We start from the raw sequence: 57671 nt of genomic DNA, 5'->3' as shown, positions 1-57671 counted from the left end.
GGCGCGGATCTCAGCGACCATCTTGCTGCGGGTCACGAAGACCTCGCGGCTGCGGTCATTGGAGATGAGGTCCAGGTAGCGCTGGCGATACTTGATCTCCTTGTCTGCGATGCCGTGCCACTTGTCTGGCAGCGGGCGCAGGGCCTTGGAGAGCGGGGTGAGCTCCTTCACATGGATGGAGTGCTCGCCCTTCTTCGTGATGAAGGTCAGGCCCACCACACCAGCGAAGTCACCGATGTCGAGGAGGTCATTGAAAAGCGCGTAGGCTTCATCGCCGACATCGCTTTTGCTGAGGTAGCACTGGATGCGACCCGTGATGTCTCCGAGGTCGAAGAAGGTGGCCTTGCCCATCACACGACGGGAAAGGATGCGGCCCGCGACGCGGACTTCCGCGCCTTCGGCGACGAGGCCTTCCTTGAACGTGCGCTTCAGCGTGCCGGGATCCTGGGTCACCTCAAACTTGCCGCCAAAGGCTGCGACGCCACGTTTCTGCAGCTCTTCCAGCTTGTGACGGCGGACTTGCAGAAGTTCGGACTCGGTAGGTTCTGGGGCGGCGGGCGTAGGTTGCATGGCGATGTGATCCCTCGGATCGAGGGGCCGAGTCCATAGCCGGATGCGACTAGTTTGCCACTGCAAAGGTTAGGGCTGAGCCGAAACACGCATCCAGGTGCGGAGGGAAGCAGTCTTTTTAACCGCTAATGAGACGCTGATAGGACGCTAATATCCAAGGCACTCATTAGCGTTAGATGAGCGTCTGATCAGCGGTTAATCCTTGGCTCAGGCTCCTTCGGTGCCCGCTTCTGGTGGGGGCGGTTCGGGAGGTGAATCACACGGTGAATGGGCAGGGCCGCACATGGTTTGCAGCTTGGAACGGGTGATCTCGGCGCGGCGGACATCACGCTCCACGGGGGTCAGTTCGGTGCCGGCACGGAGCTGGAGATGGGCCGGCTGGATTTCCAGCAGAAGGATGTCCAGCAGGCTGCGGTCGCAGTTTTGGATGATGTCCATGTCTGCGCCGAGGCGGAGCATGGAGAGGAGGTTCAGCGCTTCCTTGGAAGTCAGAATATGCGCATGAGCCAGGATGGCGTAGGCACGCCCCACCTAGTCCTTCAGCATGATGGAGTTTTCCTCGATCAGCTTCTGGCGGGCATTGATCTCGGAGGTCACCACACGCTCGATGACACGCTCAATGGAGGTGATGATCTCGCCTTCCTTCTCGCCCAGCGTGTGCTGGTTGGAGATCTGGAAGAGGTTTCCGAGCGCTTCCGTGCCTTCACCATAGAGACCGCGCACGGCGAGGCCGATCTTGCCCACTGCCTTGATCACGGGATTGATCTGCTCCGTCAGCGCCAGGGCAGGGAGGTGCAGCATCACGCTGGCACGCATGCCGGTGCCCACATTCGTGGGGCAGGCGGTGAGATAGCCGAGCTCCTTGTCATAGGCATACGGCAGGCTTGCCTCCATCTCGGTATCGATGTGATCCACGAGATCCCAGGCACTGCGCAGGTTCAGCCCGGGGCGGATGCCCTGGATGCGGAAGTGGTCCTCCTCATTGATCATGATGGAGATGTTCTGGCTCTTATCCACCACCACGGCACACCCGGCCGAGCGCGCGGCGTGCTCACGGCTGATGAGGTGGCGCTCCACCAGCACCTGCTTCTTGATCTTGCTGATCGTCGCGTAGTCCTCGCTGTAGCGCTCCTTCATCTCCGGCAGGTCTTCCACCACGGGGCGGGCCAGGTTCAGCAGCTCCAGACGCTGATACTCCTGGCTGTAACCGGGAAAGGGGAAGCCGCGCAGGTTGCGGGCGAGCCGCACGCGGGAGGTCATGACGACATCTGAGTGTGGACCGCTGCCCTGCATCCAGTCCGCAGGGTGGTTGATCAAAGTCTTGAATTGCATGTAGCAGGGAGGAACGAGGTCCGGGAAACGATACGAGTGCGGCAGGGCAGGGGATCAGATCAACTGGTCGCCGAAAGGCGGTCGATCTCTTTTTTGATGGCGGCGGCATCCTCATAGCGCTCATCGCGCACCGCAGCGTCCAGCTGCTCCCGCAGCTTGGCCACGCTGGGAGTCGAAGGGGCCTTTTTCGGCGCTTTTGGTTTGGCCGGCGCGGGCGCTTCTTCGGTCTCGGAGACGGAAACGGCGGAGGCCGCCGGAGCGCGCCCAGGGATCTTGCCCTCATGGCGGGTGCCCTTGTGCATGGCGCGCAGCAGGTTGTCCAGGCCATCACGGAAGGCGGTGTAGCACTCCGGGCAGCCCATGCGGCCGATCTTCTTGAGCTGGGAGGCCGTGAAGCCGCAGGCGCCACAGACCACCTCGGCAGCATGGCTTTCCGGGGCATTCGTGCTGAGGAAGGCCTCGGCCAGGCCAAAACCGGCCTCATCGGTCACGCCCTTGGCCTTGGAGCACGCATCGCACAGGTTCACTGTGGTCATCTGCCCGTTGATGATTTGGGTCAGGAACACCGTAGCCTCACTTTCGCAGACGTCGCACTTCATGATTGGAGAGAGAAAATTTCAGGCGGTGTGCGCCTGATGTGATGAACTACATACGCCTGACATGCCGCCGAGGGTAACGCTTACGACAGCGTGTCTGGGGCGTCAATGACTGCGGAGACATGCTTGATCGAAGCTCACGCTCTTTCGGAGGGGGACGTCTATGGGGGACCATGTGCCTCATGGCCCCGATGTTTAGCAAAGGAGGGTGGTCAGAAGCCCGACACGCCGAGAAATGAAAAAAGAGTCACCGTTAGGTTGACATTGCTGCTTATGAGACCTAATCGCAGGAAGGTTATTTGCTACTGATTCTCAATTTAGTGAACGACTCATCACTCTCCCTTTCCTACCCGACGAAATGAAAAAAGCGCAGCCTGCTTCCTCTCTCCGCCTCCCCAGTTCCTCTTCTGAAGGTCTCCTTTTCACCTCCCTGCTCGTGGCCGCAGGCAGCGTGTCCGCCCAGACAGCCGCTCCAGTGAAGCCAGCGGACCAGAAGGCGGAAGATGCCACGGAGATCGCCGAGATCGTGGTCGAGGGAACTCAGGACAAAGTTTACAAGCCTGACCGCGTTCAGACGCCGAAGTACACCCAGCCGCTGCGTGACATCCCGCAGACCATCACCGTGGTGCCAAAATCCGTGATGCAGGAGCGCGGTGCCACCAGCCTGCGTGACGTGCTGCGCAACGTGCCCGGCGTGACCATGCAGGCCGGTGAAGGCGGCGTCCCCGCCGGTGATAACATGAGCATCCGCGGCTTCAATGCCCGCACAGACATGTTTGTGGACGGCGTGCGCGACTTCGGCGGTTTCACGCGCGATCCCTTCAACATGGAGCAGGTGGAAGTCTCCAAAGGCCCGTCCTCCTCAAATGCAGGCCGTGGTTCCACCGGCGGTTCGGTGAACATGGTCTCCAAGACCCCCACCCTGGAAGAAAGCTACGCAGGTGATGTCGGCGTCGGCACCAACGACTACTTCCGCAGCACCGTGGACATCAACCAGCCGATCGGTGATCACATGGCACTGCGGGTGAACGGTCTTTATCACACTTCATCCACATCCGGTCGTGACGAAGTGGAGGAAGAGCGCAAAGGCATTGCCGCCTCCCTGGCCTTCGGTCTTGGCACGGACACCCGGCTGACGATCAGCTACTTTCACCTCGAGTCAGACTCACTGCCAGACTATGGCATTCCATGGGTTCCGCCGAACGCTGCTACCACCACTTTCCTGAACGGTGTGGGCGAGCATGCGAATGATGACCCCCATGTGCCGTACAGTAACTTCTATGGTCTGAAGGACCGTGATTATGAGATCACTCGCACAGACATCGCCACCATCCAGTTTGAGCATGAGTTTAATGACAAGTGGAAGCTGACGAACACGGTGCGGGCAGGCCAGAGCGTGCGTGACTCGGTGATCACGGCACCACGCTTTTTCGACTCCATTGCTGGCAACGCCGCTGCCAGTTATGACGGCAGGATCACCCGTCAGATCCAGTCCCGTGACCAGAAGGACAGCATCCTGGCGGAACAGATCAACGTTATCGGAAAGTTTAACACCGGCCTTTTGAAGCATGATCTGGTGCTGGGCGGTGAGGTGATCTACGAGACTTCGAAAAACTTCGGCCGTGCCCGTAACCCTGATCCTGGCACGGGGCCTGTGGACGGCACCACGATCAACAATCCCAATCCCAATGCTCCCTTCAACGGTAGCATCATCCGAAACAAGGCCTACACCGACACCGACGCGCTTTCTCTGGCAGCTTATCTGTTTGACACCATCAGCTTGGGCGATCACTGGCAGGTCACGGGCGGTCTGCGCTACGACCGTTTCGACGTGAATTACAAATCTGTGGCTACCGTGGGCAAGGCTCCAAACTTCACGGAAGGGGCGCACACCCATCTTGGCCGTGTCGATGAGATGGTCAGCTGGCGTGCAGGCTTGGTTTACAAGCCTGTGGAGAATGGCAGCATTTACTTTGGCTACGGCACTTCCTTCAATCCCTCGGCAGAAGGTCTGGCCCTGTCCACTGCGATCCAGTCTGCCAACAATCTCAGTCTTGACCCTGAGAAAAGCCGCACCCTCGAACTTGGCACCAAGTGGGATCTGCTGGCTGACAAACTGCAGCTCACGGCTGCCGTCTTCCGCACAGACAAGACCAATGCCCGCACCTTTGACGCTGCGGACAGCACCGACACCATTGTGCTTGCTGGTGAGCAGCGTGTGCAGGGTGTGGAGTTCGGCTTCGCCGGCAGCATCACCGACGAATGGCGTGTCTTCGGTGGTTACACCTACTTGGACAGCGAGGTTCGGAAGTCTAACAACCCGCTCGAAGTCGGTCATGAAGTCCTGAACACGCCCAAGCAGAGCGCCAGCATCTGGACGGTCTATGACCTTCCGCACGGATTCCAGGTGGGTCTCGGAGCCCAGTTCACCGACACCCGCTTCAGTTCGAACGCCAGCACTGCACGTGAAGCTCCCGGCTTCTGCCTCTTTGATGCGATGATCGGCTATGAGGTGAACAAGAACTTCTCCCTCCGTGTGAACATCTACAACCTCGCTGACGAGGAGTACATCGACCGCGTGGGTGGTGGTCACTTCATTCCGGGCGCAGGCCGCTCTGCCATGCTGACGGCCAGCTATAAGTTCTGATATCTCCTGATTGAGCTACTGCCGGGCAGGTGTGAAGCGTGTGCCACGCTTCCTCTGCCCGGCCTTCCCATTTGATACCCCCATGTTGATCACCATTCCTGATGTCCTCACGCCTGAGCAAGTCGCCAAGGCACGCCAGATCCTCGATGCCGCCGAGTGGGTGGATGGCAAGGTGACCGCTGGTCACCAGTCTGCCCGCGCCAAGGACAACATGCAGATCCCGGAAGGCAGTCCTGCGGCCAAGGAACTGGGTGACATGGTGCTGAGCGGCCTCTCGAAGAACCTGCTCTTCCTGTCCGCTGCGCTGCCGCTGAAAATTTTTCCGCCGCTGTTCAATCGCTACTCCGGAGGCCAGTCCTTTGGCACGCATGTGGACAATGCCATCCGCCAGATTCCAGGCACGCCGGTGCGCATCCGCACCGATCTCTCCGCCACGCTCTTCTTCGCCGGACCGGAGGAGTATGATGGTGGTGAGCTTTGCATCGAGGACACCTATGGCGTGCACAGCGTGAAGCTGCCGCCGGGGCACATGGTGCTCTATCCTTCCACCAGTCTGCATCACGTGACACCCGTCACACGCGGCGCGCGCATTTGCTCCTTCTTCTGGCTGCAAAGCATGCTGCGTGACGATGGCCAGCGCTCGCTCATGTTTGATCTCGATCTCGCCATCCAGCGCCTGAGCTCCGAGCTCAAAGGCAACCCCGTGGCGGAAAAGACCTCCGTGCAGCTCACCGGTGTTTATCACAACCTGCTCCGTCAATGGGCGGAGATGTGACCGCCACCAGCGGAATGACGAAGGTCGAAGTCCGAATGACGAGAGAGAAACTCCGCCGCTGAGGCACGGTTACTCATCATTCAGGTATTCAAGTTTCGTCATTCCTTCGTCATTAGTCCTTCGGATTTCGTCATTCCTTCTTCATGCGTCTCACGTTTCATCGCCTCATCTTCTGGTCTCATCTCATCGCTGGTTTGCTGGTGGGAGTCATCGTGCTCTCCATGGCCGTCAGCGGCCTGCTCATCGCGTATGAAACACAGCTCATGGACTGGGCGAACCGTGACCTGCGTGTGGCCGTGCCTGCGGACAGCAGCACACGTCTCGGAGTCGAGGCCATCGTGGCGAAATCGCGCGCGGAAAATCTCTCACCGAGCGGTGTGACGGTGAAGGCAGATCCTGCCTTGCCAGTCACGGTCAGCATCGGTCGTGAAGGCACTTTTTACTTCAATCCCTACACAGGTCAGAATTTGGGTTCAGGCGCGGAGAGCTGGCATCACTTCTTCCACGCGGCCACAGACTGGCATCGCTTCCTCACCCAGACGGGGCTGGAGCGTCCTGTGGGCAAAGCCATCACGGGAGCAGGCACGCTGCTCTTTGGTTTTCTGCTGGTGTCAGGCATCTACCTCTGGTGGCCGCGCCACTGGCGTGCGGCGAATCTGAAGGCAGCACTGCTTTTCAATCGCAAGCTCAAGGGCCGCGCCCGTGACTGGAACTGGCATAACGTCATTGGCTTCTGGAGTTCCTTCCCCATGCTGCTGATCATCCTCACCGGACTGATCATGAGTTACACCTGGGCCAACAACCTGCTCTTTAAAATGACCGGGAATGAGCCGCCTCCGCCGCGCCAAGGTCCCCCGGGAGCCATGGCAGCAGGCCCTGGCGGCCCCGGTGCTGGTGGCGAAGGTCGCCGCGGTCCTGGTGGTCCCGGAGGTGCGGAAGGCGAGCGCCGCCGCGAAGGTGGCGGCTCTCCTGCGGAGGGTGAACGTCGCCGTGAAGGGGGTGGCCCTCCTGGTGAAGGCCGTGGTGGCGAACGTCCCGCAGGTCCGCCTGTGGCTGTGGAAGGGCTGGACGCCCTGCTGGCTCAAGTGCAGACCCAGCATGCTGGCTGGGGCAGCATCAGCCTGCGCATGCCCCAGGCTCCGGGCGGGCCCTTCCCGATCATGCTGGATAAGGGCGGCCGAGGCCAGCCGCATCTGCGCACAATGCTGAACCTCGATCTCGCGAAGAAAGAGATCCAGACCAGCCCGGACAACTTCGAGCAGCTCAATCTGGGCCGTCGCCTCCGCATGTATGCCCGCTTCCTGCATACCGGTGAGTTGTTTGGCTTCTTCGGCCAGACCATCGCCGTGCTTTGCACGCTCTCGGCCATGCTTCTGGTGTGGACTGGCTTTGCCCTGGCCTGGCGTCGCTTCTTCAAGAAGGCCTCGGCGCAGTGATCTGAATGATGTAGCGGGCAGGCGTCAGCATGTCGTCTTGGGAGGCTGTGAAGGCTCCCCCAACCAGGAAAGACTCACTTCTTCCTCTATATTTGCACATGCCCCGGCTTGAAGCTAAGACGTTCCGATGAAGCTCTCCCTCCTCGTTTTCCTCGGTGGCGGTCTCGGCTCAGTGCTGCGCTACTGGACCATCCTGGCGGCTCAGCGGGTCTGGCCGGACGGCACCTTTCCGCGCGGAGTGCTGATCGCGAACCTGCTCGGCAGCTTCATCATCGGCTTCCTCGTGGCCGTGCCTGTCATGAAGGCCAGGGACGCCGCCCCCTGGCTCTTTGCCGCCACCGGCGTGCTCGGCGGCTATACCACCTTTTCGAGCCTGGCGAACGACACCCTCCAGCTCTGGATCAACAACCATCCCATGCTCGCTCTATTAAATATGCTAGGCAGCATGGTCGCTGGCATCCTGGCCGCCGCACTGGGCCTCAAGCTAGGCCAGATACTCTTCTCATAATCCCTGATCTTTTATCCCTCATCGCTGCGCCCATCTCGCTCATGACCACCTTCCGCCTCCTCTTCGTCTGCATGGGAAACATCTGCCGCTCACCGGCAGCGGAGGGGGTGATGCTGCGCATGGTCCGGGAAGCCGGGCTGCATGAGCGCATCCACATCGACTCCGCAGGCACAGGTGGCTGGCATGCGGGGAACCAGTCGGATGCTCGCATGCGCAAGGCGGCAGCCACACGCGGGCTCGAGCTCGTCCATCTGGCCCGGCAGGTGACTCCGCAGGATTTGGCGGACTTTGACCTCGTCTTGATCATGGATGACCAAAACCATCAGGACATCCAGCCCTTCGATCCCGCCAGACGCCATTCAGCCAAGATCCGCTACTTCTGCGAGTTCTGCACCGTGCATGACGCCAGGGAGGTCCCTGACCCTTATTATGGCGGTCCGCAGGGGTTCGAGCATGTGCTGGACCTGCTGGAGGATGGCTGTGCGGGAGTCTTGAAGCATATCCACACGCGCCTTGCCTGATCTTTTTGAAAAGTTGAGGAAACGGATGTTTTGGAACCTCTGAAGAACTTTTGAAGCTATGGCCTGGAGTTAATGTCTGATCTTTTGATCGGCGTTCTCCAAAAATGCTTTTTGAGAAATCATCTGGAAGGGGACGTTGGTCGTAAACCTTTTTGAAACCGATGATTGCAGCCATTTCAGTGAAGCTTGAAGGGGGAAAAGCCGTTCCTGGCATGGTTGCTGCCATTGATGAATTTCAAAGGCATTTGCTTGCTCTGCCTTGCGCGCGATTTAGCTTTCACGCGGAAGGACATTCTCCAAGTCAGCCGCTGACCCTCTCCTCTAATGAATAATTTCACCCCACGCGCCCAACAGGTCCTGGCTCTTGCACGCAAAGAGGCAGATCGCTTCAACCACAACTATGTCGGGACGGAGCACATTCTTCTCGGGCTGATCAAGCTCGGCCAGGGTGTGGCTGTGAACGTCCTCGGCAAACTCGGCCTCGATCTCGAAACCGTCCGCCTGCAGGTCGAGCAGCAGGTCGGCTCCGGCCCGGAGACGAAAATGGTCGGCAATATTCCTTACACCCCGCGTGTGAAGAAGGTGCTCGCGCTCGCCAGCAAGGAAGCGAAGGCCCTCAATCATAGTTATGTCGGCACGGAGCACATCCTGCTCGGCCTGCTGCGTGAAGGTGAAGGCGTCGCCGCCCAGGTCCTGCGTAACCTTGACGTGAATCTCGACAAGGCCCGCAATGAGATCCTGCGCGAGCTCGATCCGAACTTCAGCTCCGGCGAGGAGGAAGAAGAGGAAGAACCATCCGAACCCATGACACCTGAAGGCAAAGGCGAGGAAGAACCGAAGAAGAAAAAGAAGAGCGAGAAAACTCCCGCCCTTCGCGCCTTCGGTCGCGACCTCACCGAGCTCGCCCAGAAGGGTGAGATGGATCCTGTCATTGGCCGGGTGGAAGAGATTGCACGTGTCATCCAGATCCTCTGCCGCCGAACCAAAAATAATCCTGTGCTCATCGGTGAAGCCGGTGTGGGCAAGACCGCCATCGTCGAAGGTCTCGCTCAAGAGATCGTCAACGGTAACGTCCCCGAGATCCTGCGTGACAAGCGCGTGATCACGCTGGACCTCGCCCTCATGGTCGCTGGCACGAAGTATCGCGGCCAGTTTGAGGAGCGCATCAAGGCCGTGATGGATGAGATCCGTCGTGCCAAGAACGTCATCCTCTTCATTGATGAAATGCACACCATGGTGGGTGCCGGCTCTGCCGAAGGCACCATGGATGCCAGCAACATCATCAAGCCAGCTCTCAGCCGTGGCGAGATGCAGGTCATCGGCGCCACCACGCTGAACGAGTATCGCAAATACATCGAGAAGGACAGCGCTCTCGAGCGCCGCTTCCAGCAGGTGAAGGTGGAAGAGCCTTCCGTGGATGATGCCATCAAGATCCTCATCGGCCTCAAAGGCAAATACGAGATGCACCACAAGGCGCACTACTCGGACGAAGCCATTCGCCAGGCCGTGAACCTCAGCGCCCGCTATCTCACCGCACGCTTCCTTCCAGACAAGGCCATCGACATCATGGACGAGGCCGGCTCACGCTGCCGCATCGCCGCCATGACGCGTCCGCCTGAGCTCAAGGAGATCGATGCCGAGATCGAAGCCATCCGCGTGGAGAAAGAAGGCTCCATCAAGGACCAGGACTTCGAGAAGGCCGCACGTCTCCGTGACCGCGAGAAGAATGCGAAGAAGCGCTATGACGATGTCCTCACCACCTGGCGTAACAACAACCAGGAGCGTGTGGTCGAAGTCACTGAAGATGACATCATGACCGTCGTGGCCAAGTGGACCGGCGTGCCGCTGCAGCGCATGGAGCAGGCGGAAGCCGCGAAACTCCTGAAGATGGAAACCGAGCTCAAGGGCAAGGTCATCGGCCAGGACGAAGCCGTCATCGCCATCAGCAAGGCGCTGCGTCGCAGCCGTGCGGACCTCAAGGATCCGCGTCGCCCGATCGGCAGCTTCCTCTTCCTCGGCCCAACCGGCGTCGGCAAGACCTTCCTGGCCAAGAACCTGGCCGAGTTCATGTTCGGCAGCGCGGATGCCCTCATCCAGCTGGACATGAGCGAGTACATGGAGAAGCACACCGCTTCCCGTCTGATCGGCGCACCTCCAGGGTACGTTGGTTATGAAGAGGGCGGCCAGCTTTCCGAAGCCGTTCGTCGTCGTCCTTACAGCGTCGTGCTGTTTGACGAGATCGAGAAAGCGCATCCAGATGTCATGCACCTCCTCCTCCAGATTCTGGAAGAAGGCCAGGTCACGGACAACTTCGGCCGCAAGATCGACTTCCGGAACACCATCGTCATCCTCACCTCGAACGTCGGTGCTGAGCAGATCAAGCGCCAGACCACGCTGGGCTTCGCGGCCATGACGCAGGACCATGCGGACAACGACGCCATCAAGGGCAAGATCAACGAGACCGCGAAGAAGTTCTTCAAGCCGGAGTTCCTCAACCGTCTCGACGACCTCATCGTCTTCAAGATGCTCGACAAGGAGCAGCTCAGCGTCATCGTCAATCTCGAGGTCGAGAAGGTCGTTGCCCGCCTGAAGAAGCGGAACATCAACATCTCGCTGGATACCAGCGCGACCGAGTTCCTCATGAAGGAAGGCTACGATCCGCAGTATGGCGCCCGTCCGATGCGCCGTGCCGTGGAGAAGAACATCGAAGACCCGCTCTCCGAGCACCTCCTGCGCGGCGACGTCCGCGAAGGCGATGTGGTGAAGGTGACCTTCGATCCTGAGACCAAGCGCCTGAAGTTCGCTGCCGAGGCCGCTCCGAAGCCCGAGTCCGAAGTGCCTGCGGAAGCCACCACGAGCACCACGGCTTAAGATTGAGCTGAATCAAATCACAAGAAACCCGCGTCATGAAAGTGGCGCGGGTTTTTTTGTGCGCGTGTTGAAGTCGCGAAGCGTCCCGGAGTGCGGTGGCAGAGATGCACGGGTCACCGTGCATCGTCGACACCGCTCTCGTGCGCACACAGCGCCGCCTAACAACGAAGACGCTTTCTGCGCACCAGCGGTGTCGCGCTTGAGCGCTTGCCACCGCACTCCTGGACGCTCCGCGACTCCTCAGCCTCTCCCGCAGACAAAAAATAAACTCTTGCGTGAACTGAGTGTATTAGTTAACATAATACACGTAATACACAAAAACATGCTACCGTTCCCCATCGAGCTCACCGCAGGCGCCCCGATCTATGAGCAGATCGTGGAGGCGGTGCGCCGGGCCGTGGCCAGCGGCAGGCTGAAGGAAGGAGACCGCTTTCCTTCCGTCCGGGCCATCAGCGCGGAACTGCGGGTGAACCCAAACACGGTGCAGAAGGCCGTGACGGAGCTGACCTCGCTGGGGCTGCTGGAAGTGCATCCAGGGCAGGGGTGTTACATCGCCACGCGGTCGGTCAGCACAGTCCGCCAGCAGCGCGAGGCACTGGCACCGCTTCTGGAGCGCCTGGTCATCGAGGCGGCTCATCAGGCCGTGGATGAAGCCACGCTCCTCGAACTCCTCCGGGCCAAGTGCCGTGAACTGAAGATCAACCTCGACTCCAACTCATGAACACCATCATCGAGACTGAAAACCTCTCCCGCCGCTATGGCAGGCAGGAGGCCGTGCATGATCTGAACCTCAGCGTGCCGCGCGGAACCCTGTGCGCCTTCCTGGGCCGCAATGGCGCGGGCAAGACCACCACCATCAAGATGCTGGCCGGACTGGTGAAACCCACCTCCGGGCAGGCGAGGCTGCGTGGCAAGGATGCGCAGAAACTGCGTCCGGAGGACTGGCAGCGCATCGGCTACGTGTCCGAGAATCAAAAGCTCTACGACTGGATGAAAATGGGCGAGCTGATCGCCTTCACGCGCGAGCTGTATCCGCAGTGGGACCGGCAGTTTGAAGCGGACCTCACCCGCAAGTTCACCCTGCCGCTGGATCGCAAGATCAAGCATTGTTCGTTAGGGGAACAGCGGAAGCTGGCGCTGCTGTTGTCACTGGCCTACCGCCCGGAGTTGCTGATCCTCGATGAACCTTTCAGCGGCTTGGACGTGCTGGTGAAGGATGAGTTTCTCAGCGGCCTGCTGGAACTCACGCAGCAGAATGAATGGTCCGTGTTCTTCTCCACGCATGACATCGCGGAAGTGGAGAAGCTGGCGGACCAGGTGATCATTCTGGAGAAAGGGCGGCTGGAACTGAGTGAATCTCTGAATGACCTGCAGCAGCGCTTCCGCCGTGTGCAGCTCTTTGACCGGTGGCCGGAAGACTGGCCGCTGGAGGGTGTGCTGGATCCGCAGCAGAGTGACAGCAATACCAGCTTCACCCTGACCCGCTGGACACCGGAGGCGGAGGGACGTCTGCGCGAGCGCTTCAGCAGCGCCGTGGAGATCCGTTCCATGTCTTTGCAGGAGATCTTCCTGGTGCTGGCACGCAGCTATCAATCCCGCGCTGTATGAAAATGCTGCTCCATCTCATGGGCAAGGACCTGCGGCATGTCCGCAGCCAGCTCATCTTTTTTGCCATCTGTGTGCTGGCCGCGCTCTGCGTGCCGCTGGCGCAGCGATGGGTGGATGAGCCTCATTGGTCAGTGCCACTCGTGCACTTCGCCAGCCTGCTCTTGGTTGTCAGCATGATGATGGCGCTGCTGGTGGCCTGGATTCATCTGGATCACCCGTGGGACACCAAGGGCTTCATGCAAACCCGGCCGCTGAGTCCAATGATGCGCTGGCTGCCGAAGTTTCTCTGCTGGGCGCTGTTTCTTATGCTCCCGGTGCTGGCTGCGATGTTGCTGCAGCTCATGTGCTACCGGCTGGACCTCGACTCGTCGGACTATGTGAAGTTCATCAGCCGGGCCTTTCTGCGCATCAGCGGTGCCTATGGTGTCATGGCCTTGATCGCCGTGCTCATCCGCAATCATCGCATCGCCGCCCTGGTCTGCCTGGTCCCGCTGATCTTCACACTCCTCGTGCTGAGTCCTCCCAGTTCATCGAGCTTTGGCTTTGAAGACGGAGATCATGTGAGCGGCTTTGATTTGATGATCAGCCGCAGTTTAGTGGCGCAGAGTCTCACGCTTGCAGGAGGCTTTGTGATCGCCGGCATGCTGCTGGCCCGGCGCCGATGGCACGTCTGGGTGCTGGCGATCCTTGGCATCGCCAGCGCAAGATTACTGGCCGAGCAATACTGGCCTTGGGACCTGACGGGGGGCAGGCAGCCTGTGGTTGCCACCGACCAGTCTCGTGTTGCCGAGCTGGAGAAGCAGGTTCGGGTCAGTTGTGAAGGTGAGCTGAGCCTCGCCTACCACGTCAGGGGAGAGGCTTACACCTACCACACAGATCCCTTGAAGTTCGAAATGCCCGCTGGGGCCATCGAATGGCCGCATGTGATCGATCAAACCTATGAGCCACTCTGGTTGGGAGATGGAAAGTCCGTGGACTCCACCCAAAAACTTTTGACCGGGGAGGCGAAAGGCTGGCAGAGCTTCTACCCATCGACACCTCTGCAGATTTTGCGGAATCTCGTGAATCATCATGGAGCTGAGCAGGCCGAACCTTTTTTCCTGAATGACAACCGGCCCCAGCTCCGCGTGGCCACCCAGACACCGCTTCTGAATGATGCCAAGGTGAGGATGGCGGGACGTCTCGATGTCTCGTGGTTTCGTCCCGTGATTCTCGCAGAGCTGCCTCTGGAGGCTGGCACGTTCTTCGCTCATGAGGGGCGCTCGGTGAAGGTGCAGGAGGTGTCATCCAGCGGCGGCACACTCTATCTGAAGCTCCTGCTCACCAGCTTCTTCCCCAAGGCCGCTCATGTCTCGCTGGCCGATCAGAATCCCGCGTTCCAGATCTTTGCCGCACATCCTGAGCGGCAGGAGATCACCGCCCGTAGCAGCGACACCAGCAGCAGGGGCATGACCTCCAGCCTGACCGTGGAAGAGCTCTCCCTGACCGCCTTCTACGCCATCATGAATGCGGAAGGCCGGAGGGTGCGGGTGGATCCCTTCTGGGCGCAAAAAGCACGGCTCTACGTGGTGAAGCGCGAGAGCATCGGTCGATGCCGCCATCGCTATGAAGGCGAGGTCACAGTGGATCATCGGAGATAAAAATCATGAAAATGACCCTGCATTTCCTTCTCAAAGACCTGCGCGCCACCTGCCCGTGGTGGGTGGTCACACTGGTGCTGGCTGCGGGCCTGGTGGTCATTCCTGTGCGCGGGAATGTCACGGCGGACTGGAGCTGGAACAATCTCTCTTTTTGGTTAGGCTGGCTGCTGTGTCTCGCGGTGCTGCTGCTGCAAGGCCGTCTGCTCAGTCTGGACCCGCCGGTGGGGGCGGAGCGCTTCATCGGCACGCGGCCCGTCAGTGGCTGGTGTGTCGTGGCAGGGAAGGCGGGCGTGCTGGTCCTTCTTGGCTTGCTGCCGCTGATTCTAGCCTTCGGTATTCGGATTTTCCGTCTGGGCATGGATGCAGGCGCCCTGCAGACGTCTGGCATTCTAGCGCAGGACATCTGTCTGCTGACCCTGGTGGTGGGCATGCTCTGTCTGCCTCATACGGCCCTGAGCAGAAATACCTGGACCGGGCTGGCCGCCCTCCTTCTGGCGCTGGTGACTTTCATGTTTGGCAACGGGCTTATGTTCATGTCCTTCGCCCGGGATGCGCTGCCTGCCATCGTGGCCTTTGGGGCATTCGCCATGGGGGCTATGGGAGGCATGCTGGGCCGTTACGGCCGCCTTTCGGCCTGGCCGCGCGTGGGCTGCATCCTGCTCGGGGCGATGCTCGGAGGCGGAATGAGCTACGGCAGCTTCGGACCCCTGATCTGTCCGGCGGATCCCGTTGTGACCCCGGGTGGTGACTTGACCCTCACCGTGGACCGGCCACGGCAGTTCCTGGAAAAGGCTTCCGAGGCGGTTTCCGAACTGGCCCTGAGCCTGAACGCAGACCAGCGGATCGTATCCACCCTGGGCCGCTCAGGCGGTGAGATGGAATTTCGCCAGCATCTTCAACTCCAAGGACTGCCGGCGGGCGTGTATGCGGATTTTGAAAGCGCTGGAGGCTCCTTCCATGTGGCCGGACAGGGGGAGTGGCATGAGCTCCGCCGCAGCGCCGCGGCTCCGGACTGGGGTGTGCACCCTGACGCGGCTTTTCACGCCATTCCGGGAAACCCGCCACCTTCGAAAGATGCACTGCTGAAAGGCATGACCTTTTATCTGCCGCTGGGGCAGGGGACTCTGCCAGAACGGCGTCGTGGAGAGGTGATGCAGGTCAGCTTCAAAGGCGACGCTGTCTTCAGCCTCTACCGCGCTCGCCTGGAGAAGGTACTGCCGGTTGAGAATGGCATGACCTGGTCTGCAGACGGCGTTCGCATTGAGCTCAGCAAGGTGGATCGACCCGCAGGTCAGGTTCAGTTCATGGCTGAGGTGGACGTCTTCGACGCGAACTTGCACGACTTCCGTGACTCACTCCATATGGGGATCTCGGGGCACGGTTTCTTTGGCCTTCAGCGCGGGGCGGGAAAGCCCGCCCGCCTGAATGCCATCCGGGGCTGGACAGAAAACCATCCGCTCCTGCGGCACCGGCGCTTCACGGAGCAGATCAGCATCTCGACTCATGATCGCTGGTGGGGATTTCCAGAGCTGGGGCCTGCCCCAAGCGCCTCCTCCCAAGAGACCGAACTGGCCATTTTCGGGCGCGAAGTCATCGGTACCGTGCGTGTGCCGTTCGAGTTCCTGGATGCCCAGATCACGGTGAAGTGATGCCTTGAAACAAGGTCACCTCCACAGCCATTTCATGGCCTCAGGGAAGATGCTGGCGCCATGCTTGGAGTTATGCGCGCCATCACCTAACGTGAAAGTGTGATCATACTTCATGAAGGTCAGCGCGGCGTCCATCTGGCGGTTTGCCACGGGCCAGTTGCCGAACTGGTTGTCGATGTCTCCCGTGCCGTCCTGGAGGTAAACACGGATGGGTTTGCGCTCCGTGATGCGGATCAGGGCAGGGTAGACGTGACCTCCGGCGAGGTCGACATAACTGCCGATGGTGGAGAAGACTTTGCGAAATTGGTTGGGCCGTTCCCAGGCCACGGTGAAGGCGCAGATGGCCCCGCTGCTGGCTCCTCCGATGCCCCAGCCTTCCGGATCATCGGTTAGGTGGTAGTCCTTCGTCACCCGGGGTAAAATCTCCTCCAAAAGGAAGCGGGCATAGGCATCACCTAACGAGTTATACTCCTTGCCACGGTTGTTGTTCTTCCAGGCGCTGGCAGGCTTGGTGTCGCCGATGTGCCCCGGATTCAGAAACACGGCGATGGTGGGCTTCATGTCCCCGCTGGCGATGAGGTTGTCAAAAACCACCGGCACACGCCAGGCCCCCTTGGTGCCGACATAGTCGTGACCGTCCTGGAAGACCATGAGGTTGGCAGGCTTCTCCGGGGTGTATTGGGCCGGGACGTAGATCCACCAGTCGCGCTTGGTGCCGGGGAAGATTTTGGACTCATGCACCGGCATCTGGGTCACCTTGCCCTTCGGCACGGCCGGGTTCTCCTGGGAGAGGGGGCCGAGCTTGTAGTCATCCGCCGCGGTGACGGAAAGTGCCAGACTGGCAAGAAAAGGGAGAAAAAGCAGGCGGGACATGGTTAAAATAGAGATGCCAGAAGACTGTTTGGGGGTAAGGTGGCGGCCTGAGGGTTCGCTAAGATCACTCAGAATCTTTCAATCGGAACAAATTGTCTTTGACAGACCTGCCAAACACCCTAGTTTCGCTCTCACTTTTTCGGGAACTAGACCGGGGTGTCTACCGACCTTTGATGAGAGTCAAAGCGACGTTGTGCCTCGGTTTTATTGTCGAAAGAGGAGGAGATTCCAATCTTGTGAATCGCCGCCGGTTAGATGCTGTTGTAGCTCAGTGGTAGAGCACGTCCTTGGTAAGGACGAGGTCGAGGGTTCAAATCCCTCCAACAGCTCCATTCCTGCGTCGAATCGCGCCCCGGAGTTTCCGTTTCACGACAAACGAACCAGACCCAAGCGCACAACCCCTCACCTAACATGGCTAAAGAAGCATTCCAACGCAACAAGCCGCACGTCAACATCGGCACTATTGGCCACGTTGACCACGGTAAAACCACTCTGACTGCCGCCATCACGTCGACCCTCGCTACGAAGGGTTTCGCCGAGGCGAAGAAGTATGATGAGATCGACGCCGCTCCTGAAGAAAAGGCACGCGGTATCACCATCAATACCGCTCACGTCGAGTACCAGACCGACAACCGTCACTATGCCCACGTGGACTGCCCTGGACACGCTGACTATGTGAAGAACATGATCACTGGTGCTGCCCAGATGGACGGCGCCATCCTCGTCTGTTCCGCTGCTGACGGCCCGATGCCACAGACTCGTGAGCACATCCTGCTTGCCCGTCAGGTGGGCGTGCCTGCCATCGTGGTCTTCCTGAACAAGGTGGACATGGTGGACGACGCTGAACTCCTCGACCTCGTCGAAATGGAAGTTCGCGACCTCCTTTCCAAGTATGACTTCCCGGGTGATGACATCCCGATCGTCAAGGGTTCCGCTCTCAAGGCCCTTGAAGGTGACGCCGACCATCGTGCGAACATCTTCAAGCTCATGGAAGCCGTGGACAGCTACATCCCCCTCCCAGAGCGTCCGATCGACCAGGACTTCCTCATGCCAGTCGAAGACGTGTTCGCGATCGAAGGTCGTGGTACCGTCTGCACCGGCCGTGTGGAGCGTGGTATCGTCAAGAAGATGCAGGAAGTGGAAGTCGTCGGCATCCGCCCCACGATCAAGACCACCGTCACCGACATCGAAATGTTCCGCAAGCTGCTCGACGAAGGTCGTGCTGGCGACAACGTGGGTCTCCTCCTTCGTGGCGTGAAGAAGACTGACATTGAGCGTGGCCAGGTCATCGCCAAGGTCGGTTCCGTCACTCCTCATAAGAAGTTCACCGCCGAGGTGTACGTTCTTTCCAAGGACGAAGGCGGCCGTCACACGCCGTTCTTCAACAACTACCGCCCACAGTTCTACTTCCGCACCACGGACGTGACTGGCAGCGTGACCCTTCCAGAAGGTGTCGAAATGGTGATGCCTGGTGACAACGTCTCGATCACCGTCGAGCTGATCACCCCGATCGCCATGGAAAAGACGATCCGTTTCGCCATCCGTGAGGGTGGTAAGACGGTGGGTGCTGGCCGTGTTGCCACCATCCTCGACTGATTGCGCTAGTTAAGGTTCGCTTGTCTTGAGCCGCCGCAGGGGATTTGAATCCCAAACCCCTGCGGCGGTCTCTTCATCGACAGAGACAAAGCGGACTTTACAAATGCATCAGCGTCATTCATTCTGCTTTTCGAAGGTATAAAGGTTTTCACAGGTCAGTAGCTCAATTGGTAGAGTAGCGGTCTCCAAAACCGTCGGTTGGGGGTTCGAGTCCCTCCTGGCCTGCCACCTTTCTTCGACATAGCGGACAGAACACACCTGATCCACGTCACCCCTTCATGAGCCGCATCATTGCCTACTGGAACGAAGTCGTCATCGAACTGAGAAAGGCCACCTGGCCTTGGGACCCTAAAGAAAAGGGCTTCGCCAAGTACAAGGAACTGAATGACTCCACCATCGTGGTGTTCATCGCCATGATTCTGCTTGGTGGATTCGTCGCCTTCTTCGACTTTTCCTTCCGCAAGGCTTTTGATGCCCTGACCATCTGGCTCTCCGGGGTCTGATCTGGTTCTAGTTTCCCCCAACCCCTTTTCCTGTCCCCTTCTCCTATGGGAGCCATTCCTGCCCCCCGCGACCAGTGGTATGTTATTCATGTCAGAGCCGGCCTTGAGAACAAGGTGCGTGACTCCATGATTCGTCGCATCCAAACGGAGGAGATGGCGGACTACATTTTCGCCGTCCTTGTCCCCACGGAGCGTGTCTCCGAGGTGAAAAAAGGCAAAAAGACGGAGAGCAACCGGAAGTTCTTCCCCGGTTACGTCATCATGAACTGCCACCTCCTGGATGAGCACAACCGCCTCATCGACAAGACGTGGTATTTCGTCCGTGAGACGGACGGCGTGCTCAACTTCGCCGGTGCCAAAGACCACCCCATCCCCCTGCGTCCACGTGACGTCGAAGGCCTGCTGGCGCAGCTTCGTGACAAGGAGGAAGGCGCGGTGCCGAAGATCGCCTTCAACGTGGGCGACAACGTGCGCGTCACCGATGGTCCGTTCGAAAGCCAGAGCGGCATCATCGAGGAGATCGACCCAGAGCGCGGCGTGCTGCGCGTGTCTGTGAACATCTTCGGCCGCTCCACCCCCGTGGACCTCGAGTACTGGCAGGTCGAAAAGGCTGAAGAAGCCACCTGAGCCGCCTCTCGCAGCGCTGCTACCCTTTCTTAACTCAACCAAAAGTAAGAACCCCCGCCCATGGCCAAAGAAATCGTCAAACAAATCAAGCTCCAGATCAAAGCTGGTGCTGCCAACCCCGCGCCGCCCATCGGTCCTGCCCTCGGTCAGGCTGGTGTGAACATCATGGCGTTCTGCAAGGAGTTCAACGCTGCCACCCAGAAGCTGGGCGGTGACGTGCTCCCGACCATCATCACCGTCTATAAAGACAAAAGCTTCACCTTCATCACCAAGCAGCCCCCGGCTTCCAACCTTCTCAAGAAGGTGGCGAACATCGCCTCCGGTTCCGGCGAAGCTAACAAGAAGAAGGTGGCCAAGATCACGAAGGCCCAGCTCCTTGAAGCTACCAAGCTCAAGCTGGCCGACCTGAACACCACCGATCTCGAGCGCGCCTCCCGCATCATGGCTGGCACCGCCCGTCAGATGGGCATCGACATCATCGACTAATCTCAACGCAGGAGAACGGTCTCCGTTCGCCACCACTGCAAAACACCATGCAAACACGAAGCAAACGCTACAAGAAAGCCGCCGAGATGATTCCGGCTGGCAAGTCCTTCACACTTGATGAAGCTGCAGAGCTGATCCGCAAGCTGCCAGGCACCAAGTTCAACCAGACCGTCACACTTTCCTTCCACATGGGCGTGGATCCGAAGAAGGGTGACCAGATGATCCGTGGTACTTGCCCGCTGCCAAATGGTTCCGGTAAGACTGTCCGTGTGGCCGTCTTCGCCGTTGGCGCTGCCGCTGAGGCCGCCAAGGCCGCCGGCGCCGACCTCGTCGGTTATGAAGACCTCATCGCCAAGGTGAAAGAGGGTAGCATGGACTTCGACGTCGCCATCGCCACTCCGGCTGCGATGAATGAAGTGCGTAAGCTCGGTAAGCAGCTCGGTCCTCGCGGCCTGATGCCGAACCCAAGAACGGGCACTGTGACGGATGACACCGCTGGTGCCATCAAGGCCGTGAAGGCTGGTCGTGTCGACTTCAAGCTCGACAAGAACGGCAACATCGCCACCACGATCGGCAAAGTGCAGTTCGAGAGCAAGGCTCTCGTTGAGAACGGCACCGCCCTGATCGACGCCATCGTCCGTGCGAAACCTGCTTCCGCACGTGGTAAGTACGTCCACAGCATCACGCTGGCCGCCACCATGTCCCCGGCGCTGCGCATTGATGTCGCCAAATACATCAAACTTTAATCCGAGAGGTTACCCAGACTCATGAAAGCTGAAAAAACACTGCTGATCGAAGACCTGCTTCGCCGCGTGAACGCCTCGCCGTTCCTTCTGATCGTCGATTATACCGGCCTGAAGGTCGACAAGTTCGCCGAGCTTCGCAAGCGCCTCAGCGCCGTTGGTGCTGAGATCCACGTCTTCAAGAACAACCTCGTTCGCAAGGCCGCTGAGCAAGCCGGTTATCCTGGTGACCTGAGCGCCCACCTGACTGGCCAGAGCGCCTTCGTCACCGGCGTCAAAGAAATCTTTGGTGCTGCGAAGATCGTCAAAAACTTCGCTGCTGAGTTCGAGAAACCAGCCCTCAAGGGCGGCATCCTCGAAGGCAAGCTGCTCGACGTGGCCACCATCAAGGCCCTCGCCGACCTGCCTTCCCGCGAAGTTCTCTACTCCCAGCTCCTTGGCGTTCTTCTGGCTCCTGGTTCTGCTCTTGCCCGCGCCCTCAAGGCCAAGGCAGAGAAGGACGGCGCCCCCGCCGAAGCTGCTCCTGCTGAAAGCGCTCCCGCCGAAGCTGCCGCCGCTGCTTAACCCCCAGCACACCCCCACCCCTTTGAATAGATGGCTGCGCTGTGCGTGGCCTGATCAGATAAACACCCAATGGTTCCTCGCCGGAGCAAAAGCTTTTGCTCTTAAACCCATCGAAGCTTCGAAATACGGCGATACCGCACACTAACATGGCTGACCTTACTAAAATCGTTGAAGAACTGAGCGGCTTGACCGTTCTCGAAGTTTCCGAACTCGTCAAAACCCTCGAAGAGAAGTGGGGCGTGAGCGCTGCCGCTCCTGTCGCTGCCGCTGGTGCTGGCCCTGTTGCCGCCGCCGTCGAAGAGAAGACTGAGTTCGACGTCATCCTCATTGATGGTGGTGCGAACAAGATTTCCGTCATTAAGGAAGTTCGCAACGTCGTCGCCGGTCTCGGCCTCGCCGAAGCCAAAGCACTCGTCGAAAAGGGCGGTGCCAAGCTCAAGGAAGGCGTCAAGAAGGAAGAAGCCGAAGAGGTCAAGAAGAAGCTCGAGGCCGCTGGCGCCAAAGTGGAGATCAAGTAACTCCCCTTTTTTCAACCATGCGCCGCTCCTTCCGGAGCGGCCATGGACGAAAAAAGCTTTGCAATCCCGACATATCCCTCAAAGAACCGAGATGCCCGTCACCTCCCCCGCTAGCCGCCTGCCCCTCGAAGAACGTTCTTCGAAGACCAGGAAGCCTGCTGGAGGCCGGTCATCGTATCATTTTCCCCCGTCCCCGCGTATCAGCTACGGCTGCCTCGTGGGTGACCCCATTTTCCCATTCAAGACTTCGATGCTCGGGCTGGCGGCCTGATCTTCGAATTTTGAATGTACCCGTGGAGGTTCTCTCCACACCCCACCCCGCCACCTCGCAGCCTCCCCACCTCGCTTATGTCCCAGCGCACTAACTTTGGCAAGATTCACGAAGTTTCCGAGCCGCCGAATCTGATCGAGATTCAGCTTCGCTCCTATGAGGAGTTCCTGCAAAAGAACATCTTGCCATCTAAGCGCAAGGACGTTGGCCTTCAGGCTGTCTTCAAGGAAGTTTTCCCGATCGAGAGCTATGATCAGAAGATGACGCTCGATTTCGTGCTGTATGAGATCGGCGATCCCAAGCTCACCTCCCTGGAGGCCATCCGCGAGGCGGAGACCTACAGCGCACCTCTCTACGTGACGTTTGAGCTTCGCGAGGAAGCCGGCGCCAAGCAGGAGCGTGTGTACATGGGCGAAGTGCCCCTCATGACTGATCGCGGCACCTTCGTGATCAACGGTGCTGAGCGCGTGGTGGTCTCCCAGCTGCATCGTTCCCCTGGTATCTGCTTTGAAAGCAGCCAGCACCTGAACGGCCGCTGGCTCTATGGCTTCCGCATCATCCCTGACCGCGGCACCTGGCTGGAAGTGCAGTTCGACACGAACGATCTCCTCTACGTCTACCTCGACCGCCGCCGCCGTCGCCGTAAGTTCCTGGCCACCACGCTCCTGCGCGTGATCGGCTTCTCCACGGACGAAGAGATCCTCAAACTGTTCTACAGCATCGAGGACCTGAAGCTGAAGGAAGGTCTCAACGAAGAAGAGATCGCCTCCAAGCTGCTGTTCCGTGACATTCTCGATGGCGAGCTCATCGTCGCCCGTGCCTATGAGCCGCTGACCGCCGGTGTCGTGCGCCAGCTCATCCAGCTCGGCCACAAGAGCATCAAGGTCATCACCGCCTCCCAGGACGACCTCATCGTCACTTCCCTGCGCAAAGACCCTGCCAAGGATGAAGATGAAGCGCTGAAGGAAATCTACCGCCGTCTGCGCCCGGGTGATCCTCCGACCGTGCCGAACGCCAAGGCCCTGGTGAAGCGCCTGTTCTTTGATCCCAAGCGTTATGACCTGACCCGCGTCGGTCGTTACAAGCTGAACCAGAAGCTCACGCTGAAGACTGACACCAACGTTCGCGTCCTGGACCCGAACGACGTGGTCTCCGCCATGCGCTACCTCTTCAACCTGCGCGCAGGTGAAGGTCTCCTGGACGATATCGATCACCTTGGCAGCCGCCGTGTGCGTGCCGTGGGTGAGCTCCTGGCCAATCAGTGCCGCGTGGGCCTCGCCCGCACCGAGCGTCTGGTGAAGGAGCGCATGACCCTGTTTGATGTCAGCATGGACGTCATGACTCCTGGCAAGCTGGTCAATCCGAAGGCGCTCGCCGCCGTCGTGCGTGACTTCTTCGCCCGCAGCCAGCTGAGCCAGTTCATGGACCAGATCAACCCTCTGGCTGAGCTGACCCACAAGCGCCGTCTGTCCGCCCTTGGACCTGGTGGTCTGAATCGTGACCGCGCTGGTTTCGAAGTGCGTGACGTTCATCCGTCCCACTACGGCCGTATCTGCCCGATTGAGACCCCGGAAGGTCCGAACATCGGTCTGATCAACTCCCTCGGTTCCTATGCCCGCATCAACGAGTTCGGCTTCATCGAGACGCCGTATCGTCCGGTGAAAGACGGCATCGTCTCGGACAAGATCGAGTATCTCACCGCTGACCAGGAAGAGAACCACCACATCGCCCAGGCGAACAACGTCATCGGTGAAGACAGCCGCTTCGCCGGCGCCAAAGTGACCGTCCGTTATCGCGGTGACTTCCTCGAAGTCGAGCCTGATAAGCCGACGCTCATGGACGTCTCTCCGAAGCAGATCGTTTCCATTGCGGCGAACTTGATTCCTTTCCTTGAGCACGATGACGCCAACCGCGCTCTGATGGGCTCGAACATGCAGCGCCAGGGCGTGCCTCTGCTTGAAGCAGAAGCTCCGCTCGTCGGCACGGGCATGGAAGGCAAAGCCGCCCGTGACTCCCGCGCCGTGATCGTCGCGGATGCGAACGGCACCGTCGCCTCTGCCACTGCGGACGTCATCATCGTCACCAAGGACGGCCATCTGCCTTGCAGCGAGAAGGACTTCCTGGCGAATCCGACCAAGTCCTGCAAGACCGATCCAGACGCCGGCACCTATGTGTACCTGCTCCGCAAGTTCGGCCGCTCCAACGCCGGCACCTGCATCAACCAGCGCCCGCTGGTGAAGCGCGGCATGAAGATCAAGAAGGGTGACGTCATCGCCGACGGTCCTTGTACGGACCAGGGGGAGCTCGCCATCGGCAAGAACATGCTCGTCGCGTTCATGCCTTGGAACGGTTACAACTTCGAAGATGCCATCGTCATCAGCCGTCGTGTTTCCCGTGAGGACATCTACACCTCCATCCACATCGAAGACTTCGAAGTGCAGGCTCGTGACACGAAGCTTGGACCTGAAGAAATCACGCGTGACATCCCGAACGTCGGTGACGAGGCTCTGAAGAACCTCGACCAGGACGGCGTGGTCCGCATCGGTGCTGAAGTGAAGCCTGGCGACATTCTTGTCGGCAAGATCACTCCGAAGTCCGAGACGGAACTGGCTCCTGAAGAGCGCCTCCTGCGCGCCATCTTCGGTGAGAAGGCCGCTGACGTGAAAGACACCTCCCTGCGCGTGCCTTCCGGTTGCGCTGGTATCGTGATGGACGTCCGCATCGCTTCCCGCGGCAATCAGAACAAGGGTGAGGAGAAGGAAAAACTCTCCCCGGCTGAAGCCAAGAAGCAGATCAAGCAGATCGAAGAAGATTACCGCACGAAGAAGGAAGACCTCACCGAGCAGCTCACCGAGAAGCTCAGTGACATCCTCCTCAACGAGAAGATCCCTCTGGACGTGGTGAACGGCCAGACCGGTGAAATCATCCTCGGCGCTAACAAAAAGATCACCAAGACCCTCCTTCGCAAACTCGCTGAGTCCTATGACTCCGTGGAGATCGATCCGAGCCCGATCCGCAACAAGATCTTCGACATCATCCAGAGCTTCGAACAGAAGTTCGCTGATGCGGACATGGAGCGTGAGCGCAACCTCGACCGCATCGAAACCAGCGAAGACGGTGCTGCTGACGGTGTCGTGAAGATGGTCCGCGTGTTCGTCGCCTCGAAGCGTAAGCTGAGCGTCGGTGACAAGATGGCCGGTCGTCACGGTAACAAGGGCGTTGTGGCCACCATCGTGCCGGAAGAAGACATGCCGTTCCTTGAGAACGGAACTCCGGTGGACATCGTGCTGAATCCTCTGGGCGTGCCTTCCCGAATGAACGTCGGTCAGGTGCTTGAAACCCACCTTGGTCTCGCCGCCAAGGCCCTGGGCCTGAAGATCGCCACCCCGGTGTTCGATGGTATCCCTGAGTCCAAGATCATGGAATACATCAAGGACGCCAAGAAGGTCGAAGGTTATGAGTGGATGGGCCTCAACGGCAAATCCAAGCTCATCGACGGCCGCACGGGTGATGCCTTCAACCTCGACGTCGTCGTGGGTTACATTTACATGCTGAAGCTGGGTCACCTTGTCGCTGACAAGATCCACGCCCGTGCTGTCGGTCCTTACTCGCTCGTCACGCAGCAGCCTCTGGGTGGTAAAGCCCAGTATGGTGGCCAGCGCTTCGGAGAAATGGAGGTGTGGGCGCTTGAGGCCTACGGTGCGGCTTACACGCTGCAGGAACTCCTGACCGTGAAGTCTGACGACGTGCAGGGCCGCACGCGCATCTATGAGCAGATCGTCAAAGGCGATCACGCTCTGGAAGCCGGCACACCGGAGTCCTTCAACGTGCTCATCAAGGAAATGCAGTCGCTTGGCCTGGACGTGAAGGTCCACAAGCGTTCCACGCAGGATGCTGAGATCGATGTCATCGAGCGTTTCACCGCCTGATCCCACCCTGAGTACAAGCCACTAACACACAAAGCACCACCTTACTTATGAGCGCTGATTTGAGCTTGAAAGAAATCTTCGGGGAAAAGCCCGCCGGTGAAGAATTCGACTTCGTGTCGATCTGCATCGCCTCCGCCGACCGCATCCGCGGCTGGTCCTCCGGCGAAGTCAAGAATCCAGAAACCATCAACTACCGCACGTTCAAGCCTGAAAAAGGCGGCTTGTTCTGCGAACGTATCTTCGGACCTACCCGCGACTGGGAGTGTGCCTGCGGCAAGTACAAGCGCATCAAGCACAAGGGCGTGATCTGCGACCGCTGCGGCGTCGAAGTCACCCTGTCCCGCGTGCGTCGTGAGCGCATGGGCCACATTGAGCTCGCCGTTCCGGTGACGCACATCTGGTTCTACAAGTGCATGCCTTCCCGCATCGGCCTCATGCTGGACATGACGGCCCGCAGCCTGGAGCGCGTGATCTATTATGAAGACTTCATGGTCGTAGACCCAGGTTCCACCCCGCTGAACCGCGGCCAGCTTCTGACTGAAGTTGAGCTTCGTGAAGCTGAGGAGCAGTACGGTGCAGACGCTTTCCGCGTCGGCATGGGTGCTGAAGCCATCCGTGACATCTTCAGCCAGATCAATCTGGCGGACGCCATCAAGGACCTTGAGGAAGCGATGACGAAGACACGCTCCAAGCAGATCCGCAAGAAGCTGGCGAAGCGCTTGAAGCTCTGCCAGGGCTTCGCCGAGAGCCACAGCCGCCCTGAGGCGATGATCATGGAAGTGCTTCCAGTCATCCCGCCGGACCTTCGTCCTCTCGTTCCTCTGGAAGGCGGCCGCTTCGCGACCTCCGACTTGAACGACCTCTACCGTCGTGTCATCAACCGTAACAACCGTCTGAAGAACCTCCTTCAGCTCCGCACTCCGGATGTCATCATCCGTAACGAGAAGCGCATGCTGCAGGAAGCTGTGGACGCCCTGTTTGACAACGGCCGCCATGGCCGCCCTGTCACTGGCGCTGGCAACCGCCCGCTGAAGTCCCTCTCCGACATGCTCAAGGGCAAGTCCGGGCGCTTCCGTCAGAACCTTCTCGGCAAGCGCGTGGACTACTCCGGTCGTTCCGTCATCGTGATCGGTCCTGACCTCAATCTCAACCAGTGCGGTCTGCCGAAGAAGATGGCGCTCGTCTTGTTCGAGCCCTTCATCATCCGCCGTCTGAAAGAGATGGGTCTTGTCCACACTGTTCGTTCGGCCAAAAAGATGATCGAACGCCGCACTCCTGAAGTGTGGGACATCCTGGATGAAGTCACCAAAGGTCACCCGGTTCTCCTGAACCGTGCTCCGACCCTTCACCGTCTGTCCATCCAGGCATTCGAGCCAAAGCTCATCGAAGGTGAGGCCATTCGTGTGCACCCCCTCGTTTGTACAGCTTACAACGCTGACTTCGACGGTGACCAGATGGCCGTGCACGTGCCGCTTTCCATCGAAGCCCAGATGGAGGCCCGCCTCCTCATGCTGGCGCCGAACAACCTGTTCAGCCCTGCCAGCGGCAAGCCGATCACCACGCCTTCCCAGGACATTCCTCTGGGCTGTTACTTCCTCACCTACCTCCGCGAGCTTCCAGGCCCGGATGGCAAGAAGAAGGAAGGCAACGAGCGTCTGCCGATCTTCAACGACCCTGCTGAAGTCGAGTTTGCGCTTTCTGAAGGTGCCATGGGCGTGAATGACAAGATCCGTTATCGCAACCCTGACTACCAGAAGGAGAAGCGCATCTACGGTGACAACACCAAGCCTTACATTGAAACCACGGCTGGCCGTGTCCGCTTCAGTGAAATCTGGCCTGAGCGCGTCGGGTTCTACAACAACACCGTCGGCAAGAAGCAGATCTCGGACATCATCTGGCGCTGCTTCCAGACCGTGGGTCAGAAGGAAACCGTGGCCAGCCTGGACCGTCTGAAGCTGCTCGGCTTCCGCGAAGCCACGCGCTCCGGTTGCTCCATCGGTATCACGGACATGGTCATCCCGCAGTCGAAGAAGGCTTCTCTCGAGAAAGCCTACAAGGACATCGATGACGTCGAGAAGCTCTACAAGCGCGGTCTCATCACCCAGGGTGAGCGCTACCAGAAGATCGTGGACGTGTGGACCCAGGTGGGTGACCAGACGGCTGACGAAGTGTTCCGCACGCTGGAGCACAACGAAGGCAAGAAGATCCACAACCCGCTCTACGTGATGGTGACGTCCGGTGCCCGAGGCAACCGCACGCAGATCAAGCAGCTCGGCGGCATGCGCGGCCTGATGGCCAAACCTTCCGGTGAGATCATTGAGCGTCCGATCACCTCGAACTTCCGCGAAGGTCTGAGCGTGCTCGAGTACTTCATCTCCACTCACGGCGCCCGTAAGGGTCTGGCTGACACGGCTCTGAAGACCGCTGACTCGGGTTACATGACCCGTAAGCTCGTCGACGTGTCCCAGGACGTGATCGTGACTGAAGAAGACTGCGGAACGGTCAACGGCATCACGCTGAACTCCATCTATCAAGGTGACGAGGAAGTGGTGGATCTGAAGACCCGCGTCTATGGCCGCACCAGCTGCGAGACCGTGCATGACCCTATCCTCAAGGAAACCCTTGTGGCCGCCAACCAGCTCATCCTGGAGCCTGAGGCTCTTCGCCTGACCAAGATCGGTGTGGAAAAGCTGAAGATCCGCTCCGTGCTCACTTGCGAAAGCAAGCGCGGCTGCTGCGCCATGTGCTATGGCCTCAGCCTGGCCACCGGCCGCATGGTGAAGATCGGCGAGGCGGTCGGCATCATCGCCGCCCAGTCCATCGGCGAGCCTGGAACGCAGCTGACCATGCGTACGTTCCACGTGGGTGGTGCTGCCATGAGCTCCTTCAAGCAGCCCTTCATCAACATCAAGAACACCGGAACGATCCGTTATGCTGACATGCGTGCGGTGCAGACCGCCGAAGGCCAGTGGGTGGCTCTGACCAAGAACGGTGTCATCTCCATCGTTAGTGATGACGGTCGTGAGCTGGAAAGCCACAAGCTGGTGCTCGGTGCCATCATCACCAAGCCCGATGGTTCCGCCGTGAAGAAGGGTGAGCAGGTCGCGACCTGGGATCCTTATAACATCCCGATCATCACCGAGAAGGCTGGTAAGATCGAGTTCCGTGACATGATCGCGGGCATCACCTTCACCAAGGAGAAGAACGAGCAGACCGGCAACGAAGAAGTCGTCGTCATCGAGCACAAGGAAGACTTGCACCCGCAGATCGTCGTCACGAACGCCAAGACTCATGAGATCCTGGCTTCCTACACCGTCCCTGCCGGCGCTCACTTGAACGTGAAGAACGGCGAGAAGGTCGAGGCTGGCACCACGCTCGCCAAGACTCCTCGTAAGGCTTCCAAGACGAAGGACATCACCGGTGGTCTTCCGCGCGTTGCCGAGCTCTTCGAAGCTCGTAAGCCGAAGGACGCTTGTGAAATCGCCCGTATCGACGGCACTGTCGAGATCGGTGGCCTTGTCCGCGGCAAGCGCCGCGTGATGGTCACGGATCCGAAGACCGGCCAGCAGGAAGAGCATCTCATCCCCCGCTCGAAGCACATCCTCGTCTTCAATGGTGACCATGTCACCAAGGGAGACCAGCTCACCGACGGTCCAGTCGTGCCGCATGAAATCCTTGAGATTCTTGGGCCTCAGGCGCTGCGTGAGCACCTCGTCAACGAAGTGCAGGAAGTGTATCGTGCCCAGGGTGTGGAGATCAACGACAAGCACGTCGAGATCATCATCCGCCAGATGCTCCGCAAGGTGAAGATCACCGACACCGGTGACACTGACTTCCTGTGGGGTGACCAGGTGGACCGCACGGAGTTCGAGAAGGAAAACGCCCGCGTCAGCGAGGAAGGTGGCAAGCCTGCCGAAGCCGAGCCTGTGCTTCTGGGCATCACCAAAGCCTCCCTCGAGACCGAGTCCTTCATCTCCGCCGCTTCCTTCCAGGACACCACGCGCGTTCTCACGGAAGCTGCCACGCTGGCCAAGTCTGACCTGCTCCGCGGCTTCAAGGAAAACGTCATCATGGGTCACCTCATCCCTGCCGGCACCGGCTTCATCAAGAACCGCGACTTCGAGCTCGTGGAGACTGAGAAAGCCGCTGTGGCCGAGCTGCCTGCTGAGGAAGAAGAGGAAGTGCTCCAGGCATAACCCGAAGCTCCAGACCATACTTAACCAAGACCCCGGCCAGCGATGGCCGGGGTTTTGTTTTTTAAGCGGGGTTCGCTGTTTTCGGTTCAGGGTGGATGGGTTGTGAATGGAAGGCGTGAAAGTCGCGAAGCGGTGGGAAGCGCCTGAGCTTTACCCACAAGTTGAATGATGACGCGAGTAGGTCGTTGGCCTCAGCCTTGGGGAGGTGTGGAGTTCATTCTGGACTGTTTCCCAAGGCCAACGGCATTGCGGCATGCAGCCCAGGGTTGCGCGCAGCGCTACCCTGGGAGCTTCCTCCAAGGGAGTTCCAGCGGGCCGAGGAAACCGGCCATCTCCAGAGATGACGGAACCGCGTTGCGGTTCGAGTTCCTTTCCTGGCCTGCGGCGGCTGATTCCCAAGGGAGCTTTCGCCTAGGCTCAGCACCCTTGGGCTGCATGACGGAACCCGTTTCGGGTTCTAGACCCTCTTTGCCTTTTATGGGTAAAGCTCAGAGCCCTGCAGCCGCTTTCTCCACGCCAGCCCTGCTGGCCTTCGTCACCATAGAAGTGTCTGGAGTTGAATGGAGGTTCTTCGCCCGGCAGCTGGGCTGCCCAATACTAAAGCGACAGCAGGCTGCCGCAGTCCACGGCGCTTTGCGCCTGCGTGGACGTGCTTTTGGTTAGGAATGCAAAGACCTCTGCTTACTTACTGGGCGACCTTGATCCAGATGTTCTCGAAGGTGTCGTTGTCGACTCCGGCGTCCTTGAACATGACCTGGTAGCGGGCTTTCAGGGCAGAGGCAGGCTCGCCGAGCTGGGTTTTCCAGACGGCATGCGCGCGGAGCATGGAGATGAGGGCGCGGTTGGGGTCCTCAAGATGCATCTTGGTGCGCAAAAGCACGGGCAGGGCGCGTTCGGTGACGAGGCGCGCATCACCCAGTCTCTGATCCAGCATGTGAGTGTTGAAAAGGTTGATGCTGATGCCGGACCGCAGGGGCAGATCGTTTTCCGGGGCATTCGCCAGCGCTTTTTCGAGCAGGCGTGCTGCCTCGGAGTACTTTTTCAAGCCGCTGAGGATGCTGGCGGTCTGGAGGTAGACGCCGCACAGCTCCTGCTTGGAGGCGATGCCAAAGGTCTCCAGTTCCTCGAGGGACTCGCGCATCAGCTTCTCCGTTTCAGCGATGTTGCCGGTTTTCTGAAGGCAGCCAGCGAGACCTGTCTTGAAGTAGGCGAGCTTGGGGTGCCGGGAGCCGAGATGCTCCACGGCGATGGTGAGCGCGCGGCGATGCAAGGGTTCTGCCTCGGCGAAGCGGCCCTGCTTGCTGAAGAGCTGCCCCATCGCTGACAAGGCGTAGGCGGTGCTCAGATGCTTGGAACCATATCCGGCCTCATGAAGGGTCAGCGCACGCTGGAGATAAGTCTCGGCTTCCGTGAGCTGGGTTTTCATCACAGCATCGGACATGCTTTTGGCCAGGGAGTCTCCGCCCTCGGCCTGGGCGCTGGCGGGCAAGGCCCGGGAGGCGAAGGTGCTGCCCAGACGATACAGGTGATAGCCCGTGAGAGGGTGGGTGGGGCCGAGCTTCTTCTCGGACTCGTTGACGGCATTCCTCAGAAGGACCACCGCCTCGCTCGTGTAGCCCGGGGAGCCGGCCGTTTCATTCAGATGCACGGTGGCCATCATGGACCAGGCCATGAGCTTCAGCGGCGCTTCCTTGTAGGGCTCCTGCTCAAAGATTGCGATGGCCTTCTTGCCGAGTTCGACAGCCTTTTCACCCCGGAGATTCTGGGCCGTGAGCAGGCGTGCATAGGCCAGCTCCAGCGGTGCTTGATCCGGCACCTTTTCCAACGCGGCCACGGCGGCCGCTGAAAGCGTGAGCGCCTCAGATTTCAGGCCCTGAACGTCCAGCAGGGTGGCCAGTGCACTCTGGCGGCGGGCCCAGCTGGCAGGCTCCTTCTGCGGATCGGTTTTCTCGACGGCGCTGCGGTAAAAACGGATGGCACGCTCCTCGTGACTGGTGCTGACCGTCTGGTCAAAGCGCGAGGCTGCGGCGAGGGCGGCGATCTCACAGCCCTCGGCCGAAAGCGCGGCCTGATGCACCAGCGCAAAGTCCATGGCGGTCTGATACTTGCCGGCTGCCAGCAGAGCGGCCAGCCTGTCCTCGACCGTGAAGGCGGGACCGATGTCCTGGGTGATGGACTGCTCCAGCAGGGACTTCACCTGGGATTCTGGCAGCTTGGCGCGCTCCGGCAGTGTGAGGCGGGTCCAGTGATCCAGATACATGACCGGCATGTCCACCGTATCGCGCATCCAGTCGCAGTAGATGGAGACGTAGGTCTGCAGCACCTGATGGGCGATGGCGGCATCAAAGGGGGCAGCCACCTCGGTGGCTGCAGCGGTCCCCGCAGTCTTTTTGCTCTTCAGCATGTCCAGCAGGCCCAGGCCCACCACAAGGACGCCAACGACGATCACACCGATGGCGATCGGGGACATGCCGCTGGCAGGTTTTGCTTCCTGTCTGGCAGGGCGGATGGTGATGCTGGGCGGGGGGAGCTGTGCCATCGCGGCTCCTGCGGTGGATGGATCGACCAAACCTAGCAGCCTGCATAGCAGCTGCTTCCAGGCGGTGCCGTCCTGAGGCATGTCATGGGTGGTGCCAGCAGCCAGCAGGCTCTCACGGTGCTGGGTTTGCATCTGCACCTGAGCCTCGTCCTCAGGCCTCAGCCCACTAGGAGCGGTATGCCCGTCTCCACTGACGATCACATGCACGCCAAGCGGAAGTTTTACTGTGGAGGCTGCCAGCTCTGCGGAGATCTCATGCTCCATTTGGGCGACGCTGCTCCGTGTCTTGTCCTTGGGAACGGTGGGGATATCCGGGCAGCGACCACAGCGCTGTCCCACCAGATGGAGTACCGCCTCACAGGTGGGCACGCGGTCACGGATTCGCTTGTCCAGCGTGCGCCAGTACGGGGGGCTGGCCTCGAGAATGACCATCAGGCAACCCAGCTCCTCCAGAGAGAGCCTGAGCACTTCCAGCACCTCCGGAAACTCTTCGTGGACAGCGGAAACGTAGATGCGGCGGGCAGAACTCATGCGGGAGACAGTAAGTATCCATCATTAAGAGAACCGTTCAACCTTGGACTGTTCCTTAAAGCCTCTGTTAGCGGCCTGGCTGACGGTCCATGAACATTCCCATCAAAGCTCGTCGGCAGGGACGACGAGCACGATAAGCTTCTTGTGGGTCACGTCTGAAGCTAGTGCGAGGATGTCTGGTCCTGTGCGCTCATCGAGGGGACGGCCCAAGAGAGCGGCCAGCTGGGTGGTGAAGCCAGCCTGCTGGTTCTTGCCCTCGGCATTGCCAAAGCTCTCGCTCGCCGCCTCGAACACGCGCAGAGAATCGTGACCGATCACAAGGATGGGGGACTTGGGATCATTTTCCAGCCCACGAATGGACACCAGCTGCGCGTGCTCCGCGCCGAAGAGGCCTTCAGAATTCAAGGTCAGCAGAGCCTTGGCGAGGTCGCCAGGTTCCTGGCGCTCGAGGATGCTGGCATTGATGAGCGGTGTTTCGCTGACGTAGAGCGCGGCATGCTTTTCGCGGATGTGCTTGGCCACGGCGCCGGCCACGGTCTTCATGGTCTCAAAGGTCCAGTGACTGTCGGCGGTATAGTGGGACTCGGCCCTGAGCAGGCGCTGCCACAGTGCCTGCGCTGGATCCACGACGTCCACGCCTGCGGCAGTGAGCTTCTCCACGATGGCCTTGTAGTCGGCGGGCTGGGCGGGGGCGGCGTATTCGGCACGCAGCACATTCTCCGGATACATGGCCATCTTGGCGGGCACGGAGACGAGCATCACCGGCACGTTTTGAGCTTTCAGATCCGTGGCGAGCTTGATCAAAGAATCGGTTAGGCCAGGATGGCGCCTCGCCAGGGTTCGGCGGTCGAGCTCATGCCGGGGATAGAGCCAGCCGTCATAACCGACATGGATGCGTGAGTTGCCTTCACCAAAGAACCAGGTCACGGGCCACTGAGCGGCCTGGCGGATGAAGTCTGGAGTGCGGGCATTTTCACGCACCAGCATGAGCAGGGAAGGGATGATGAGCAGCAGACCGATGAGGCGCCAGATCACGGTGCGCTGCCTGAGCAGCCAGTCGAGCCTCGGCAGTGCCACGCAGGTGAGGATGGCGAAGAGCATCACCGTCTGGAGCAGGTTTGAAGTGAGGCGCTTGTCCAGCAGCAGGGAGTAGAGCGTGGGCTTGATGTCGCTAAACATCGTGACCCAGCTTGTGAGGGCGGCCTCCAGATTCGGCACCAGCAGCAGTGAATTTGAAAGCACGAGCAGCAACAGAGTCAGGATGACCTGGATCGGATGCGGCAGAGGTGCGAAGAGAGGTTTCTGGCGTTTCGTCTCGGCCATCAAAAACAGGAACTGCAGCACGAACCACACGGAGGACGAAGGGAAGTTTCCATGCCAGAGCACGCCAAGACCTGCGATGAGCATGAGCACAGGAAGAGCCTGGGACGCCTTCGTCACGGGGCCATTGATCAGACCGGGAACGAGCTGCGACCAGTAACCGCCGAAGCTGCCAGCCCGGGCTGGAGTGAGGTAGAGACCTTCCACCGCATGACCGCGCAGTTCCATGAAACTCGCAACGACATCCACCACACCGGTGATCAGCAGTTGAAGCTGGCAGGTCTGCGCCAGAGCCGCGAGCCAGAAGGCTTTGGCACTGAGAGCCTGCGGCTCACCCAGCTGAAAAAGATGCACCAGCCATTCCAGCGGCAGCACCAGCAGGCAGATCTTGGCCAGTCCGAATCCGAGTCTGGCCAGCGCGGTGCTGCGCTGTGGCTTTGGAAGGGTTTGGCTGCGTTTCAGAGTCGCCACCGCGACGAGAAAGAGGACGACGAGCGGCGGGATCAGGGGCTTGGCGTAAATCATGCGTCAGAGTCAGACGGGCTCAGTTCGGAAAGCTTGGGATCATTGGCCATCGGCCTTGCCGGGCACACGTGGGTCATGAGCAGGCACCAGCAGTTTTCTCTCAGCATCCCAGGTGATGGCCTGGCAGGCGCCGAAGGTGGTGACTTTATCGAGCTTGTGCCCGAGCTTCTCCAGGTCTTCGAGTGTTTGCTCACCGAAGGCCTTTTCAATCTTCAGTTCATCGGGCGCCCACTGCTGATGAAAGCGTGGTTGTTTCAAGGCAGCATTCGGCTCCAGGCCGCGATCCAGCACATTGGAGATGAGCAGGAGCGCTTGAGTAATGATGGTTGGGCCACCGGCGGCACCCGTGCAGAGAACGGGCTGGCCATCTTTCAAGATGATGGTGGGGCTCATGCTGGAGAGCGGGCGCTTGCCAGCGGCCACGGCGTTCGCTTCAGCGCCGATGAGCTTGAAGGCATTGGGCACGCCAGGCTGCACAGAGAAGTCATCCATCTCATCATTCAGCAGCACGCCGGTGCCGGGCACGATGACTTTGCAGCCGAAGGCGGTGTTGATGGTCTGGTTCAGCGTGACCCAGTTGCCCTCAGCATCGGCTGAGCAGGTGAAGGTGGTGTGCTTGCCAAAGATGTCACCTTCCCAATGCGGCGGCATGTTGTGCGAGGGAACGTTGGTGGTTTTGCTCAGGTCGATCTTTGCCGCGAGATCCTTGGCATAACCAAGATCGACAAGGCCGCGGGGCACCTTGGCGAAGTCGGGATCGCCTAACCAATAAGCGCGATCAGCGAAGGCGAGCTTCATGGCCTCCGTGATCACGTGCACGCGCTGCGCATCACTGAGCTTGCTGATGGGGAAGTGCTCCATGACCTGCAAAATCTGCGCCACGTGCACACCACCGCTGCTCGGAGGCGGCATGGCTACGATGTCGTAACCGCGATACTTGCCCTTCACGGGCTCGCGCTCGATGGCCTTGTATCCGGCGATGTCAGCAGCGGTCATGATGCCGCCGTTTTCCTTCATCCATGCCTCCACCTTCTGCGCATACTCACCTTCATAAAACCAGGCGGTGCCGTGCTCGGCGATGGCGCGATAGGTTTTCGCCAGATCCTTCTGCACCAGGATGTCACCCTTCTTCAGCGGCGATCCATCTGCCTTGAAAAAGACCGCAGCGCTGGCGGGAAACTTCCGCAGCTTCTCAGCCGTGGCAGCGAGCTTGCGCTCATACACTTCATCGATGGGGAAACCTTTCTCCGCGATCTCGGCGGCAGGCAGGAGGAGATCAGCGAGCTTGAGCTTGCCATGCTTTTTCAGCGCGAGCTCATAGGCCCGAAGCGCGCCGGGAATGCCTGGGGCCAGAGCACCGGTCTTGCTAGCTTCATCATCGACCTTGCCTTGAATGATGTACATGTCGCGATGCGCCTTCGAAGGGGCGATCTCGCGGCCATCGATGCAGGTGATGCTGCCATCGGCCGCGCGGATGACGAAGAAGCAGCCACCCCCGATGCCGGAGTTATGCCCGTCCACCACGCCGAGCGTGAGGCCTGTGGCCACGGCGGCATCCACGGCATTTCCTCCTTTTTGGTAGGCCTTCACGGCGGCTTCCGTCGCCAGCGGGTTCACGGAAGCGGAGGCGAATTTAGGAAACCCGGGTTCCGCCGCGCGCAGGGCCAGGCTGAGCGAGAGCGTGATGAGGAGGAAGAGCGGTTTCATGGGTGAACTGGAAACAAGCATGTTCCCCGGGCTCTATCCAGCTTCTTTCCGTTGTGGTGAGGGACCGGAGAAATTTGGCAGGAAGATTAGGGCAGAAAAATTTTCTGAAATCTTTCTGCCCTCAATTTTTCTGCCGTTACTTCTGGAAGCGTCTTACCTCCCCGTGCGCTTCACGGCTTCGGTGAGCCATTGGCATTCGGCTTTCCAGCGGTCGCCGTGGCGCATCTCGGTGGTAGTCATGGGGAGGCGGGCGCTCCAGTTTTCACCGCTGGCGATGCCGGGGACGTTGAAGCGGTCCTCAAGGGCGAAGAGATCCGTCAGCATGAAGGCAGCGTAGCGCGAGTTGCTGGAAAGCAGGGCCTCCAGCAGCGCATGGCGGACGATGTCATCATAGGCCGGGAAATTGCCGTCATGGGAGACGTGCATGCCGGCGAACTCGCTGAGGAAGCGCAGCTCTTTTTGCGCGAGGTAGCGGTCACCCTCATCCGGGCTTTGCAGGTCACGGCGGCGATGCTCCCAGTGGGTCTTCATCGGTTCATGATCGTGCGTGGCATAAGTGGTGAAGGAGCAGTTGTCATAGTCATAACCGCGCTGCACCTGGCCGTGGCCGTTGTCCTCCCAGTGGCAGATCTTGAAGCCGGGCACGTCCAGGCTGAGCAGATGCGAACGCACGTAGTCCGGCACAGTGCCGAGGTCTTCGCCCACCACTTCGTTAGGCGCGGCGGCGGCCACGATCATGCGCAGATACTTGTCACCGGCGGCGAGGTTCGCGGCCTTATGCTCGGGAGTGTCGTCATCGTTCTCTTTGAAGTGCGGCAGGCGGCCGCCGGTGCGCTCGGCAGCTTCTGCATCCGTGAGCGGTGAGAACTCGGCATTGCGCTGCGGGCGCCAGGGGAAGCTGTAAATGCGGTAGAAGCCGAGGACGTGGTCGATGCGGAAGATGTCAAAAATCTCCGTGAGCTTGCGCACGCGGCGCTGCCACCAGGAGAAGCCATTGTCCTGCATGACATCCCAGCGGTAGAGCGGGATGCCCCAGTTCTGACCCCAGCGCTGCACGAAGAAGTCGTCCTTGAAATAAGTCTCCGGCGGAGCGCCGCCACACCACTCGAGATTGAATTCATTGGGCTGGAAGAAGACATCGGCACTGCACCAGGAGATGCCGAAGGGCACATCTCCCATGAGCTTGATTTTTTTCGAGGAGGCATAGGCACGCACAGCGCGCCACTGGCTGAAGCAGAGCCACTGCACATAGGCATGGAAGCTGAGCTTGGCCTCGATGTCGGCGGCATTGACCTGGCGTTGTTCCGTGAGCCAGGCGCGGGCCTTGAAGCCGGTGTTCACCTCGTCGGGCCAGTTGGGCCAGTCCTCGTGACCGTGCTGATCCATGAGCACGCGGAAGAGGCAGTAGTCATCCAACCAGCCGCGTTCCTCATCACGGAAGGTTTCGAAGGCGGCCTTGCGCTCAGGAACGGTGTCGATGCGGCTGAAGGCGTGGCGGAGGAGGTAGGTCTTGAGCTTGCGCACCTTCTCATAGGGCACGTCACTGCCATTCAGGGCGTTGCCGCCGATGAAGCGCACGGTGGCGCGGTAGAACTTTTCCTCCATCTCCGGCAGGGTCTCCGGGGTGATGTGCAGGGTCAGGTAGTCCAGCGCTACGGAGCTGATGGCATTGTAGGGGCTGCTGTCGCCGCCCGTGGCATTGACAGGGAGGAACTGCAGAAAGCCGAGGCCGGTGTCAGCGGCCCAGTCGATCAACTCGCGCACGCAGCCGGTGTCACCAATGCCGAGGTCATCAGCGGAACGGAGGGCAAAAACGGGGATCAGAATGCCTGCGCGGCGGGGCTGGATGGTGGGCATGAGGGGCAGCAGTGGTGGTGGCGATGCTACGTGCAGGCAATGGAAGAAATCGTCAAAGCGCAGGGGGTATGCCAAGAACGGGGCGCATGGCTGGCTTGGCCGCATTCCCGAGGACAAAAAGGATGAAAAGGCAGAAAGGACATGCACTCGAGCTGCCTTTTGATCTTTTACTGCTTTCCCGCACCCCTCCACCCATGCTGCGTTACCTTTCCGCCCTGTCACTCCTCACTGCTGCCCACCTTTCCGCAGCGGATTTCCCCAAGCCCTTCAACTCTGAAAAAGGTGACCCGATGCCCGCCGAGGAGGTGGCGCGGACCATGAAGCTGCCGCCGGGGTTCAAGTGCGTGGTCTTTGCCGCTGAGCCGGATGTGCAGCAGCCCATCGCCATGAGCTGGGATGCCAAAGGGCGGCTCTGGGTGGGGGAGAACTACACCTATGCGGAGAACCCGGCGCGCTGGGACACCAACCTGCGTGACCGAGTGATCATCCTGGAAGACAAGGATGGTGATGGCAAGCATGACGGGCGCAAGGTCTTCTGGGAAGGCGGCACCTACCTGACCAGTGTGGAGATCGGCTACGGCGGTGTGTGGGTGCTGAATGCAGGCACGCTGAGCTTCATCCCGGACAAGAACGGTGACGATGTGCCGGACGCCGAACCAGAAGTGTTGCTGGACGGGTTCAATGTGAAGACCATCGGCCACAACATCGTCAACGGTTTGCGCTGGGGGCCGGATGGCTGGCTGTATGGACGTCATGGCATCACGGACACGTCCGCCGTGGGCGCGCCAGGCACTCCGCTGGAAAAACGCACGAAGATCAACTGCGCCATCTGGCGCTATCATCCCACACGAAAGGTGTTTGAAGCCGTGGCCCATGGCGGCACGAACTCCTGGGGGCATGACTGGAATGCGGAAGGCGAGCTTTTCATGATCAACACGGTCATCGGTCATCTCTGGCATGTGATTCCGGGCGCCTATTATCGCCGCATGTTCGGCACGCATCTGAACCCGTATGTGTATGAGATCATCGAGCAGACGGCGGACCATTTCCATTGGGACACGGGCTCCGAGAAGTGGAGCGACATCCGCACGGGCATCAGCAACAAGACGCTCGAGCTCGGCGGTGGTCACGCGCATGTGGGCATGCTGATCTATCAAGGCGGCACCTGGCCCAAGGAATACAACGGCGCCGTTCTCACCTGCAACCTGCATGGCAACCGCATCAACATGGACAAGCTGGAGCGCCAAGGTTGCGGCTATGTGGGCAAGCATGCGCCTGACTTCATGCAGGCCCAGGACAAGTGGTTCCGCGGCATCGACCTCATCACCGGTCCGGATGGTAATGTGTTTGTCTCCGACTGGTCCGACTCCGGTGAGTGCCACGACAACGACGGCGTGCACCGCACCAGCGGGCGCATTTATAAGATCGTGTATGGGGAGACGAAGAAGGCGGAGCCAACTGATCTTACTAAGATGTCGACAGGAGAACTCAGAAAGAAGTTGGAGGGCTCGTCTAGCAATAATTGGTGGACCCGCCAAATCTTGGGGCAGTTGGAGCAGAGATGGATCAACGAGCCAAAGGATCGTGTGGAGATTGCTAAGTTTTTCATTGGCCCCGAGGGTCTTGTCGCAGGCAGAGTTTTCGATGTTGATAAGGAAACTGGAGCCTATTGGACTTCCTGTAGTGTAGGAGACCGTATTCGATTTATGGACCGGATCTGGCTGGTGGCTGACCTGCCTTTTGATGACGGCTACAAGAGCTCGACCGAATCCGACGTCACAAGTGCGATAGACGCACTTACCTGGCGTTCAGGAGAAGATTTTAAAAAGGCGTTTGTTAATACGTCACCCGATTATGTGCGAGGCCGACTTTCTGAGGATACGCTCAATGGTATCGCGGACATTCCAGGTCACCTGAATGCAGTAATGGAAGAGTTCAAACTGGTAGAGAAATCGGGACTCGTCCGTCTTCATCTTGCTTCTTCATTGCAGCGTCTTCCACTTAATGCTCGCTGGCCCATCGCCACGGCGCTGGCGCAGCGTGAGGAAGATGCCAATGACCGTCAGCAGCCGCTGATGATCTGGTATGGCATCGAGCCAGCGGTGGCCGCGGATCCGGTGAAGGGCGTGGAGTTCATCGCGAGCGCGAAGTTGCCAACGGTGCGTCGTCTGGTGGCACGCCGCATTGTGGAAGACATCGAGAAGAATCCGGCGGCGGTGGATGCGCTGGTGGCCTTGATCTCCAAGAATGACGTGGTGCGTGGCGATGTGCTCGCGGGCATGACAGCAGGCTTGGAAGGCTTCAGCCAGGCTCCGAAGCCGAAGGGCTGGGATGAGTTTGCCTCGGCGAATGGCAAGGGTGCGAATGCGGAGTCTCTGCAAAAGCTGTCCCTGATCTTTGGCAGTGGTCGCGCATCGGATGAGTTGATCGCCATCGTGAAGAATGCAGAAGGGGATGCGAATGCGCGTGTGAATGCCTTCAAGAGCCTGACTCGTGCGACGAAGCCCGAATTGATGTCGCTGATCCGCGGCCTGGTGAATGACAAGGTGCTGGGTATTGTGTCGCGCAGCGCGCTGGCGGCTTATGATGATGCGAGCATCCCGGGAGCGCTGTTGAAGCCCTGGCCGGTGCGCAGTGAGGAGCAGCAGGCCGCGAGCGTGGCCACGCTGGTCACACGTCCGAGCTATGCGAAGGAGCTGCTGGAAGCGGTGAAGGCAGGACGTGTGCCGAAGTCGGCCATCACGCCGTATCAGGCCCGTGCCATCCGCAGCCTGAATGATGAAGGTCTGACGAAGAAGCTGACGGAGGTCTGGGGTGAGCTGCGTGACACTCCTGAGGCGAAGAAGGCTGAGCTGGCTGACTGGACCAAGAAGCTGACTCCAGAGCGCCTAACCAAAGGTGAAGCGGTGAAGGGCAAGGTCCTCTTCATGGCGGCCTGCGGCGCCTGCCACAAGCTGTATGGCGAGGGCGGAGCGATCGGTCCGGATCTCACGGGCGGTGATCGTCACAAGATCACCTACCTGCTGGAGAACATCCTGGACCCGAGCGCCATCGTGCCTGCGGACTACCGCATGAGCGTCTTCAAGCTGAAGGACGGCCGCACCATCACGGGGGTGATTCCTCAGCAGACCGAGCGCTCCCTCACGATCCAGACTCCTGCGGAGAGGCTGACCATTGAGAAGACCCAGATCGTGGAGCAGACCCAGCTTCCGATGTCTCTGATGCCAGAAGGCCTTCTCGGCGCGCTGGGAGAAGAAAACGTGGTTCATCTCATCGCCTATTTGCAGAGCCTTGGACCTGTTCGATAATGGTTCTCTGTTCGCCGTTCTCGGTTCTCAGTTAACCGGGAACAGCGAACTCTGAACTGAGAACTGAATCCATGCGCATCTCCGAGATCTTCTACTCCGTCCAGGGGGAAGGTGTGCTCACGGGGGTGCCTTCGGTGTTTGTGCGGACTTCGGGGTGCAACCTGCGCTGCAGGTGGTGTGACACGCCGTATGCCTCCTGGCAGCCGGAAGGACCGGAGATGTCCCCCGATGAAATTCTAGCAGAGATCGAAAAGAACCCGACCCGCTACGTGGTGGTCACTGGTGGTGAGCCGATGATCGCGAAAGGCATGCGTGAGTTCATCGCCCGGCTGCGTGAGCTTGGGAAACATGTGACGGTGGAAACCGCAGGCACCATCATGCCAGAGGGCTGTGTCGTGGATCTGGCATCACTCAGCCCCAAGCTGGCGAACTCGACACCGAGTGAAGAGAAGGCCGGCGCAGCCTGGGTGCAGCGGCATGAGCAGACACGTCTGCAACCGGAAGTGCTGAAGGCATGGATCAATGAGTCCGTGGATTACCAGCTCAAGTTCGTGATCTCCACGGAGGCCGATCTGCATGAGGCTCATGACATCGTGAAATCGCTCGGTGTTCCGGTTCCACCCGAGAAGGTGCTGCTGATGCCCGAAGGCACGACGCTGGAGGCCATGCGCACCCGCTATGATCTGCTGATCAATGCCTGCAAGACGTTCGGACATCGGCTGAGCCCGAGGCTGCACATCGAGCTGTTTGGGAACAAGCGGGGAACGTGAGGAGGGAGCCGTTTACGGCGGTTGACGGTCGTTTACCGTTGTTTCCAGAGGTGACTTGCGAGAAGCGCGGAGCGTCCTGGAGTGCTCCAGTCCTCTGGAGCTTTCCGACGAAGCGTGTGATGTGATCTATTCGAGGGACGAAATGACCTCTCACGGCCTTCGCATGCTTTCATGCGTGAGGAATCTCGCTTGGACTTCGAGAGCGCCGGAGGGCCGGCGCAGTCCAGGACGCGTTGCGACTTCGGCGCTGGCGGTGCCATTACGGGTTCTGCGGATTTCGAAAGGGGATTGTGCGGACCATTGGTGGTTCAAGACTGCTCGTATTTGGAGCATTGACGGAGTGACGGCTAAAGCCCACAGGGTGAGGGATCTGATCTTTGAACTCGTCTCCCTCCATCTCTCCCATCTACATCACCGGGCCGACGGCTTCGGGGAAGTCGGGGGTTGGTGTGGGGCTGGCGGAGAGGGTTGGGGGGGAGATTGTGAATGCGGATGCTTTTCAGCTTTATCGGGGGCTGGACTTGGTGACGGCGAAGCCTTCGCGGACGGAGAGGGAACGGGTGCCGCATCATCTCTATGATGTGCTGGAGGCGGAGGAGCACTGCGATGCGCAGCGGTATCGGGATCTGGCGCTGGCGGTGATCGCGGAGATCGCGGGGCGGGGGAGGTGGCCGATCGTGGTGGGGGGCTCGGGGCTTTACATCAAGGCGCTGTCTCATGGGCTGGCGGATCTACCGGCGGGGGATGAGGCGTTGCGGGTGGAACTGCGGGCTCTGCCGCTGGAGGAGAAGGTGCGGCGGCTGCTGGAGCTGGATCCTGAGGCGGGGGGCAATGTGCCGCTGGCGAATCCGCGCTATGTGGAGCGGGCACTGGAGATTTGTTTGCTGACCGGGCAACCGCAGTCGGTGCTGCGAAAGACTTTTGAGGGCGTAGAACCCTGGGGGTTTGGCGTGGTGCTGACCTGGGAACGGGAGGCGCTGTATGCGCGGATCAACCAGCGGGTGCTGGCGATGCTGGAGGCTGGAGCGCTGGACGAGGTGGCGGCTTTTCCCGGAGGCGGGGGGCTGGAAAAGGCGATCGGGGTGCGGGACCTGAAGGCGTATCTGGCGGGGGACTGCAGTCTCAGCGAGGCGACGGAGGCGATGCAGCAGTCGACCCGGAACTATGCGAAGCGCCAGGGGACGTGGTTTCGGCGTGAACGGTGGTTGCAAACGATTTGCCTGGACTCGTCCAGCACGCCAGAGTCAGCCCTCTGTCAGATTCTAGACCTCTTTCCATGCCTGAAAACACCTCCCAGCCCGCCCATTCCGTCCACGTCGATCTAGGTTCGCGCAGCTACCGGGTGGATGTGGGGCGCGGATTGCTGAAAAACCTCGGCGCGGTGGCGAATGAGAAGTTTGGTGGTCGCTCCACCTGCGCGGTGATCACGGACTCGAAGGTTGGCCCTCTCTATGCGGCGACGGCTGTGGCGAGCCTGGAGGCGGCCGGGAAGAAGGTGTGCCTGATCACGGTGCCCTCGGGTGAGGCGAGCAAGTCCCTGATCGTGGCGGAAAACGTGTGCAGCGAGATGGCGCGCGCGGGGCTGGATCGGAAGAGTTTCGCGGTCGCTCTGGGTGGTGGTGTGATCGGGGATCTCGGGGGTTTTTGCGCGAGCATCTACCAGCGCGGGATTCCCTACATCCAGGTGCCGACGACGGTGCTGAGCCAGGTGGACAGCAGTGTGGGTGGCAAGACGGGGGTGAACCTGCCGGACGCGAAGAACATGGTGGGCAGCTTTCATCAGCCGGCGCATGTGATTGCGGACATCGACACGCTTTCCTCGCTGCCAAAGCGCGAGTTCAATGAGGGCTTTGCAGAGATCATCAAGCATGCGTGCATTCGTGATGCGGCGATGCTGCCTTTGATCGATGAGGTGATCGCCGGCACGGGTGATCTCACGGAGCTGATCCGCCAGAACATCGCCATCAAGGCCCGGGTGGTGGAGGCGGATGAGTATGAGACGCTGGGCATCCGCGCACTGCTGAACTTCGGCCATACGCTGGGGCATGCCATCGAGGCGGATGCGGGCTATGGGAAGCTTTTGCATGGCGAGGCGATCTCGCTCGGGCTGCGTGCGGCGGCGGTGCTGTCTGTGAAGCTTTCGACTTTGAGCGAGGCCGGAGCTCAGCGGATTGTGGACCTTTTGAAGGGTTTTGAGCTGCCTGTGGTGCTGGGTGAGGAGGTTGAAACCGATGAGCTCCTGCGCATCGCGCGCATGGACAAGAAGTTCGACCAGGGGCGCATCCGCTTTGTGTTGTTGAGCACTTTGGGCGAGGCCTTTGTCAGCAAGGAGGTCACGGAGGATGACCTGCGCGCCGCGATTGCCGCCATCCGTTCGTAACCGCATTTCATGACTTCGTCCGCCACTTCCCAGCAGCCTGACCGGGTGCGTCTTGTGACGCTGGTCGTGGCGGGGCTTTTTCTGGGGGTCTTGCTAGGCTGGTTTCCGTATCAGCATTGGGAGTTTGGGGCTCGAAGCAGTGTGTTTGGAGGCATCCTGAAGAAGGCGGAGCAGGACTCGGAATGGTGGTTCTGTCTGGTGACGCCGTTTCTGGTGGCCTGGCTGATCCAGAGGATGAGCCGTAGCCTGAAGCAGCTGCCGCTGGATGGATCGTGGCTGGGGCTGCCGGTGCTGCTGGTGGGCATGCTATTTTACTGGTTCGGTTACAAGGTGGACACGGCGTATCCGGGGTATCTGGCGGGTCAGTTGCTGACGCTGGGGATCATCCTGCAGCTCGGGGGTGTGACATGGCTGAGGCGGCTGTTTTTCCCGTGGGCGTTTCTGGTCTTCACCTGGCCGATGCTGCCGCTGGAATCTGTGCTGGCCGTGCCGCTGCGGATGATGACGGCGAAGGCTTCGGGGATGGTTTTGAACCTCATCGGTGTGCCGGTGCTGCAGGAAGGCACGGGGCTGCTGTCCGCGGCGGATCCGGTGAAGGGGCTTTCGGCGGGTGATTTGTTCCAGCTGGATGTGGAGGAGCCGTGCAGCGGCATCCGGTCCCTCTTTTCCCTGATGATGCTGGCGGCGCTGTATGGCTGGTTGTCTCTAAAAACTTGGTTAGGCCGTGGCATCCTGTTTGCCAGCGCCATTCCGCTGGCGGTGCTGGGGAACCTGGTGCGCATGATCCTGCTGGCGCTGGGGTCGCTGTGGTGGGGGAGTGATTTCGCCATCGGGCGAAACATCGACGGGCATCAGGAGATGAGTTTTTATCACAGCATGGCAGGCTTTGCCGTGTTCGGTGTGGCGCTGTCGGGCATGTTTGGAATGGCGACGTTGCTGGAGAACAAAGTGGAGCGTGGCCGGCCTGTGCCGAAGCCTGCGGCACCGGGTGCAGGATCCACTGCGCAGCGTGCGTGGCTGAACCTGGGGGTGACGGTGCTAGTGCTGGGGGGTGGCTTGACCCTCTGCGCGCTGAGTGATGCGAGTTACAAGGTGGGCCCGCTGGGCATTGAGCCACACATGCCGGGCATTGTGGGGCCTTTCGTGAGCACGGACCAGCCGATGACGGCACGCGAGAAGGCGGCTCTGCTGGAGGATGTGCGCATTGAGCGCCGCATCTATACGAAGCCGGACCGCACGATCCTGGCCACGGTGGTGATGAGCGGGGCGGAGAAGCGGTCGATCCACTCGCCGGATGTATGTCTGCCTGCGCAAGGCTGGCAGATGACCTCGGAGTCGATGGTCTCGCTGGACCTGGGCCTCGCGACTGAGGTGCAGGCCACGATGAAGACGATGCATCGTGACATCATGGATGATCAAGGACGCAGGATGCGGGTGCGCGCGGTGTTTCTGTTTTGGTTCCTGGGCTCGGACGGCACGACGTGCGCTGGCAACCAGGAGCATGTGTGGCGCACGTATTCGGATGCGTTTTTCAAGAACATCAACCATCGCTGGACCATGCTGACCTTCTTTGTGCCGCTGCCGATGGAGAAGAGCTTGCTCGAGGACCCGTTCGCGGAGCTTGCCGCGCTGGAGGACACGAAGGCGTTTATTCGCGCGCTGGTGCCGGGGATGCTGGTGAACAAATGACGTGCTGTGTGCGGTGGTGGTTTTTTGCCACTGATGGACACTGATGAGCACTTATGACCAAGACATCAGAATGGGACAGAGATGCGTGTGCTTGGGTGCTTGCTGACGGATTGAATATCCGTGAAGACAACTCGAAGTCTTTTCGTTGAAGCGCTGTTGGTTAGCGCTTCTTCGATGGCGAAAGCTTTTTCTCCACACTGGCTTCCACGGTGGCACGCGTGCGGGTCACGAGAGAGACGCAGATGTTGTTCGAGATGAGGTAGGCGATGATGGTGGCGACCACGGCCGGCGTGCTGCCGTCGGTGCGGGCATCACGGGCATTCAGATCCTGGAAGTGCATGGAGACCGCCATGACGATGCCAAAGACGGCGGCGGCGGCGAGAAGGGAGACGGCTTGAGAGATCCAGAAGACACGGTGCTCCTGGATGTCTCTCCGGTTCACAAAGACGAAGGCGGGGATCCAGCAGACGAGCAGGCAGCCCATGAAGACGCTGGTGGAGGCCGTGGAGGCGGGTTGGTTGCCGGCCCAGAGGAAGGGAACGGCCAGCGCGGCGTAGCTAAGAAGCATCCAGAACCAGGCGGGAACCTTTTGCAGGGTGTTCATGGTGGGAAAGATGAGGGAACGGTTCGGGGAATGCAAGGATGTAATTTTGGTTGGGCTGTTCCCTCCATCCTGACTATCGAATGCGCGGATCCGTGGAGATGACGCGGGCTTCTCGCCCCCTTTCAGGGGGCATGTCTGAGGTGGATGTGTGTGGCGTCGGGTCCAGGGGTTCCGCTCGTTCCTCGCTGCACCCCTGGCTACCGGCTTTCGAGCCCCTGGCTCGCCATACCGTTGAGAGTCGCTGGCGATGGGGGGATCGAGCTCATCTGTGGTTCGCGGGTGCAACCCCATTGGAATGGGGTTGTACGTTGGGGTCGGGGTCTGCCATTTGGTTGATTGGGGTGGGAGTGGGAGGTATGGGCTTGGGGTGAGTTCTGACACGCCTTTCTTTGACCGACTGATCCTGCATCTCGATGGCACGCATGCGGGGGCGATGAACATGGCGGTGGACCAGGCCTGGCTGGAGCAGAGCGAGCTGCCGGTGCTGCGGGTGTATACCTGGGACCAGCCGACGGTGACGATAGGGTATGCGCAGAGTTTGGCGAAGCTTCAGGATGCGCTGCCGGAGTGGCCGGTGATCCGGCGCTGGACGGGCGGCGGCGTGGTGATGCACCAGGGGGATTTTACGTATTCCGTCATCGTCCCGGCGAGCCATCCGTGGGCGGAAACGCCGGCGGTGGAGAGCTATCGGGTGATCCATGGTTCGCTGGCGGAATCACTCTCAGCGCATGGGCATATGGGGTGCCGGCTGGCGCTGCCGGAGGATCTGGTGGACGGGCCGTTTTGTTTTGTGGCTCCGGCGCTGCATGATGTGATCCGGGGGCCGGTGAAGGTGGCCGGGGCAGGGCAGCGGCGTGGCAGATTAGGTTTTTTGCATCAAGGCAGTGTGCAGCAGGTGCGGATCGCGGAGGAGTTCTGGCCGCAGTGGGCGGGGAAACTGGCGCGGGAGGTGCAGGTGGTGCAGGAGCTGCCTGCGAAGGTGATGGAGCGTGCGGTGGAGCTGGCGGAGAAGCGGTTTTCGCTGCCGCAGTGGCTGGCTGAGCGGGATGATCTTCTTTCGTGAAACGGTGATTCGGTTAGATGACGAGGCGGGTTTAAGATGCGGGACTCCGTTGGAGTCCGTCTGTGTCATCGAGACGTGGTGGTCTGATGCCAGGGTAGGTTCGCCAGGGCTCACCAACCCTTCGCTATGATGCGGAAGCCCTTTGGGCTTCGAGGCATTTTGGAGCGATATTGGTGAGCTAGAATTTTCGAGGGCGGCCTTGTTCTTGCTGTGACTTCGCTGGCTTTGCTTCTATCCTGGCATCGCTATTTTTGACACCCATGCGCCTCTTTGTTTATGGCACGCTCAAGCGCGGACATTCGAATCATCGCTATTTACGCGGGCAGACGTTCGTCGGCATGGCGATGACGCATCCGAGGTTCCGGCTGCATGATCTGGGTGGGTATCCGGGAATGGTGCTGGATGAGCGCGAGGGGGTGTCCATCCACGGTGAGGTGTGGGATGTGGATGAGGTGTGTCTGGCGAATCTGGATGTGCTGGAGGACACGGCGCATGGTGAGTATGTGCGCGAGGTGGTTCCGCTCATTGCGCCTTTTGATCGGGAGGTGATCGAGGGTTACCGGTATCTGCGGGATGTTTCGCAGGCGCGGGTGCTGGGGGCTTCGTGGTAGTGGTCCTGGCATAGGAGCCATCACATCCGAAGCTGTAGAGCGTTCTTCCTTGCTGAGGTCTCGCGCGGAGCGACGTGTGATGCGAGCCCATGCGCTTTCGCACGAATGTCCTGGTGGGGATGTTCGGCGATGGGGTGTGATGACCTGATCGTCAGCTCATCACAAGGAGTGTGATGGCTACTATAAAACGCCTCCAGGCTGCAAGACAGCGTGGAAGCGTTAGAAATGAACAATAAGTTGGTTATGCCGCCACCCTTACTTCATCGCGGCGTAGACGCGGTGGACGTCGGCGTGGCCGTCGAGGCCTTGGAGGAAGTTGGTGACTTCTTCGCGCTGAGCGTCGGTGATCTCGGGGCAGTCTTTGGGATGATAATGCAGCTCGGAGGTAGTCACCGTCCAACCTGCGGCTTTGAGGGCCTTGGTGACGATGTCGAGACTGGAGATGGGGCAGAAGAAACGGGCGCCGATATGGCCGGCGGCGTCTTCTTCATCGAGCTCAAGGGGCTCGACATTATCAGCCTCGGCTTCGAGGGCGGCGACTTCGATGTCGAGAGTCTTGTCCTTGTGCTGGGCTTCAACGAGACCGCAATGCTCGAACATCCAGGCGACGGAGCCGGGTGTGCCGAGGCTGCCTGCCTTGAATAGAACACGGACCTCGGAGGAGGTGCGGTTGTTGTTGTCCGTGAGGCACTCGACCATGACCGGGATGCGGTGAGGGGCGAAGCCTTCAAAGACGACGGTCTGGTAATTCACGGGCTCTCCGCCCACACCACTGCCCTTGGCGATGGCGCGCTCAATGGAATCACGTGTGACGCTCTGCTTTCTCGCAGCCACAAGAGCGGCGTAAAGGCGGGCGTTGAGATCGGGGTCGGGTCCGCCGAGGCGGGCCGCGACCTGGATTTCACGTGTCAGCTTGCCGACGATTTTGCCTTTCTGGTCGGCGGCGAGTTCACGCCACTTTTGTTTCCATTGTGCGCCCATGGTTGGTGAGGGTGTGGTGGTGGAAGGACGAAAAGAAAAAGGATCGGATTAGCGCTGGAGCACGGGGCGATCGCCAAAGCAGATGCCGATGCTGCGGCCGGCATTGACGATCTCGCTGTCAGACTTCACGAGGCGGAGCTGGTTCACGGCTTCCTCGATGCTGACATCGCCGACCTGATACTGCTGGTAGCTGACCATGCGGCCGAACTTGCCCTGCTCGATCAGGCTGACGGCCATGGCGCCAAAGCGCACGCCGAGGATGCGGTCGAGAGCGGTCGGTGCACCACCACGCTGAAGGTGACCGAGGGTACAGGCGCGGGTTTCCTTGCCGGTCATGTCTTCGATCTTCTTCGCGACGTAGTCGCCGATGCCGCCGAGGCGGTCCTCGCCTTTGCCGCCGACGGTTTCCTTCTTCAAAAGCTCACCCGTTTCCATGCGAGCACCTTCAGCGACCACGACGAGAGTGCTGTGGTGGCCGCGGGCATCACGCTGGCGGATGGCGTCTGCCACGTGTTCCATTTTAAAGGGGATCTCCGGAAGGAGGATGACGTCCGCGCCGCCGGCCATGCCGCCGTAGAGGGCGATCCAGCCTGCGTGACGGCCCATGACCTCAAGCACGATGGCGCGCTTATGGCTTTCCGCGGTGGTGTGGAGACGGTCGAGAGCATCCACCACGGCATGCACGGCGCTGTCGAAGCCGAAGGTCATGGCGGTGGCCTGGATGTCGTTATCAATGGTCTTCGGCACGCCGATGACGGGCACGCCCATGTTATAAAGCTGGAGGGCGGTGGTGAGGGAGCCGTCTCCACCGACGACGATCAGAGCGCCGATCTCGAGGTGACGAAGGGTGGCCTTGGCCTTTTCGACGATCTCGTGGGGAACTTCGGAGACATTGCCCTCGCCGATTTTGGCGACGAAGTGGCCTTTGTTGGTGGTGCCGAGGATGGTGCCGCCGAGCTTGGTGATGCCGACGGTGCGGGAGGGGTCCAGCAGCATGTAGTCACCTGGGGGGAGCATGCCTTCAAAGCCATCGCGGAAGCCAACGACTTCCCAGCCGTGAGTGTGAGCTGCGCCGACGACGCCGTGAATGACTGCATTGAGGCCGGGGCAGTCGCCGCCGCTGTTCAGGATACCGATACGCATAAAGTGAGTGGGGGGATGATGGGGTAGGGGTTTTGAGGCAAAGACAGCGGCGGGAGAAGCCTGCTGGCTTGATTTAAAAGTTGTTCAACAACTGCTTTTCGTCCTGGATGGGGCGGCCTGCGGCCACCCAGCGGTTGTAGGCATTCCAGCCCTGGCCGAGCAGGGACTGGGTCTCAGCGAAGGGATCGGCCGAGCCGAGCACGACGACGACGAGACGGTGGCGGTAGATGAGGCTGCTGCCATTGGCCTGCTTGAAGACGGAGGCGGGACGCTCTGCGGAGACGGCGGCGCAGCCACCGGAGCGGGGAGTGGAGCTGGCCTTGACGCCATCGACACCCGCATTGCCCAGGAGGGAGTTGGTGTTGTTCACCGGCACGGAGAGCTGGCCGCCCGCACGGTAGATGGTGATGTTTCGGGAGCTCTGGTTCGTGTAGAAGCTCATGGCCGGACGGGAAACGGCATAGAGGGTGAGACGGGCGATGTCCGCCGCGGTGGAAACACCGATGGTGCGGGTGTTTTCATACCCATGGGGGTTCTGGAAACGGGTGCCGGTGGCGCCCTCGCGGTAGGCGAGCTGGTTCATCTGGCGGACGAACTCGACCTGCGGATCTCCCTGACGGCCAAGGCGGTAGAGGTGGTCACGGCCGACGAAATCTGCCAGAGTGATGGCGGCGATGTCGTCACTCCCCATCATGGTGGCGTAGATGAGGTCGCGGATGGTGAGCTTGTCCCCGGGCTGGAGGCCGAGCTGATTGATGCCGGCTATCTGGGGGGCGTAGGCCGGGACGGGGGCGAGGACGTTCACCCCCACCTTCGAGGCGACGGACCAGTCCAGGGCGACCATGGCGGTGGCGATCTTGGCCATGCCACCGACGGCGCGGCGGGCATTGGCATTGCCAGCGACGTGGACCTTGCGGTTAAAGGTGTCCACCACGATGACGGAGGCCTGTGCCAGCGCCTGGGAGGTGAAAGTGCTGAGGAGGAGCCCGGCGAAGATCGCGGCGAGCAGAGAGAACCGGAGACGGATTCTGCGATGCATAAAGGGGAGCGTTTCCGTTAGCAGGGGATTCGGGTGGGGCAAGGGGGTTCTTGGGTTGCGGGGCTGGAGGGGTGAAATGAGGGCTGGATTTATGATTTACGATTTATGATTTTTGATTTGGTGAGGACGGGGGTGGCCTGAGGAAAGCGCGGGATTTGGGGCAGGGAGGAGGGCTTCTGGTTTGAAGGGGGTGAAGGGAATGTTTGCCATGGGCGAATTCCTCGCCAAATCGACTCTCCCCAATCCATGTCTGCCACCGCCGTTTTCCGCACCATCCCTGTCCGTGAGCTTCTTGCCGACCAGCTTCTGGACCTGTCGAAGAAGATGAAGCTTTCGCTCTCGAAGGCTGACATGCTGGTGGTGCAGCAGATTTTCAACGATGAGGGCCGTGATCCGACGGACGTCGAGCTTGAGGTCATCGCCCAGACGTGGTCGGAGCACTGCAAGCACCGTATCTTCAATGCGAAGATCTATCACACGCTGAATGGTGAGCAGGAAGTGGTGGACAGCCTCTTCAAGACCTACATCCGCGCGACGACGGAGAAGATCATGGCCGACAAGCCAGACTTCGTGCTGAGCGCTTTCGTGGACAACGCGGGCTTTGTGAAGCTGGATGATGACAAGGCTGTGTGTCTGAAAGTGGAGACGCATAACCACCCGAGCGCCATCGAGCCGTATGCTGGTGCGAACACGGGCCTGGGCGGTGTGATCCGTGACATTCTGGGTGCCGGCAAGGGATCGAAGCCGGTGGCTTCCATCGATGTGTTTTGCTTTGGCCCGCCAGATACCAAGCAGGAAGATCTGAAGGCGAAGGATGTGATCCATCCTCTGGGCATCATGCGCGGCGTGGTGCGCGGCGTGCGTGACTACGGCAACCGCATGGGCATTCCGACGGTGAATGGTGCGATCCAGTTTGATGACACCTTTATTTACAATCCGCTGGTGTTCTGCGGCACGGCCGGGATCATCCCGATCAAGGACATTGCGAAAGAGGTGAAGCCTGGCCAGTTGCTGATCGCGGCCGGTGGTCGCACGGGCAAGGATGGTCTGAAAGGCGCAACATTTAGTTCGGCGGAACTGACGACGGATTCTCATGAAGAGGACCAGACGGCGGTGCAGATCGGCAATCCGATCGAGGAGAAGAAGGTCGCTGACTTTGTGCTCGCGGCACGTGAGGCGGGCTTGATCGAGTTCATCACGGATTGCGGCGCGGGTGGTTTCTCCAGCGCGGCTGGTGAGATGCTGAGCGAAGTGGGAGGTGAGGTTTATCTTCACCATTGCCCGCTGAAAGAGCCGGGCCTGGAAAGCTGGCAGGTCTTCATCTCCGAGTCCCAGGAGCGCATGGTGATGTCCATCGAGGAGCATAACCTTCCGGCGCTGCAGGCCATCGCTGACAAGTGGCAGAGCGAGATCTTTGTGCTCGCGAAGGCGGACGGCAACAAGCGTCTGCGTGTGTTCCACTATGACAGCATCGTCTGCGATCTGCCGGTGGACAAACTGCACGGCGCGCCTCGCCGTGAGATGCGTGCGCATTGGCGCCAGCCTGCGGCCCTGGCTCCGAAGGTGGCCGTGCGTCCGGAATCCTGGACGCAGGTGCTGAAGACGCTCCTCGCTGATTTCGCCATCGTCTCCCGTGAGCCGATCATCCGTGAGTATGACCATGAAGTGCAGGGCAACACGGTGCTGAAGCCGCTGGCCGGTGCCGCAGGTGATGCGCCGCAGGATGGTAGTGTGATCAAGGTGGATGGCTCGAAGCAGCTTGTGGCCCTGGCCTGTGCGCTTCTGCCTGAGTGGGGCAAGAATGACCCTCATGCGATGGGCCGCGCCTGCGTGGATGAGTGCGTGCGCCAGCTGGTGGCCATGGGTGCAAATCCACAGCGTATCGCCATCCTGGACAACTTCTGCATGGGCAATCCGGATGCTGAGAAGGAACTGGGCGCCCTGGTCGAATGCACGAAGGGCATGGCTGAGTCCGCGATCGCTTACGGCGCGCCGTTTGTGTCCGGCAAGGACAGCTTCTACAACTACTTCATCACCGAAGACGGCCCGGTCTCGATCCCTGTCACGCTTCTGGTTAGCGGTTTCGGCATCATTGAGGATGCGAAGCATGTCGTCGGCGCGTCCCTGCGTCGTGCAGGCAGCAAGCTCTGCCTGATCGGCGGCACCACCGCTGGTCTGCGCGGCAGCGTGTTTGCGAAATACACGAAGGGCGCGGGCCTTGATGGCGCACCGACCTGGAAAGAAGCTGCCACCTGGGCGAGCTATGAGAAGTATCATGAGCTGGCCAAGAGCGGCGCGGTGCTCGCCTGTCATGATTTGAGCGAAGGTGGTCTGGGCGTCGCGCTGGCGGAATTTGCCTTCAGTGGCAAGGCTGGTGTGAAGGTGGAGCTGGAAAACCTGCCTGCGACGAAGGATTGCACGGTGGCCGAACTGCTCTTTGGCGAAACTCCGGGCCGCTTGCTGCTCGAGGTCGCTCCTGAGCACCTTACTGCTGCCAAGGCCGCGGGTGCGGTGGTGATCGGTGAGGCCACGAACGAGAAGTATCTCAACATCACGCTGCGTGGCAGCACTCTGATTGATGCGGCTGTCAGTGACCTGAAGTCGATCTGGCAGGGTGGTCTGGTGCCTTATTATTGATCTGTGAATTGCAGGCTGCGGAGTGATCCGCAGCCTGGATGACAGGATTCACAAGATGGGCGGGATTAACGGGGGGAACGCTTCTTCTTGGTCCGGCGTTTCTTGATCTTCTTCTTGTTGAGGGATTCGAGCTTGGGCTTGGGCGGAGGTTCCTTGAGGGGGAGATTGCAGTGCAGGCAGTATCTGGTGGAGACGCTGGAGAAGATTCCCTTGATGTGAAACAGCTCGCCGCAGCGAGGGCATTCACTCAGGACGATGCTCGTCGGTCCAAGCAGCATCAGGAGGAAATAGAAGGGGACTACATAGTCCATGTAACTACCCTCGAAGACGGCGAACGCCACGAGCGGTGCCAGCATGGCGGTCCAGACGATCAGGCGGCGTCTGCGGAGGGCTTTGAGGCCGACGGCGATGACTTCGGGATCGGTGGTGGAGGGCATGGCGACGAGCGGGGCGGTTGCCAGAATGGAGCAAGAGTCCAGGGAAGCAAAATGGGGTTTACCTTGCACTTGGCGCTCTCCCGTTCACTGAAAGCGCCCCCACATGCTCTCCGTCAACAATGTCAGCAAAACCTACGCAGGCCGCACTCTGTTCAGCGGCGTGTCGTTTCATATTAATCGTGGTGAGAAGATCGGCCTGATCGGTCCGAACGGGGCGGGGAAGTCCACGCTGTTCTCGCTCCTGCTGCGGGAGTCGACGCCGGACGATGGTCAGGTGACGATGGAGCGCGGGCTGGACTTTGGCTTCCTGCCGCAGGAAAGCGCCCCCGTGGATGACGTGACCGTGCTGCAACTGGCCACGGGCCATGTGGACGAGCACAGCCGCTGGGAGGCGGAGCCGAAGGCCAAGCGCATCCTGAAGGGGCTGGCGTTTCGCGAGAGTGATTTTGAGCGTCGCGCCCGCACGCTGAGCGGTGGCTGGGTGATGCGTGCGCATCTGGCGCGCCTGCTTGTGCAAGAGCCGGATCTGCTGCTGCTGGATGAGCCGACGAACCATCTGGATCTTGAATCGCTCATTTGGTTTCAGGACTATCTGCAGGGTTATCCGGGTGCGATCCTGATGATCTCTCATGACCGTGAGTTCCTGAACGCGCTGACGGACACGATCCTGGAGATCGCGCATTCAAAGGTGTACCGCTATCGTGGGAACTATGACGACTACTTGATCGAGAAAGAGGCACGCCAGGGGCAGATGCAGTCGGCTTTTGACAATCAGCAGAAGGAGATCGCCAAGCTCCAGCAGTGGGCGGATCGTTTCAAGGCGAAGGCGAACTTCGCCTCGCGTGCCCAGGACAAGCTGAAGATGATCGGCCGCATGGAGAAGGTGGATGCGCCACAGGCGGCGGCAAAGCAGGTGAAGTTCCGTTTTCCACAGCCCCCGCGCAGCGGACTGCGGGTGATGACGCTCCAGGAGGTGGCCTTCAGCTATCCCCAGAACCCGGTCTATGAGGATCTCGATTTCGAGATCGAGCGTGGCCAGCGGCTTGTGCTGGTGGGTCCCAATGGCGCGGGCAAGTCCACGCTGCTGAAGCTGCTTGCCGGTGCGCTGCAGCCTCATGCGGGCAAGCGCGACCTGGGCCACAATGTGAAGCTGGGTTACTTCGCGCAGTATCGCGGTGATGTGCTGAACATGCGGCACACAGTGCTGCAGTCGGCCATGGATCTGCCAAGCCGGCCGGGTGAGAACCTTTGCCGCACGTTGCTGGGCAGCTTCCTTTTCCAGGGGGATGATGTGTTCAAGACCGTGGGCGTGCTGAGCGGGGGTGAAAAGAGCCGTCTGGCGCTGGTGCGCCTGCTGCTGGATCCGCCTAACCTACTTTTGATGGATGAGCCGACGACGCATCTGGACATGGGCAGCATCGATGCGCTCATCGCCGCGCTGGAGGACTATGAGGGCACGCTGGTGTTCATCAGTCATGACGTGCACTTCATCCGCGCCATGGCGAAGAACGTGCTGCACATCGCCTCGGGCGTGCTGACGCCGTATGCGGGGGATTATCAATACTTCCTGGACAAGACGAAGGCCACCTCCGCACGCGAGGCGCTGACGGCCACGCTGACGAATTCTCAGCCGCAGAACTACAGCGCGCCTGAGACCAGCAAAAGTAACTCACCTTCCTCGAGTCCCGGAGGGAAGACCAAGGAGCAGAAGCGCGCCGAGGCGGATGCCCGCAATGCGCGCAGCAAGGAGAAGAAGGCCCTGGAGCAGAAGGTGGCCACCATCGAGCAAGCCCTGGCTCAGCTCGAGAGGCGCAAGCTGGAGCTGGTGAACCTGCTCCAAGACGGTGCTACCTATGCCGATGCCGCCAGGTTCCGTGCGCTGACGGCGGAGATGGAGCAGATCGAGCCGAAGATCGCTAAGGAGACCAGCGCGTGGGAGAAGGCGGCTGCAGAGTTGGAGGCGTTTGGGGCGGAGGGGTGATTTGCTGGCAGAACGGCGTGAGTATGAGACTGTAGATGGTGCAGTCTCTCACTCACCCATGAGCTATGTTTCCATCAGTGTGAGGTGCAT

43 protein-coding genes and 2 tRNA genes (1 of these 45 running past the window's edge) are annotated in these 57671 nt (G+C 60.1%); 31 read left to right on the top strand and 14 right to left on the bottom strand.

The window, feature by feature from the left end:
- From lysS to BGE01nite_RS22245, 4 genes are all read right to left on the bottom strand, one after another.
- Positions 1–570: the 5' end (the start) of a lysine--tRNA ligase gene (lysS, locus tag BGE01nite_RS22255; protein ID WP_146853836.1), read on the bottom strand. Its footprint begins 930 nt before the window's first position; the window shows 570 of its 1500 coding nt (coding positions 1–570); its start codon is at positions 568–570; the stop codon falls past the left edge of the window.
- 207 nt (positions 571–777) lie between these two features.
- Entirely contained in the window at positions 778–1101 is a 324-nt protein-coding gene (locus BGE01nite_RS29610; RefSeq protein ID WP_246145779.1) for a hypothetical protein, read from the bottom strand.
- Positions 1102–1902 carry an ATP--guanido phosphotransferase gene (locus tag BGE01nite_RS22250; RefSeq protein WP_246145778.1) on the bottom strand — a complete coding sequence of 267 codons (801 nt, stop codon included), beginning with the start codon at positions 1900–1902 and terminating at the stop codon, positions 1102–1104.
- Positions 1903–1961: 59 nt separating this feature from the next.
- On the bottom strand, positions 1962–2468 hold the full coding sequence (locus BGE01nite_RS22245) for a UvrB/UvrC motif-containing protein (protein ID WP_170266977.1): 507 nt from the start codon (positions 2466–2468) through the stop codon (positions 1962–1964).
- A gap of 388 nt (positions 2469–2856) precedes the next feature.
- On the opposite strand from BGE01nite_RS22245, the gene BGE01nite_RS22240 reads away from it, so the two are divergent.
- From BGE01nite_RS22240 to BGE01nite_RS22195, 11 genes are all read left to right on the top strand, one after another.
- Positions 2857–5145 carry a TonB-dependent receptor gene (locus BGE01nite_RS22240; RefSeq protein ID WP_146853832.1) on the top strand — a complete coding sequence of 763 codons (2289 nt, stop codon included), beginning with the start codon at positions 2857–2859 and terminating at the stop codon, positions 5143–5145.
- A gap of 82 nt (positions 5146–5227) precedes the next feature.
- Positions 5228–5920 (top strand): Fe2+-dependent dioxygenase, encoded by a 693-nt coding sequence (locus BGE01nite_RS22235; RefSeq protein ID WP_146853830.1) that lies wholly within the window; start codon positions 5228–5230, stop codon positions 5918–5920.
- A gap of 143 nt (positions 5921–6063) precedes the next feature.
- Entirely contained in the window at positions 6064–7356 is a 1293-nt protein-coding gene (locus tag BGE01nite_RS22230) for a PepSY-associated TM helix domain-containing protein (protein WP_146853828.1), read from the top strand.
- A gap of 127 nt (positions 7357–7483) precedes the next feature.
- On the top strand, positions 7484–7864 hold the full coding sequence (gene crcB / locus BGE01nite_RS22225; protein ID WP_146853826.1) for a fluoride efflux transporter CrcB: 381 nt from the start codon (positions 7484–7486) through the stop codon (positions 7862–7864).
- Between the two features lie 41 nt (positions 7865–7905).
- Positions 7906–8385: a low molecular weight protein-tyrosine-phosphatase gene (locus BGE01nite_RS22220; protein WP_146853824.1), complete on the top strand. Its 480-nt coding sequence runs from the start codon at positions 7906–7908 to the stop codon at positions 8383–8385.
- A 161-nt stretch (positions 8386–8546) separates the two neighbouring features.
- Entirely contained in the window at positions 8547–8717 is a 171-nt protein-coding gene (locus tag BGE01nite_RS29105; RefSeq protein WP_170266976.1) for a hypothetical protein, read from the top strand.
- Positions 8710–11256 carry an ATP-dependent Clp protease ATP-binding subunit gene (locus tag BGE01nite_RS22215; RefSeq protein ID WP_146853822.1) on the top strand — a complete coding sequence of 849 codons (2547 nt, stop codon included), beginning with the start codon at positions 8710–8712 and terminating at the stop codon, positions 11254–11256. Before BGE01nite_RS29105 ends, BGE01nite_RS22215 begins: the two co-directional genes overlap by 8 nt.
- A 322-nt stretch (positions 11257–11578) precedes the next feature.
- Positions 11579–11977 carry a GntR family transcriptional regulator gene (locus BGE01nite_RS22210; protein WP_146853820.1) on the top strand — a complete coding sequence of 133 codons (399 nt, stop codon included), beginning with the start codon at positions 11579–11581 and terminating at the stop codon, positions 11975–11977.
- On the top strand, positions 11974–12864 hold the full coding sequence (locus tag BGE01nite_RS22205; RefSeq protein ID WP_146853818.1) for an ABC transporter ATP-binding protein: 891 nt from the start codon (positions 11974–11976) through the stop codon (positions 12862–12864). Before BGE01nite_RS22210 ends, BGE01nite_RS22205 begins: the two co-directional genes overlap by 4 nt.
- Positions 12861–14504, top strand: a complete 1644-nt coding sequence (locus tag BGE01nite_RS22200) for a hypothetical protein (protein ID WP_146853817.1) — start codon at positions 12861–12863, stop codon at positions 14502–14504. The genes BGE01nite_RS22205 and BGE01nite_RS22200 overlap by 4 nt, the downstream gene beginning before the upstream one ends.
- Positions 14505–14509: 5 nt before the next feature.
- A complete protein-coding gene (locus BGE01nite_RS22195) occupies positions 14510–16153 on the top strand; it encodes a hypothetical protein (RefSeq protein ID WP_146853815.1) in 1644 nt (547 codons plus the stop codon).
- 15 nt (positions 16154–16168) lie between these two features.
- On the opposite strand, the gene BGE01nite_RS22190 is transcribed toward BGE01nite_RS22195, so the two are convergent.
- The gene (locus tag BGE01nite_RS22190; protein WP_146853813.1) at positions 16169–17026 is read right to left on the bottom strand and encodes an alpha/beta hydrolase; all 858 of its coding nucleotides are present in this window, start codon (positions 17024–17026) and stop codon (positions 16169–16171) included.
- A 257-nt stretch (positions 17027–17283) separates the two neighbouring features.
- Between BGE01nite_RS22190 and BGE01nite_RS22185 the strand changes: the two genes are divergently transcribed.
- The 11 genes from BGE01nite_RS22185 to rpoC all read left to right on the top strand — a co-directional run bounded on the left by BGE01nite_RS22185 (position 17284) and on the right by rpoC (position 30459).
- Positions 17284–17358 (top strand) — tRNA-Thr (locus tag BGE01nite_RS22185).
- 79 nt (positions 17359–17437) lie between these two features.
- Positions 17438–18622, top strand: coding sequence for an elongation factor Tu (gene tuf, locus BGE01nite_RS22180; RefSeq protein WP_146853811.1), 1185 nt, complete (start codon positions 17438–17440; stop codon positions 18620–18622).
- 152 nt (positions 18623–18774) lie between these two features.
- Positions 18775–18850: transfer RNA gene (locus BGE01nite_RS22175), tRNA-Trp, on the top strand.
- Between the two features lie 50 nt (positions 18851–18900).
- Positions 18901–19125: a preprotein translocase subunit SecE gene (locus tag BGE01nite_RS22170; RefSeq protein ID WP_146853809.1), complete on the top strand. Its 225-nt coding sequence runs from the start codon at positions 18901–18903 to the stop codon at positions 19123–19125.
- Between the two features lie 45 nt (positions 19126–19170).
- Positions 19171–19752: a transcription termination/antitermination protein NusG gene (gene nusG / locus BGE01nite_RS22165; RefSeq protein ID WP_146853807.1), complete on the top strand. Its 582-nt coding sequence runs from the start codon at positions 19171–19173 to the stop codon at positions 19750–19752.
- Positions 19753–19812: 60 nt separating this feature from the next.
- On the top strand, positions 19813–20238 hold the full coding sequence (gene rplK / locus BGE01nite_RS22160) for a 50S ribosomal protein L11 (protein WP_146853805.1): 426 nt from the start codon (positions 19813–19815) through the stop codon (positions 20236–20238).
- Positions 20239–20285: 47 nt separating this feature from the next.
- The gene (gene rplA / locus BGE01nite_RS22155; protein WP_146853803.1) at positions 20286–20984 is read left to right on the top strand and encodes a 50S ribosomal protein L1; all 699 of its coding nucleotides are present in this window, start codon (positions 20286–20288) and stop codon (positions 20982–20984) included.
- A gap of 21 nt (positions 20985–21005) precedes the next feature.
- Entirely contained in the window at positions 21006–21545 is a 540-nt protein-coding gene (gene rplJ / locus BGE01nite_RS22150) for a 50S ribosomal protein L10 (RefSeq protein ID WP_146853801.1), read from the top strand.
- Between the two features lie 146 nt (positions 21546–21691).
- Entirely contained in the window at positions 21692–22063 is a 372-nt protein-coding gene (gene rplL, locus BGE01nite_RS22145) for a 50S ribosomal protein L7/L12 (RefSeq protein ID WP_146853799.1), read from the top strand.
- 348 nt (positions 22064–22411) lie between these two features.
- Positions 22412–26263: a DNA-directed RNA polymerase subunit beta gene (gene rpoB / locus BGE01nite_RS22140; RefSeq protein ID WP_146853797.1), complete on the top strand. Its 3852-nt coding sequence runs from the start codon at positions 22412–22414 to the stop codon at positions 26261–26263.
- Positions 26264–26310: 47 nt separating this feature from the next.
- Positions 26311–30459, top strand: a complete 4149-nt coding sequence (gene rpoC / locus BGE01nite_RS22135) for a DNA-directed RNA polymerase subunit beta' (protein WP_146853795.1) — start codon at positions 26311–26313, stop codon at positions 30457–30459.
- Positions 30460–31144: 685 nt separating this feature from the next.
- Here the strand turns inward: rpoC and BGE01nite_RS22130 are convergent.
- From BGE01nite_RS22130 to BGE01nite_RS22115, 4 genes are all read right to left on the bottom strand, one after another.
- A complete protein-coding gene (locus BGE01nite_RS22130) occupies positions 31145–33529 on the bottom strand; it encodes a tetratricopeptide repeat protein (RefSeq protein WP_146853793.1) in 2385 nt (794 codons plus the stop codon).
- A gap of 102 nt (positions 33530–33631) precedes the next feature.
- A complete protein-coding gene (locus tag BGE01nite_RS22125; RefSeq protein WP_146853791.1) occupies positions 33632–35374 on the bottom strand; it encodes an alginate O-acetyltransferase AlgX-related protein in 1743 nt (580 codons plus the stop codon).
- A gap of 39 nt (positions 35375–35413) precedes the next feature.
- The gene (gene ggt, locus BGE01nite_RS22120) at positions 35414–37081 is read right to left on the bottom strand and encodes a gamma-glutamyltransferase (RefSeq protein ID WP_146853789.1); all 1668 of its coding nucleotides are present in this window, start codon (positions 37079–37081) and stop codon (positions 35414–35416) included.
- A gap of 153 nt (positions 37082–37234) precedes the next feature.
- Positions 37235–39013: a 4-alpha-glucanotransferase gene (locus BGE01nite_RS22115; RefSeq protein WP_170266975.1), complete on the bottom strand. Its 1779-nt coding sequence runs from the start codon at positions 39011–39013 to the stop codon at positions 37235–37237.
- Between the two features lie 119 nt (positions 39014–39132).
- On the opposite strand from BGE01nite_RS22115, the gene BGE01nite_RS22110 reads away from it, so the two are divergent.
- From BGE01nite_RS22110 to BGE01nite_RS22090, 5 genes are all read left to right on the top strand, one after another.
- Positions 39133–42246: a PVC-type heme-binding CxxCH protein gene (locus BGE01nite_RS22110; protein WP_170266974.1), complete on the top strand. Its 3114-nt coding sequence runs from the start codon at positions 39133–39135 to the stop codon at positions 42244–42246.
- Positions 42247–42317: 71 nt separating this feature from the next.
- The gene (locus BGE01nite_RS22105) at positions 42318–43016 is read left to right on the top strand and encodes a 7-carboxy-7-deazaguanine synthase QueE (protein ID WP_146853783.1); all 699 of its coding nucleotides are present in this window, start codon (positions 42318–42320) and stop codon (positions 43014–43016) included.
- 377 nt (positions 43017–43393) lie between these two features.
- Positions 43394–44341, top strand: coding sequence for a tRNA (adenosine(37)-N6)-dimethylallyltransferase MiaA (gene miaA, locus BGE01nite_RS22100; protein WP_146853781.1), 948 nt, complete (start codon positions 43394–43396; stop codon positions 44339–44341).
- Entirely contained in the window at positions 44293–45396 is a 1104-nt protein-coding gene (gene aroB, locus BGE01nite_RS22095) for a 3-dehydroquinate synthase (protein WP_146853779.1), read from the top strand. Before miaA ends, aroB begins: the two co-directional genes overlap by 49 nt.
- A gap of 9 nt (positions 45397–45405) precedes the next feature.
- Positions 45406–47085, top strand: a complete 1680-nt coding sequence (locus tag BGE01nite_RS22090; RefSeq protein WP_146853777.1) for an exosortase/archaeosortase family protein — start codon at positions 45406–45408, stop codon at positions 47083–47085.
- A gap of 160 nt (positions 47086–47245) precedes the next feature.
- On the opposite strand, the gene BGE01nite_RS22085 is transcribed toward BGE01nite_RS22090, so the two are convergent.
- Complete coding sequence (locus BGE01nite_RS22085) at positions 47246–47689, bottom strand: hypothetical protein (protein WP_146853775.1); 444 nt, start codon at positions 47687–47689, stop codon at positions 47246–47248.
- Positions 47690–48056: 367 nt separating this feature from the next.
- On the opposite strand from BGE01nite_RS22085, the gene BGE01nite_RS22080 reads away from it, so the two are divergent.
- A complete protein-coding gene (locus BGE01nite_RS22080) occupies positions 48057–48752 on the top strand; it encodes a lipoyl protein ligase domain-containing protein (protein ID WP_170266973.1) in 696 nt (231 codons plus the stop codon).
- A 260-nt stretch (positions 48753–49012) separates the two neighbouring features.
- The gene (locus BGE01nite_RS22075; RefSeq protein ID WP_146853771.1) at positions 49013–49363 is read left to right on the top strand and encodes a gamma-glutamylcyclotransferase family protein; all 351 of its coding nucleotides are present in this window, start codon (positions 49013–49015) and stop codon (positions 49361–49363) included.
- 255 nt (positions 49364–49618) lie between these two features.
- Here the strand turns inward: BGE01nite_RS22075 and BGE01nite_RS22070 are convergent, their stop codons facing one another.
- The 3 genes from BGE01nite_RS22070 to BGE01nite_RS22060 form a co-directional block, all read right to left on the bottom strand.
- Entirely contained in the window at positions 49619–50344 is a 726-nt protein-coding gene (locus BGE01nite_RS22070; protein ID WP_146853769.1) for a YebC/PmpR family DNA-binding transcriptional regulator, read from the bottom strand.
- A gap of 48 nt (positions 50345–50392) precedes the next feature.
- Entirely contained in the window at positions 50393–51487 is a 1095-nt protein-coding gene (locus tag BGE01nite_RS22065) for a 6-phosphofructokinase (RefSeq protein ID WP_146853767.1), read from the bottom strand.
- A 73-nt stretch (positions 51488–51560) separates the two neighbouring features.
- A complete protein-coding gene (locus BGE01nite_RS22060) occupies positions 51561–52526 on the bottom strand; it encodes a D-alanyl-D-alanine carboxypeptidase family protein (protein ID WP_146853765.1) in 966 nt (321 codons plus the stop codon).
- A gap of 246 nt (positions 52527–52772) precedes the next feature.
- Here BGE01nite_RS22060 and purL point away from each other — a divergent pair, with 246 nt between their 5' ends.
- Positions 52773–55163 (top strand): phosphoribosylformylglycinamidine synthase subunit PurL, encoded by a 2391-nt coding sequence (gene purL / locus BGE01nite_RS22055; RefSeq protein WP_146853763.1) that lies wholly within the window; start codon positions 52773–52775, stop codon positions 55161–55163.
- Positions 55164–55228: 65 nt separating this feature from the next.
- Here the strand turns inward: purL and BGE01nite_RS22050 are convergent, their stop codons facing one another.
- Positions 55229–55600, bottom strand: a complete 372-nt coding sequence (locus BGE01nite_RS22050) for a hypothetical protein (protein WP_146853761.1) — start codon at positions 55598–55600, stop codon at positions 55229–55231.
- A 103-nt stretch (positions 55601–55703) separates the two neighbouring features.
- Here BGE01nite_RS22050 and BGE01nite_RS22045 point away from each other — a divergent pair, with 103 nt between their 5' ends.
- Positions 55704–57581 (top strand): ABC-F family ATP-binding cassette domain-containing protein, encoded by a 1878-nt coding sequence (locus BGE01nite_RS22045; protein WP_146853759.1) that lies wholly within the window; start codon positions 55704–55706, stop codon positions 57579–57581.
- Positions 57582–57671: the final 90 nt, after the last annotated feature.

It is taken from the genome of Prosthecobacter gellanilyticus, from assembly GCF_007992435.1.
GTDB classification, from domain to species: Bacteria; Verrucomicrobiota; Verrucomicrobiia; order Verrucomicrobiales; family Verrucomicrobiaceae; genus Prosthecobacter; species Prosthecobacter gellanilyticus.
Note: the sequence above shows the minus strand (reverse complement) of the source record. Positions and strands in the feature narration are given on the sequence as shown.

What these genes read in the sequence shown, in the direction of transcription:
- BGE01nite_RS22250 (WP_246145778.1), bottom strand. Translation starts at nt 1,902, where the DNA reads ATGCAATTCAAGACTTTGATCAACCACCCTGCGGACTGGATGCAGGGC.
- BGE01nite_RS22240 (WP_146853832.1), top strand. Translation starts at nt 2,857, where the DNA reads ATGAAAAAAGCGCAGCCTGCTTCCTCTCTCCGCCTCCCCAGTTCCTCT.
- BGE01nite_RS22235 (WP_146853830.1), top strand. Translation starts at nt 5,228, where the DNA reads ATGTTGATCACCATTCCTGATGTCCTCACGCCTGAGCAAGTCGCCAAG.
- BGE01nite_RS22230 (WP_146853828.1), top strand. Translation starts at nt 6,064, where the DNA reads ATGCGTCTCACGTTTCATCGCCTCATCTTCTGGTCTCATCTCATCGCT.
- crcB (WP_146853826.1), top strand. Translation starts at nt 7,484, where the DNA reads ATGAAGCTCTCCCTCCTCGTTTTCCTCGGTGGCGGTCTCGGCTCAGTG.
- BGE01nite_RS22220 (WP_146853824.1), top strand. Translation starts at nt 7,906, where the DNA reads ATGACCACCTTCCGCCTCCTCTTCGTCTGCATGGGAAACATCTGCCGC.
- BGE01nite_RS29105 (WP_170266976.1), top strand. Translation starts at nt 8,547, where the DNA reads ATGATTGCAGCCATTTCAGTGAAGCTTGAAGGGGGAAAAGCCGTTCCT.
- BGE01nite_RS22215 (WP_146853822.1), top strand. Translation starts at nt 8,710, where the DNA reads ATGAATAATTTCACCCCACGCGCCCAACAGGTCCTGGCTCTTGCACGC.
- BGE01nite_RS22210 (WP_146853820.1), top strand. Translation starts at nt 11,579, where the DNA reads ATGCTACCGTTCCCCATCGAGCTCACCGCAGGCGCCCCGATCTATGAG.
- BGE01nite_RS22205 (WP_146853818.1), top strand. Translation starts at nt 11,974, where the DNA reads ATGAACACCATCATCGAGACTGAAAACCTCTCCCGCCGCTATGGCAGG.
- BGE01nite_RS22200 (WP_146853817.1), top strand. Translation starts at nt 12,861, where the DNA reads ATGAAAATGCTGCTCCATCTCATGGGCAAGGACCTGCGGCATGTCCGC.
- BGE01nite_RS22195 (WP_146853815.1), top strand. Translation starts at nt 14,510, where the DNA reads ATGAAAATGACCCTGCATTTCCTTCTCAAAGACCTGCGCGCCACCTGC.
- BGE01nite_RS22190 (WP_146853813.1), bottom strand. Translation starts at nt 17,026, where the DNA reads ATGTCCCGCCTGCTTTTTCTCCCTTTTCTTGCCAGTCTGGCACTTTCC.
- tuf (WP_146853811.1), top strand. Translation starts at nt 17,438, where the DNA reads ATGGCTAAAGAAGCATTCCAACGCAACAAGCCGCACGTCAACATCGGC.
- BGE01nite_RS22170 (WP_146853809.1), top strand. Translation starts at nt 18,901, where the DNA reads ATGAGCCGCATCATTGCCTACTGGAACGAAGTCGTCATCGAACTGAGA.
- nusG (WP_146853807.1), top strand. Translation starts at nt 19,171, where the DNA reads ATGGGAGCCATTCCTGCCCCCCGCGACCAGTGGTATGTTATTCATGTC.
- rplK (WP_146853805.1), top strand. Translation starts at nt 19,813, where the DNA reads ATGGCCAAAGAAATCGTCAAACAAATCAAGCTCCAGATCAAAGCTGGT.
- rplA (WP_146853803.1), top strand. Translation starts at nt 20,286, where the DNA reads ATGCAAACACGAAGCAAACGCTACAAGAAAGCCGCCGAGATGATTCCG.
- rplJ (WP_146853801.1), top strand. Translation starts at nt 21,006, where the DNA reads ATGAAAGCTGAAAAAACACTGCTGATCGAAGACCTGCTTCGCCGCGTG.
- rplL (WP_146853799.1), top strand. Translation starts at nt 21,692, where the DNA reads ATGGCTGACCTTACTAAAATCGTTGAAGAACTGAGCGGCTTGACCGTT.
- rpoB (WP_146853797.1), top strand. Translation starts at nt 22,412, where the DNA reads ATGTCCCAGCGCACTAACTTTGGCAAGATTCACGAAGTTTCCGAGCCG.
- rpoC (WP_146853795.1), top strand. Translation starts at nt 26,311, where the DNA reads ATGAGCGCTGATTTGAGCTTGAAAGAAATCTTCGGGGAAAAGCCCGCC.
- BGE01nite_RS22130 (WP_146853793.1), bottom strand. Translation starts at nt 33,529, where the DNA reads ATGAGTTCTGCCCGCCGCATCTACGTTTCCGCTGTCCACGAAGAGTTT.
- BGE01nite_RS22125 (WP_146853791.1), bottom strand. Translation starts at nt 35,374, where the DNA reads ATGATTTACGCCAAGCCCCTGATCCCGCCGCTCGTCGTCCTCTTTCTC.
- ggt (WP_146853789.1), bottom strand. Translation starts at nt 37,081, where the DNA reads ATGAAACCGCTCTTCCTCCTCATCACGCTCTCGCTCAGCCTGGCCCTG.
- BGE01nite_RS22110 (WP_170266974.1), top strand. Translation starts at nt 39,133, where the DNA reads ATGCTGCGTTACCTTTCCGCCCTGTCACTCCTCACTGCTGCCCACCTT.
- BGE01nite_RS22105 (WP_146853783.1), top strand. Translation starts at nt 42,318, where the DNA reads ATGCGCATCTCCGAGATCTTCTACTCCGTCCAGGGGGAAGGTGTGCTC.
- aroB (WP_146853779.1), top strand. Translation starts at nt 44,293, where the DNA reads ATGCCTGAAAACACCTCCCAGCCCGCCCATTCCGTCCACGTCGATCTA.
- BGE01nite_RS22090 (WP_146853777.1), top strand. Translation starts at nt 45,406, where the DNA reads ATGACTTCGTCCGCCACTTCCCAGCAGCCTGACCGGGTGCGTCTTGTG.
- BGE01nite_RS22085 (WP_146853775.1), bottom strand. Translation starts at nt 47,689, where the DNA reads ATGAACACCCTGCAAAAGGTTCCCGCCTGGTTCTGGATGCTTCTTAGC.
- BGE01nite_RS22075 (WP_146853771.1), top strand. Translation starts at nt 49,013, where the DNA reads ATGCGCCTCTTTGTTTATGGCACGCTCAAGCGCGGACATTCGAATCAT.
- BGE01nite_RS22070 (WP_146853769.1), bottom strand. Translation starts at nt 50,344, where the DNA reads ATGGGCGCACAATGGAAACAAAAGTGGCGTGAACTCGCCGCCGACCAG.
- BGE01nite_RS22065 (WP_146853767.1), bottom strand. Translation starts at nt 51,487, where the DNA reads ATGCGTATCGGTATCCTGAACAGCGGCGGCGACTGCCCCGGCCTCAAT.
- BGE01nite_RS22060 (WP_146853765.1), bottom strand. Translation starts at nt 52,526, where the DNA reads ATGCATCGCAGAATCCGTCTCCGGTTCTCTCTGCTCGCCGCGATCTTC.
- purL (WP_146853763.1), top strand. Translation starts at nt 52,773, where the DNA reads ATGTCTGCCACCGCCGTTTTCCGCACCATCCCTGTCCGTGAGCTTCTT.
- BGE01nite_RS22050 (WP_146853761.1), bottom strand. Translation starts at nt 55,600, where the DNA reads ATGCCCTCCACCACCGATCCCGAAGTCATCGCCGTCGGCCTCAAAGCC.
- BGE01nite_RS22045 (WP_146853759.1), top strand. Translation starts at nt 55,704, where the DNA reads ATGCTCTCCGTCAACAATGTCAGCAAAACCTACGCAGGCCGCACTCTG.